General features: G+C 63.3%; 58 protein-coding genes and 1 pseudogene (1 of these 59 running past the window's edge). 29 read left to right on the top strand and 30 right to left on the bottom strand.

Translation table 11 applies throughout. The annotated features are described in order from the left end of the window. On the bottom strand, positions 1-349 hold the 5' portion of the coding sequence (locus NKH80_RS22435) for an ACT domain-containing protein (protein WP_352479699.1). It extends 59 nt beyond the left edge of the window; the window shows 349 of its 408 coding nt (coding positions 1-349); it begins with the start codon at positions 347-349; the stop codon falls past the left edge of the window. A 254-nt stretch (positions 350-603) separates the two neighbouring features. On the opposite strand from NKH80_RS22435, the gene NKH80_RS22430 reads away from it, so the two are divergent. Together NKH80_RS22430 and NKH80_RS22425 are read left to right on the top strand one after the other, a co-directional pair. After that, positions 604-1,014, top strand: a complete 411-nt coding sequence (locus NKH80_RS22430) for a DoxX family protein (RefSeq protein WP_352479698.1) — start codon at positions 604-606, stop codon at positions 1,012-1,014. Positions 1,015-1,220: 206 nt separating this feature from the next. Beyond that, the gene (locus NKH80_RS22425) at positions 1,221-1,484 is read left to right on the top strand and encodes a YMGG-like glycine zipper-containing protein (RefSeq protein WP_352993537.1); all 264 of its coding nucleotides are present in this window, start codon (positions 1,221-1,223) and stop codon (positions 1,482-1,484) included. Positions 1,485-1,555: 71 nt separating this feature from the next. Here the strand turns inward: NKH80_RS22425 and rpsP are convergent, their stop codons facing one another. The 7 genes from rpsP to NKH80_RS22390 form a co-directional block, all read right to left on the bottom strand. Beyond that, positions 1,556-1,957, bottom strand: a complete 402-nt coding sequence (gene rpsP / locus NKH80_RS22420) for a 30S ribosomal protein S16 (protein WP_254817891.1) — start codon at positions 1,955-1,957, stop codon at positions 1,556-1,558. Positions 1,958-2,007: 50 nt separating this feature from the next. Beyond that, a complete protein-coding gene (locus NKH80_RS22415) occupies positions 2,008-2,334 on the bottom strand; it encodes a chorismate mutase (protein WP_352479697.1) in 327 nt (108 codons plus the stop codon). A gap of 7 nt (positions 2,335-2,341) precedes the next feature. After that, positions 2,342-3,970, bottom strand: coding sequence for a signal recognition particle protein (ffh, locus tag NKH80_RS22410; protein ID WP_254817889.1), 1,629 nt, complete (start codon positions 3,968-3,970; stop codon positions 2,342-2,344). A gap of 411 nt (positions 3,971-4,381) precedes the next feature. Then, positions 4,382-5,350 carry a CPBP family intramembrane glutamic endopeptidase gene (locus tag NKH80_RS22405; RefSeq protein ID WP_352993535.1) on the bottom strand — a complete coding sequence of 323 codons (969 nt, stop codon included), beginning with the start codon at positions 5,348-5,350 and terminating at the stop codon, positions 4,382-4,384. Between the two features lie 147 nt (positions 5,351-5,497). After that, positions 5,498-6,100 carry a DUF1236 domain-containing protein gene (locus tag NKH80_RS22400; RefSeq protein ID WP_352479695.1) on the bottom strand — a complete coding sequence of 201 codons (603 nt, stop codon included), beginning with the start codon at positions 6,098-6,100 and terminating at the stop codon, positions 5,498-5,500. A gap of 63 nt (positions 6,101-6,163) precedes the next feature. Then, positions 6,164-7,258 carry a zinc-binding metallopeptidase family protein gene (locus NKH80_RS22395; protein WP_352993533.1) on the bottom strand — a complete coding sequence of 365 codons (1,095 nt, stop codon included), beginning with the start codon at positions 7,256-7,258 and terminating at the stop codon, positions 6,164-6,166. A gap of 90 nt (positions 7,259-7,348) precedes the next feature. Beyond that, entirely contained in the window at positions 7,349-8,596 is a 1,248-nt protein-coding gene (locus tag NKH80_RS22390; protein WP_352993531.1) for a flavin monoamine oxidase family protein, read from the bottom strand. A 185-nt stretch (positions 8,597-8,781) separates the two neighbouring features. On the opposite strand from NKH80_RS22390, the gene NKH80_RS22385 reads away from it, so the two are divergent. After that, positions 8,782-9,579, top strand: a complete 798-nt coding sequence (locus tag NKH80_RS22385; protein WP_352802368.1) for a lytic murein transglycosylase — start codon at positions 8,782-8,784, stop codon at positions 9,577-9,579. Between the two features lie 92 nt (positions 9,580-9,671). On the opposite strand, the gene NKH80_RS22380 is transcribed toward NKH80_RS22385, so the two are convergent. Together NKH80_RS22380 and NKH80_RS22375 are read right to left on the bottom strand one after the other, a co-directional pair. Further along, the gene (locus tag NKH80_RS22380) at positions 9,672-10,265 is read right to left on the bottom strand and encodes a hypothetical protein (RefSeq protein ID WP_352993529.1); all 594 of its coding nucleotides are present in this window, start codon (positions 10,263-10,265) and stop codon (positions 9,672-9,674) included. A 192-nt stretch (positions 10,266-10,457) separates the two neighbouring features. Next, positions 10,458-11,681, bottom strand: coding sequence for an argininosuccinate synthase (locus NKH80_RS22375; RefSeq protein WP_352650240.1), 1,224 nt, complete (start codon positions 11,679-11,681; stop codon positions 10,458-10,460). 168 nt (positions 11,682-11,849) lie between these two features. Here NKH80_RS22375 and NKH80_RS22370 point away from each other — a divergent pair, with 168 nt between their 5' ends. Then, positions 11,850-12,491, top strand: a complete 642-nt coding sequence (locus NKH80_RS22370) for a LysE family translocator (RefSeq protein ID WP_254817881.1) — start codon at positions 11,850-11,852, stop codon at positions 12,489-12,491. A 46-nt stretch (positions 12,492-12,537) separates the two neighbouring features. Here the strand turns inward: NKH80_RS22370 and NKH80_RS22365 are convergent, their stop codons facing one another. The 3 genes from NKH80_RS22365 to NKH80_RS22355 form a co-directional block, all read right to left on the bottom strand. Further along, positions 12,538-12,990, bottom strand: coding sequence for a hypothetical protein (locus NKH80_RS22365; protein WP_352738365.1), 453 nt, complete (start codon positions 12,988-12,990; stop codon positions 12,538-12,540). Next, entirely contained in the window at positions 12,987-14,219 is a 1,233-nt protein-coding gene (rlmN, locus tag NKH80_RS22360) for a dual-specificity RNA methyltransferase RlmN (protein ID WP_352738363.1), read from the bottom strand. The genes NKH80_RS22365 and rlmN overlap by 4 nt, the downstream gene beginning before the upstream one ends. A gap of 261 nt (positions 14,220-14,480) precedes the next feature. Continuing rightward, positions 14,481-14,987 carry an invasion associated locus B family protein gene (locus NKH80_RS22355; RefSeq protein ID WP_023721899.1) on the bottom strand — a complete coding sequence of 169 codons (507 nt, stop codon included), beginning with the start codon at positions 14,985-14,987 and terminating at the stop codon, positions 14,481-14,483. A gap of 361 nt (positions 14,988-15,348) precedes the next feature. Between NKH80_RS22355 and NKH80_RS22350 the strand changes: the two genes are divergently transcribed. Further along, the gene (locus NKH80_RS22350) at positions 15,349-15,957 is read left to right on the top strand and encodes a methyltransferase family protein (RefSeq protein ID WP_352738361.1); all 609 of its coding nucleotides are present in this window, start codon (positions 15,349-15,351) and stop codon (positions 15,955-15,957) included. A gap of 40 nt (positions 15,958-15,997) precedes the next feature. Here NKH80_RS22350 and NKH80_RS22345 read toward each other — a convergent pair whose 3' ends face one another. From NKH80_RS22345 to NKH80_RS22330, 4 genes are all read right to left on the bottom strand, one after another. Beyond that, positions 15,998-16,360 (bottom strand): YkvA family protein, encoded by a 363-nt coding sequence (locus tag NKH80_RS22345; protein ID WP_352701228.1) that lies wholly within the window; start codon positions 16,358-16,360, stop codon positions 15,998-16,000. A gap of 92 nt (positions 16,361-16,452) precedes the next feature. After that, positions 16,453-16,749, bottom strand: coding sequence for a 4a-hydroxytetrahydrobiopterin dehydratase (locus NKH80_RS22340; RefSeq protein WP_254817876.1), 297 nt, complete (start codon positions 16,747-16,749; stop codon positions 16,453-16,455). A 6-nt stretch (positions 16,750-16,755) separates the two neighbouring features. Beyond that, positions 16,756-17,352 (bottom strand): RNA 2',3'-cyclic phosphodiesterase, encoded by a 597-nt coding sequence (thpR, locus tag NKH80_RS22335; protein ID WP_352738358.1) that lies wholly within the window; start codon positions 17,350-17,352, stop codon positions 16,756-16,758. Positions 17,353-17,489: 137 nt separating this feature from the next. Beyond that, positions 17,490-18,134 (bottom strand): arylesterase, encoded by a 645-nt coding sequence (locus NKH80_RS22330; protein WP_254817874.1) that lies wholly within the window; start codon positions 18,132-18,134, stop codon positions 17,490-17,492. A 107-nt stretch (positions 18,135-18,241) separates the two neighbouring features. Between NKH80_RS22330 and NKH80_RS22325 the strand changes: the two genes are divergently transcribed. The 4 genes from NKH80_RS22325 (at position 18,242) to NKH80_RS22310 (ending at position 23,186) form a co-directional block, all read left to right on the top strand. After that, on the top strand, positions 18,242-18,952 hold the full coding sequence (locus tag NKH80_RS22325; protein ID WP_352823221.1) for an ABC transporter ATP-binding protein: 711 nt from the start codon (positions 18,242-18,244) through the stop codon (positions 18,950-18,952). Next, positions 18,952-21,501, top strand: a complete 2,550-nt coding sequence (locus tag NKH80_RS22320; protein ID WP_352993526.1) for an ABC transporter permease — start codon at positions 18,952-18,954, stop codon at positions 21,499-21,501. The genes NKH80_RS22325 and NKH80_RS22320 overlap by 1 nt, the downstream gene beginning before the upstream one ends. 219 nt (positions 21,502-21,720) lie before the next feature. Next, positions 21,721-22,500, top strand: coding sequence for a Bax inhibitor-1/YccA family protein (locus NKH80_RS22315; protein ID WP_254817871.1), 780 nt, complete (start codon positions 21,721-21,723; stop codon positions 22,498-22,500). Positions 22,501-22,610: 110 nt separating this feature from the next. Next, entirely contained in the window at positions 22,611-23,186 is a 576-nt protein-coding gene (locus NKH80_RS22310) for a GNAT family N-acetyltransferase (RefSeq protein WP_352993524.1), read from the top strand. A gap of 4 nt (positions 23,187-23,190) precedes the next feature. Here NKH80_RS22310 and NKH80_RS22305 read toward each other — a convergent pair whose 3' ends face one another. Continuing rightward, the gene (locus tag NKH80_RS22305) at positions 23,191-23,577 is read right to left on the bottom strand and encodes a DUF2794 domain-containing protein (protein WP_031212724.1); all 387 of its coding nucleotides are present in this window, start codon (positions 23,575-23,577) and stop codon (positions 23,191-23,193) included. A 481-nt stretch (positions 23,578-24,058) separates the two neighbouring features. Next, positions 24,059-24,808 carry a DUF1223 domain-containing protein gene (locus NKH80_RS22300; RefSeq protein WP_352470828.1) on the bottom strand — a complete coding sequence of 250 codons (750 nt, stop codon included), beginning with the start codon at positions 24,806-24,808 and terminating at the stop codon, positions 24,059-24,061. A 175-nt stretch (positions 24,809-24,983) separates the two neighbouring features. Between NKH80_RS22300 and NKH80_RS22295 the strand changes: the two genes are divergently transcribed. After that, a complete protein-coding gene (locus NKH80_RS22295) occupies positions 24,984-25,664 on the top strand; it encodes a ceramidase domain-containing protein (RefSeq protein WP_352993521.1) in 681 nt (226 codons plus the stop codon). A gap of 61 nt (positions 25,665-25,725) precedes the next feature. Here the strand turns inward: NKH80_RS22295 and acnA are convergent, their stop codons facing one another. Beyond that, positions 25,726-28,416 carry an aconitate hydratase AcnA gene (gene acnA, locus NKH80_RS22290; protein WP_352993519.1) on the bottom strand — a complete coding sequence of 897 codons (2,691 nt, stop codon included), beginning with the start codon at positions 28,414-28,416 and terminating at the stop codon, positions 25,726-25,728. Between the two features lie 282 nt (positions 28,417-28,698). Here acnA and ccmA point away from each other — a divergent pair, with 282 nt between their 5' ends. From ccmA to NKH80_RS22260, 6 genes are all read left to right on the top strand, one after another. Beyond that, positions 28,699-29,298, top strand: coding sequence for a heme ABC exporter ATP-binding protein CcmA (gene ccmA, locus NKH80_RS22285; RefSeq protein WP_352491649.1), 600 nt, complete (start codon positions 28,699-28,701; stop codon positions 29,296-29,298). A 37-nt stretch (positions 29,299-29,335) separates the two neighbouring features. Continuing rightward, a complete protein-coding gene (gene ccmB / locus NKH80_RS22280; RefSeq protein ID WP_352993517.1) occupies positions 29,336-30,001 on the top strand; it encodes a heme exporter protein CcmB in 666 nt (221 codons plus the stop codon). Beyond that, positions 30,001-30,378 (top strand): Imm50 family immunity protein, encoded by a 378-nt coding sequence (locus NKH80_RS22275; RefSeq protein ID WP_352470823.1) that lies wholly within the window; start codon positions 30,001-30,003, stop codon positions 30,376-30,378. The genes ccmB and NKH80_RS22275 overlap by 1 nt, the downstream gene beginning before the upstream one ends. Before the next feature lie 102 nt (positions 30,379-30,480). Next, on the top strand, positions 30,481-30,648 hold the full coding sequence (ccmD, locus tag NKH80_RS22270; protein ID WP_352456348.1) for a heme exporter protein CcmD: 168 nt from the start codon (positions 30,481-30,483) through the stop codon (positions 30,646-30,648). Beyond that, positions 30,645-31,220, top strand: a complete 576-nt coding sequence (locus tag NKH80_RS22265; protein ID WP_352491647.1) for a DsbE family thiol:disulfide interchange protein — start codon at positions 30,645-30,647, stop codon at positions 31,218-31,220. Before ccmD ends, NKH80_RS22265 begins: the two co-directional genes overlap by 4 nt. Before the next feature lie 15 nt (positions 31,221-31,235). After that, positions 31,236-32,279, top strand: coding sequence for a DUF2332 domain-containing protein (locus NKH80_RS22260; protein WP_352993515.1), 1,044 nt, complete (start codon positions 31,236-31,238; stop codon positions 32,277-32,279). Between the two features lie 16 nt (positions 32,280-32,295). Here the strand turns inward: NKH80_RS22260 and NKH80_RS22255 are convergent, their stop codons facing one another. Continuing rightward, positions 32,296-32,463 (bottom strand): hypothetical protein, encoded by a 168-nt coding sequence (locus NKH80_RS22255; protein ID WP_023721879.1) that lies wholly within the window; start codon positions 32,461-32,463, stop codon positions 32,296-32,298. Positions 32,464-32,727: 264 nt separating this feature from the next. Here NKH80_RS22255 and NKH80_RS22250 point away from each other — a divergent pair, with 264 nt between their 5' ends. Then, on the top strand, positions 32,728-33,645 hold the full coding sequence (locus NKH80_RS22250; protein ID WP_352470820.1) for an SMP-30/gluconolactonase/LRE family protein: 918 nt from the start codon (positions 32,728-32,730) through the stop codon (positions 33,643-33,645). 32 nt (positions 33,646-33,677) lie between these two features. Beyond that, complete coding sequence (locus NKH80_RS22245; protein ID WP_352491643.1) at positions 33,678-33,887, top strand: tautomerase family protein; 210 nt, start codon at positions 33,678-33,680, stop codon at positions 33,885-33,887. Between the two features lie 107 nt (positions 33,888-33,994). Here the strand turns inward: NKH80_RS22245 and NKH80_RS22240 are convergent, their stop codons facing one another. From NKH80_RS22240 to NKH80_RS22205, 8 genes and pseudogenes are all read right to left on the bottom strand, one after another. Then, entirely contained in the window at positions 33,995-34,528 is a 534-nt protein-coding gene (locus NKH80_RS22240; protein ID WP_352540946.1) for an NADPH-dependent FMN reductase, read from the bottom strand. Between the two features lie 40 nt (positions 34,529-34,568). Further along, positions 34,569-35,188, bottom strand: a pseudogene (locus NKH80_RS22235) (pyridoxamine 5'-phosphate oxidase family protein). 67 nt (positions 35,189-35,255) lie between these two features. After that, entirely contained in the window at positions 35,256-35,930 is a 675-nt protein-coding gene (locus NKH80_RS22230) for a septation protein A (protein ID WP_254818071.1), read from the bottom strand. Between the two features lie 60 nt (positions 35,931-35,990). Further along, on the bottom strand, positions 35,991-37,703 hold the full coding sequence (gene ftsY / locus NKH80_RS22225; RefSeq protein WP_352993512.1) for a signal recognition particle-docking protein FtsY: 1,713 nt from the start codon (positions 37,701-37,703) through the stop codon (positions 35,991-35,993). An 11-nt stretch (positions 37,704-37,714) separates the two neighbouring features. After that, positions 37,715-39,016, bottom strand: coding sequence for a tRNA (N(6)-L-threonylcarbamoyladenosine(37)-C(2))-methylthiotransferase MtaB (gene mtaB / locus NKH80_RS22220; protein WP_352993510.1), 1,302 nt, complete (start codon positions 39,014-39,016; stop codon positions 37,715-37,717). Further along, positions 39,016-39,900 (bottom strand): diaminopimelate epimerase, encoded by an 885-nt coding sequence (gene dapF / locus NKH80_RS22215; protein WP_352993508.1) that lies wholly within the window; start codon positions 39,898-39,900, stop codon positions 39,016-39,018. Before dapF ends, mtaB begins: the two co-directional genes overlap by 1 nt. Before the next feature lie 74 nt (positions 39,901-39,974). Continuing rightward, a complete protein-coding gene (locus NKH80_RS22210; protein WP_031195454.1) occupies positions 39,975-40,136 on the bottom strand; it encodes a DUF1328 family protein in 162 nt (53 codons plus the stop codon). Positions 40,137-40,207: 71 nt separating this feature from the next. Beyond that, on the bottom strand, positions 40,208-41,218 hold the full coding sequence (locus NKH80_RS22205) for an MBL fold metallo-hydrolase (RefSeq protein ID WP_352993506.1): 1,011 nt from the start codon (positions 41,216-41,218) through the stop codon (positions 40,208-40,210). Between the two features lie 313 nt (positions 41,219-41,531). On the opposite strand from NKH80_RS22205, the gene NKH80_RS22200 reads away from it, so the two are divergent. Together NKH80_RS22200 and zapE are read left to right on the top strand one after the other, a co-directional pair. Next, a complete protein-coding gene (locus tag NKH80_RS22200; RefSeq protein ID WP_352479663.1) occupies positions 41,532-42,071 on the top strand; it encodes a protease inhibitor Inh/omp19 family protein in 540 nt (179 codons plus the stop codon). A gap of 83 nt (positions 42,072-42,154) precedes the next feature. Next, entirely contained in the window at positions 42,155-43,363 is a 1,209-nt protein-coding gene (gene zapE, locus NKH80_RS22195; RefSeq protein ID WP_352993504.1) for a cell division protein ZapE, read from the top strand. Between the two features lie 27 nt (positions 43,364-43,390). Here the strand turns inward: zapE and NKH80_RS22190 are convergent, their stop codons facing one another. Continuing rightward, positions 43,391-43,819: a GNAT family N-acetyltransferase gene (locus tag NKH80_RS22190; RefSeq protein WP_352993502.1), complete on the bottom strand. Its 429-nt coding sequence runs from the start codon at positions 43,817-43,819 to the stop codon at positions 43,391-43,393. Positions 43,820-44,050: 231 nt separating this feature from the next. Between NKH80_RS22190 and mdh the strand changes: the two genes are divergently transcribed. The 9 genes from mdh to lpdA all read left to right on the top strand — a co-directional run bounded on the left by mdh (position 44,051) and on the right by lpdA (position 54,760). Further along, the gene (mdh, locus tag NKH80_RS22185) at positions 44,051-45,019 is read left to right on the top strand and encodes a malate dehydrogenase (protein WP_352993500.1); all 969 of its coding nucleotides are present in this window, start codon (positions 44,051-44,053) and stop codon (positions 45,017-45,019) included. Positions 45,020-45,060: 41 nt separating this feature from the next. Continuing rightward, positions 45,061-46,254 (top strand): ADP-forming succinate--CoA ligase subunit beta, encoded by a 1,194-nt coding sequence (gene sucC, locus NKH80_RS22180; protein ID WP_352701242.1) that lies wholly within the window; start codon positions 45,061-45,063, stop codon positions 46,252-46,254. A 4-nt stretch (positions 46,255-46,258) separates the two neighbouring features. Next, positions 46,259-46,630, top strand: coding sequence for a cupin domain-containing protein (locus NKH80_RS22175; RefSeq protein WP_352701243.1), 372 nt, complete (start codon positions 46,259-46,261; stop codon positions 46,628-46,630). Positions 46,631-46,679: 49 nt separating this feature from the next. Beyond that, the gene (gene sucD / locus NKH80_RS22170) at positions 46,680-47,582 is read left to right on the top strand and encodes a succinate--CoA ligase subunit alpha (RefSeq protein WP_352691069.1); all 903 of its coding nucleotides are present in this window, start codon (positions 46,680-46,682) and stop codon (positions 47,580-47,582) included. A gap of 131 nt (positions 47,583-47,713) precedes the next feature. Further along, a complete protein-coding gene (locus tag NKH80_RS22165; protein WP_352993497.1) occupies positions 47,714-50,701 on the top strand; it encodes a 2-oxoglutarate dehydrogenase E1 component in 2,988 nt (995 codons plus the stop codon). A 29-nt stretch (positions 50,702-50,730) separates the two neighbouring features. Continuing rightward, positions 50,731-52,032 carry a 2-oxoglutarate dehydrogenase complex dihydrolipoyllysine-residue succinyltransferase gene (gene odhB / locus NKH80_RS22160; protein ID WP_352479656.1) on the top strand — a complete coding sequence of 434 codons (1,302 nt, stop codon included), beginning with the start codon at positions 50,731-50,733 and terminating at the stop codon, positions 52,030-52,032. Positions 52,033-52,073: 41 nt separating this feature from the next. Then, positions 52,074-52,583, top strand: coding sequence for a hypothetical protein (locus NKH80_RS22155; RefSeq protein ID WP_254817843.1), 510 nt, complete (start codon positions 52,074-52,076; stop codon positions 52,581-52,583). Next, entirely contained in the window at positions 52,580-53,335 is a 756-nt protein-coding gene (locus tag NKH80_RS22150; protein ID WP_352993495.1) for an SDR family oxidoreductase, read from the top strand. Before NKH80_RS22155 ends, NKH80_RS22150 begins: the two co-directional genes overlap by 4 nt. Positions 53,336-53,353: 18 nt before the next feature. Then, a complete protein-coding gene (gene lpdA / locus NKH80_RS22145; RefSeq protein ID WP_352993493.1) occupies positions 53,354-54,760 on the top strand; it encodes a dihydrolipoyl dehydrogenase in 1,407 nt (468 codons plus the stop codon). Positions 54,761-54,971 lie beyond the last annotated feature (211 nt).

Genomic DNA, 54,971 nt, shown 5'->3' with positions numbered 1-54,971 from the left:
CGGCGGGCACGAACAGGTGATCGTGGTAGAAGGCCGAGACCGGATTGACGCCGATGCCGGCCGCGGCCAGTCGTGCGGTGATGGCGGCGAGGAAGCCGACCGCGTCCAGCGACGAATGGATGTTCAGCGTCAGCATCCGGCAGCGGAACACGGTTTTCAGTCCAGCGGCCTTGGCATGGTCTTCATGCACGATCAGCGTCATGCCCTCGCGCTCGCGAAATAGCATCACCGGGTGGAGCCTGTCGGGAACGGGCGCATCGGGTGGCAACGTGGTGAACACATGAACCCCGGCAAGCAATTCCGGCGTCATTGCCGCCAGCAACTGTTTCAGGTCGGTCTCTCCGGCCATCGATTGCTTTCGTTGTGCGACTAGGCGGCTGCTGCGTCGAGCGCTCGAAGACACTTCTATGGATTTTCGATAACGCCCTCCACCTCACCCCGCAAGGTGGACTTGGCCAGGTTCGTTGCTGACTGAACGTACACACCCAAGGTTCGCCGCTGGAGTGAAAAGAACTGGAGGCATGTCGGATCGCCGTAATGGGCCGCGTCCTTGGTTCGAGCTGGCGGAGGAGCCAGTGCTCACAACGACCGGAGGGAACATCAATGACCATGTCTCAGGCAGCACCCGTCTCATCGCGTGCCTTGTGGGCCGGCCGCGTGCTCAGCGCCGTCGTCGTGCTGTTCATGATCTTCGACGGCGTGATCAAGCTACCGCCGCTCGAAATCGTCACCCAGACCATGGTGCAGCTCGGCTGGCCGGCCGATGCCAATGTCTCGCGCATTCTCGGCATCATTGGACTGGTCTCGACAGCGCTTTACGCGCTGCCGCGCACCTCGGTGCTCGGCGCCATCCTGCTCACCGCTTATCTCGGCGGCGCCGTCGCCACGCATGTGCGGATCGGCAGCCCTTTGTTCTCGCACATACTGTTCGGCGTCTATCTCGGCGCCATCCTCTGGGGTGGCCTGTATCTGCGCGATCCAAGGGTGCGCGGGTTGTTCCCATTCAACCAATAGCGGCGACTTCGAAAGCCGTTCGATGGTGGCCACGCCGCCAGAGCGGGCGCGATCTGCCGCCGCTTCTCTACTCTTTGGATCAAATCGAGTTGGATCAAATCGAGCGCCGCCGGGCGGCAGCCGATCTTCTTCTTTGGATCAAATCGCCTGGTTGCGAGTTAGGAGGTGCAGCGGCGAGGACGGCACCCTGTTGGAGAGGAACGACAATGAAAAAGGTGATGATCTTGATGGCCTTGCTGGTACCGCTCGGTGCCTGCTCCCGCACTGAGCAAGGCGCGGCAGTTGGTGGCCTGGGCGGTGCGGCGGTCGGCGCCGCGGTGGCCGGCAACCCAACCAAGGGCGCGGTGATCGGCGGTGCGGCCGGCGCTTTGGCCGGTGCGCTGATCGGCCGTGCCACCGAAAGCGGCCAGTGCCGTTATCGCGATCGTAACGGTCGTGTGTACGTTGCGAGTTGCCCAGAGGGCTATTGATCGGGCCGCACGATGCGTACGAACAGCAAAACGGCGGGCAAGGCCCGCCGTTTCGTGGTTGTGGAGATGATTTATTCGGCGCTGGCGGCTTCCGCCTCGGCCGGCGCGGCTGCAGCGGCGGCAACGGCCGCGGCGGCATCTTCCTGCGCCTTCTTCAGCAAGGCTGCGCGCTCCTGCGCCTTCTTGCCGGGCTCGGCCTTCTTCGGGTTGGAGCGGGCTTCGCGCTTGGCGATGCCGGCTTCATCGAGGAAGCGCAGCACGCGGTCGGTCGGCTGGGCGCCATGCGACAGCCAATGCTTGACGCGCTCGGCGTCGACCTTGACGCGTTCGCCGTCCTTGGGCAGCAGCGGGTTCCACGAGCCTAGCGACTCGATGAAACGACCGTCACGCGGCGAACGCGCGTCGGCGACGACGACATGGTAATAGGGACGCTTCTTCGAGCCCGCACGGGCCAATCGGATTTTCAGTGGCATTTCTCTTCTCCTAAAAGCTCTGATGTGGTTGATCGGTTGGTGGCTGGTCCTCAGCCGGTTCTCGTCACGCCGTTGGATGCGGCGATCTGCTCGTGATGGCGGATCACTTCGCGGACGACGAAGTTCAGGAATTTCTCCGCGAAATCCGGGTCGAGATGGGCGTCCTTGGCCAGCTGGCGAAGACGGGCGATCTGCTCCTGCTCGCGCGCCGGGTCGGCAGGCGGCAGGCCATGTTCCGCCTTCAGCACGCCGACTGCCTTGGTGCAGCGGAAGCGCTCGGCCAGCATGTGGATCAGCGCAGCGTCTATATTGTCGATCGAGGCGCGATAATTGGCCAGCGCCGCACGCGCGTCCGCCATGTCCTTCTCTTCGTTCATGGCGCTCTCACTTCTTCTTGCCGAGGCCATTCTTGCCAAGCATTGGCAGCCCGCCACCACCCGGCAGGCCGGGAAGTTTCATCCCGCCGGGCAGCCCAGGCAGGCCACCGCCACCGGGAAGACCACCGGGCAGGCCCTTCATGCCGCCGAGCCCGGCCGCCTGCGCCTGCTTCTGCAAGGCTTCGAGCTGCTTGGGGTCCATCTTGGAGAGATCCGGCATGCCGCCGCCCATCATGCCGCCTCCGGGACCGCCTGGGCCGCCAGGCATCATGCCGCCGAGCCCCATCTTGGAAGCGAGGCCGCCCATCATGCCGCGCATCAGGCCGCCGCCTTTGCCCTTGCCGCCCATCGCCTTCATCATGTCGGCCATGCCGCGATGCATCTTCAACAGTTTGTTGATTTCGGCCGCGTCGGTACCCGAGCCGGCGGCGATGCGCTTCTTGCGCGAGTGCTTCAGAATATCGGGGTTGGCGCGCTCCGCCTTGGTCATCGACGAGATGATGGCGAGCTGGCGGCCGAACATCTTGTCGTCGAGACCGGCGGCGGCCATCTGATCCTTCATCTTGCCCATACCGGGCATCATCCCCATGATGCCTCCCATGCCGCCCATTTTCGACATTTGCTGAAGCTGGCCGGCGAGGTCGTTCAGGTCGAACTTGCCCGACTGCATCTTCCTGGCCATCGCCGCCGCCTGTTCGGCGTCGATGTTCTCGGCCGCCTTTTCGACGAGGCTGACGATGTCGCCCATGCCGAGGATGCGGTCGGCGATACGCTTGGGATGGAATTCCTCCAGCGCGTCCATTTTTTCGCCGGTGCCGATCAGCTTGATCGGCTTGCCGGTAACGGCGCGCATCGAGAGCGCCGCACCACCGCGGCCGTCGCCGTCCATACGGGTCAGCACGAGGCCGGTGATGCCGACGCGCTCGTCGAAGCTTTTTGCCAGATTGACGGCGTCCTGGCCGGTCAGCGAATCGGCAACCAGCAGGATCTCGTGCGGCGACGACATCTTCTTGATGTCGGCCATCTCGACCATCAGCGGCTCGTCTATATGCGTGCGGCCGGCAGTGTCGAGGATGACGACGTCATGGCCGCCGAGCTTGGCCGCCTGCACGGCGCGGCGGGCGATATCGACCGGCGTCTGGCCGGCGACGATCGGCAATGTGGCGACCTTGACCTGCTCGCCGAGCTGGCGGAGCTGCTCTTGCGCGGCGGGACGCCGCGTGTCGAGCGAGGCCATCAAAACCTTCTTGTTTTGACGGTCGGTGAGGCGCCTGGCGATCTTGGCCGAGGTCGTCGTCTTGCCGGAACCCTGCAAGCCGACCATCATGATGACGACCGGAGCGGGTGCATTGAGATCGATGGCGACGCCCTCGGCGCCGAGCATCTCGACCAATTCGTCATGGACGATCTTGACGACCATCTGGCCGGGCTTGATCGACTTGACCACGGCGGCGCCGACGGCCTTCTCGCGCACCTTGTCGGTGAAGGAACGCACCACTTCCAGGGCCACGTCGGCCTCGAGCAACGCACGGCGCACCTCGCGCAGCGCCGCCGAGACATCAGCCTCCGACAAGGCGCCGCGGCCGGTGAGGCCGTTCAGGATCGAACCAAGGCGCTCTTGCAGGGACTCAAACATTGGTCAACCCACCGCACGACAGCGCCTTGGATTGATTTTGATCCCTGTCGGGCCGATGGCCCTCCACGCCTCTTGTGCGTTCCTGTAGCGATTCAAACATTCTTTTTCCTTTTCCCTGGCACCCGGATGATGCCCGAGAGGTAATGCGTTCGCGCCAACTGTCCAAGCAAAAGCCGGTCCGGGCAAAAGCCCAAAGCCAAAAAGCACCCGGGGGCGCACAGCGCTGCCGGGTGTTGGCCTCCGGGATCGATTTACAGCACTTCACCTCAAAGAGGTTTCGGCGTCCCGGTCGGTTTGCTCGGAGGAATACTCGTCGCGGATTTCGCGGCGTGTAGACAGGAAATCGGCCGCAGAGTCAAGCTTTGGTCGGGCTTTGCGCCAAATATGCTCGGGGCGGCCAGGCAAGGCGCATCAGCGCACGCCGCCGGCGCGCGGCATATCCGGCTCGACCTTCAGCGGTGAGCGCGGATGCAAAAGCAACAGAACGGTCAACAGGCTGCTGACGATGCCGATCACGGCGATGAGGACGGCGTCTAAAGTCGTCCAGCCGGCGGATTCGAGCGGCTTGGCGTTGAACAGGGCGAAGGAATTATAGCTTTGCTGGTGCGAAATCAGCAGGAAACCGGTCAGATTGTTGCCGAGATGGGCGCCGAAGCCGGCACCGAGATTGCCGGTCGCATAGACCAGAAGGGTCAGCAACAGCGCAAAGGCGGCGATCGAGGCCAGCACGCAGGCATTGATGGCGGCGCTCGAACCTGGGCTCCAGTGCAGGGCGGTGAACAGCAATCCCGGCAGCAGCGCCCAGATGAAAGGGTTCTGGAACCGGCTCGCCAGGCCCCTGAGCAGATAACCGCGAAAAAGCATCTCCTCCGACGAGGTCTGCAGAAAGGTCAGGGTGGCGATCGGGATCAGCAACAAAAGCCACGAGGACAGGCCGATCGCGCCGCGCGCGATGTCGGGCTGCAAACCATAAAGCAGGATCTCGGAAAGCAGCGAGGTGATCAGCACCGCGGTCAACCCTTTCAGGAACCCCGCCCAAGAAATGCGCCGGCTGACGCCAATCAGGGCGGTCAGCTTCTCGCGATGGATCCAGCGCATTGCAGCCCAAAGGCCGAGCCAGATTCCGGCAAATGAAGCCAGCGCCGCGAGGATGCCCGCAGGAGAGGCCATGAAATCCTGCACCGCTCCTCCACCTGGCGAGGCGGTGCCAGATGACGCCTGCCAAACGGCAAAGGCATATGTGCCGCCGAACAGCACGGCGGCAGTGGTTCCGAGCCAGAACAGGATGACGACCACCGCTCCAAGCAGAAGCCGCGGCAAAGTGGTCTTGTTGTTGGTGGTGTGCCGGTACTGTTGGAAGGCGGTTGGGTCGATCGTCACGCGGGCTCGCTGGCTGGTGCTTCGGCTCGCAAGGTCTAGAACATCGGCCGCAATGTGGAAACCGGTATTGCAGCGGCAGTACCGGCTTGTGGCAATGTCGGCAGTGCGAGCGGCCGCCGCTATAGGGCGACCGCCCTGTTTGTATTGTCAGCGTTCGACGTACATGATGCGCCTGGTGCCTGGATCGACCAGTGCCGGCTGGCCGTTCACATAGACATAGCGGTAATCATAGTCCGGAATCTCGCGCAGCTCGACGGTGTCAGGCAACGTCGCGCCGGTCACCACCTCGCCCTCGAGATAGACCGGTTCGAGCCGATGCGTACGGACATAGGTGCGGATCTCGGCCGGCGGTCTGCGGATGGGCTCGATCGCCTCGCCGGCAACGATCGCTCCGGTATAGGTGTCGGAATATTCGGCGCTATCGGCAGGCGGTGTCACGACGGCAATGTCGGCGCTGGCCGGACGCTGTGTCAGGACCACACGGCTGCCGCCGAAATCGGCCGTCACATAGTCGGAATAGACCCAGCCCTGGCCGTTGGCCTCGGCGATGGTACACCATTTGCTGTTGGCGATGCAGCCGTCGAGCGTCGCCGACTGGCCGGCCGCGAGCACACCGATGACCGGATATTGCGGGCCGGGGCCGGCGCGTACATTGAGATCGGTGATGGCCGAGACGGCGGTGTCGGCCAAAGCAGAGCCCGACATCGCTATGAGCGCTCCGGCCACCGCCGGAAACAATATGCGTTTCATGGTTTTCTCTCCGTTTCACAGTCCCTCGGGACCGAAAACGAAGCAAAGCCGCATGCGTTCCGGCTAAAAGGCTTCGGCCGGCTCACGATTTGTTCCAGTCGTTTTCGGCAGGTCGGTCAAAAGCTCGTGAACAAAAGCAAGTTTTTGCGCCGCCACGTCCGAGATGACGAACGGATAGAGATCGGGCAGGCCCATGCAGCGGTTGATCGAGTTGGACGCCTCCGACAGCACCAGCCAGCGCTCGAGAATCCTTTCGAAGGGCTCTGGCCTGGCGGCGAGTTCCGATGGTGCCGGCTGCAACTTGCCGCCGGTATCGGCGCGCGGCAGCTCGTTGGCTTCAACGGTCTCCAACCGGCCGAGCGGGAAATTCAGGGCATGCACCATCTCCAGCGTGTCGGTGATGTGCATGTGATGCGCCCATGTCTCGGCCCAGTCCTCCCATGGGTGCGACGTCGCATAGGCCGAGATATGGCGCTGCTGCCAGTCGGGCGGCGCGCCATCGGCATAATAGGTCTTCAGCGCCTGTTCGTAATCGGCGCGCTCGTCGCCGAACAAAGCGCGAAAACCGGCAAGCCTTTGCGGATCGTCGCGGATCAGGCGGTCCCAGTAATAATGGCCGAGTTCATGGCGGAAATGGCCGAGCAGCGTGCGGTAGTTCTCGCCCATCTCGACGCGCCGTCGCTCGCGCTCTGCCGAATCCGCCTCGGCGACGTTGAGCGTGATCCGGCCGTTGTCGTGGCCGGTCAAGATACGCTCGCCGCCGGGACCGCCGCCGATCGGATCGGCAAGAAAATCGAAAGCGAGGCCGATCTCGTCGCCGGGATTCTGCTTGGGTGCGACCGGCAGGCCGAAGGCGAGCAGCGAATAGACGGCACGCTTCTTTGCCGCCTCGACACGGATCCAGCGGCGGCGGTTGCCGTCGACCGACAGATCCGGGATCAGCTGGTTCAGCGAACAGGCGCGGCAGAAGGCGTGGCCGGGCTCCGCCATCCAGTTGCAGGCGCATTCGTCGGCATTGGTGCAATGGAAGACGTCGCCGCCGGACAGCGCGAAGCACGCATGCTCGGGATCGTAGAGCACGAGGCTGGCGCAGTTCAGGCATTGCGCGTTCTCGAAATAGAGACGGTGGCCGCAATGCGGGCAGTCGAAAAGCTTCATTGGCGTCTCAAATCATTCGAAATGCGAAGGACAATACGAACAGGAGAACGCCAAACGCCTGTCAGCTGCCCACGTTCCTGCCGGCCGACGCTATTTTGCCGCAAGCTGGGCGACGACCTCCTTGGCCACTGCCGCGCCCGATAGCCTGGCGCCGCCGCAGGTCTGCATCAGCGGACCGGCCAAATGCTCGCCGGCGAAGAAGATCTTTTCCGCCACCGGCTGCATCAGCGTGGCGCGCGCTTGCGAGCGGCCTGGCCGCGCCGCCGCATAGGCGCCGCGCACGAACCGCTCAGCGCCCCAATTGGTCATCATCGCGCGTCCGACATGTTTTCGCACGTCGCCGCCAAAGATGCCGCAGAGCCGGTCGACGACGAAGTCGATGCCGGCCGCCTCGCCCGCCGCCGACATCTCCCAGGCGAAATCGCCGCCGACGAAACCGACCATCAGATCGAGGTCGAAGGGAAAGCAGAGGAAGTAGATGTCGTGTCTGGCCAGCCGCTCGATCAGCAAATCGTCGAACGGCTCCAGGCCGAGCCTTGTACCGGATATTTCGACCGGCAGCTTGGTCAGCATGCCCATCGGCAGGTCGAAGAAGGCGGCGAAATGCGCGTCGGGGAGTGCAGGCGAGAACGCAATCTCCTCGAAGGCGAGCACTGCCGGCGAGGCGGTGACGATAACCGCCTTGGCGCAGATGGTACCGCGATCGGTGACGCAGGCTACGCCCGGCCCATCCCAGACGATCTTGCGCACCGGCGTCGACAGTTCCACCGGCACATCGGCGCCGAAGCGCGCAACCAGCGTACCGAAGCCTTCCCTGGTGAAATAGTTCGGATCGAGATCGGCGGCCGCCTGAAAGTCGCGGATCGATATCTCGTCCTCGTCCGCGCCGAAATCCATCGGCCCGGCGAAGGTTGCGGCGGCGCGCGGCGCGTGTCCCTTGGCGAGCAATGCCGAAAGACGGTCGTCGTCGCCTTCCCTCACCTGATGTGCCGCCACCAGTTCGAACAGCCTTGCGTCGGCCACCTTCATCGCCGCCTCTTCGGCTTCGCTTGCCTTTCGCTCGCGGTAGTAGAGATGATCGACATTCATGTCGTGATGGTGAAGCGTCCAGGCGGCGGCTTTCGCCTCGGGAAAATAAGGATTGTGGTCCGCGGCATGCAACCAGGCGCAACCGATGTCGAACGGCACGCCGAAATGCTGATCGCTGGTCCAGGCGCGGCCGCCAATGCGGTTCATCGCTTCCAACAATTTGAAGGAAAAACCGGCAGCGCGCAGGGTCTTGGCAGCCGAAAGCCCGGCTGAACCGGCGCCGATGATCACGACATCAACGTCTTCCATGCTTATTCTGCCCCCGCCACAATAATTACTTGATCGTAGGCAAATTCCCGGGCGTCCGCCAGTGTGGTGGATTTGAGGTTCCTGCTGTATTGAGTGCATCGGCGTGGCGCCGGGGCAGTGACAAGCAGGTGTTTCGCAGGCAAGTTCGCAATTGGGAACGTGATTCAGGCAACCAGGAGAGCAGCATGGCATTTCTTGCCAAGGGGAAGATGTTTGTAGTGGCCACGGTGGTGGCGGTGCTTGCGCTGGCGACGGGCGCGCAGGCGGCCAGCTGTGGCAAGAGCGGCGCCGGCTTCGAGGCGTGGAAACCGGAGTTCGCCGCGGAGGCTAAGGCCGACGGCGTCGGCTCGAAGGGTCTGGCCGCTCTGGCTCGCGCAACCTACGCGACAAAGACGATCTCCGTCGACCGCGCCATCCATAAGGCTTTCAGCGGCTCGGTGGAAGCTTTCATGAAGCGCCGTGGCGCGTCCGCGATCATTGCCAGGGGCCGTGCACTGAAGAAGGCCAATGCTGCGCTGTTCGACAAGATCGAACAGAATTACGGCGTGTCGCCGGGCGTGTTGCTCGCCATCTGGGGCATGGAGACCGGCTTCGGTTCCGCCATGGGCAACCAGAATACGGTCTCCGCCATTTTAACGCTCGCGTATGACTGCCGCCGTCCGGAGTTCTTCTACCCGCATGCCATTGCGGCCCTGAAGCTGGTTGATCGCGGAGCGTTGAGCGCCTCGTCGGTCGGTGCCGCGCATGGCGAGATTGGTCACACGCAGTTCCTGCCCGGAAATGTTTTGACATATGGCGTAGGCAACAAAAACCTGCGCGACAAGGCCACTGCGTTGGCTTCTACCGCCAACTTCCTCAAGAGTCATGGTTGGCGACCGGGCGCCAGCGCGCAGGCGAATATCGGTGCAATTGCCGGCTGGAATTCGGCGAGCGTCTACCAACAGGCCATCGCCCAGATCGCCGACGCGATCGACGGCGGCTGACTAGAAATGTCCGTTCGACAAAAAGCCCGGCCGTGTGCCGGGCTTTTTTGTCGGTGCGTGTGGCATGCCAAGAGCGGCGAGCGCCTGGGCTCTCAATTGTTCACGTAACCGCCGCCCAATGGGCATTTCTTGGAAGCGGGAACCTCGAAGGAGCCTGCGTAAACATTTGAGCAGGTACGGAACTTGGAGTTCCGTGGCGTTGAAGGAGCCGCCTTTGGCCTGCCCTCGATCACCGTCGGGACTCCGGCAGCTTGCGAGTAGCTGCCGCCCAAGGGGCATTTCTCGGAAGCGGCAATCTCGAAGGAGCCGGTGATAACATTTGAGCAGGTACGGAATTTGGGGTTCCGCGGCGCCGGGGTGGCCCTAGCAGCCGCCTTTGACTTGCCCTTGATGACCATCCAGATTTCGGTCGGTTGATCTAGCTGCAGGTTGTTTATGTCGGAGTAGCTGATGCGTCCGGTGCGCACCCCTTCGGCAAGGCGCTGGCAGAACAGGGCCGGCATGCGCTCCTGCGAGACGCCCATGAAAGAGGCGATATCGTGCTTGAGCGTGATGCCCCATGCGTGGACAGCGGTGACACATCCGCCCAAGTTCGCGCCCGGGTTGCGTTTCGCGCTTGCCTCTGACAACTGGCACACCGTCAAGGCGGTGACCGTTGCAAGCAGAATAAAAACACCATTTTTCATTGTCAAAAGCCCCCATACAGCAAGCGAGAACTTAGATGAAGTCGCCAAAAGGTCAAACAGAACTCTTTTGAGGTGGCTTAATTTTCTGCTATATTAGAAGTAACAAATAAAACCCGGCGTCTCCGCCGGGTTTCTCGAACCGTTTCAGCTTTCACGGGATCGGTAGAGCGGCCCCAGGGTGCTGTTCAGATGTCAGCTTTTTCGACTACGCGCCGCCAGTGTCCGCAGCCTCAGCGCATTAAGGCGGATGAATCCTTCGGCGTCCTTCTGGTCGTAGGCGCCGCGATCGTCCTCGAAGGTGACCAGCGCATCGGAATAGAGCGTCTTCTTCGACTTGCGGCCGGTGACGATGACGTTGCCCTTGTAGAGCTTCAGCCGCACCGTGCCTTCGACATCTTCCTGGCTCTTGTCGATCATCGCCTGCAGCATCAGGCGCTCGGGCGCGAACCAGAAGCCGTTATAGATCAGCTCGGCATAGCGCGGCATGAACTCGTCCTTGAGGTGGGCCGCACCTCGGTCGAGCGTGATCGATTCGATCGCCCGGTGGGCCGATATCAGGATGGTGCCGCCGGGGGTCTCGTATACACCGCGCGATTTCATGCCGACGAAACGGTTCTCGACCAGATCTAGCCGGCCAATGCCGTTGTCGCGGCCGAGATCATTGAGCGCCGCCAGCATCGTCGCCGGCGACAGTTTCTTGCCGTCGAGCGCAACCGGGTCGCCCTTGAGGAATTCGATCTCGATCTCGGTGACCTCATCCGGCGCATCCATCGGCGAGATGGTGCGCTGGTGGACGAATTCCGGCGGCTCGCTCCACGGGTCCTCCAGCACCTTGCCCTCGGAGGAGGAGTGCAGAAGGTTGGCGTCGACCGAGAACGGCGCATCGCCCTTCTTGTCCTTCGGCACCGGGATCTGGTGCTGCTCAGCGAAGTTGATCAGGTCGGTGCGCGACTTGAACGACCAGTCGCGCCAGGGTGCGATGACCTTGATGTCGGGGTTCAGCGCATAGGCGGAAAGCTCGAAACGCACCTGATCGTTACCCTTGCCGGTGGCCCCATGCGCGATCGCGTCGGCGCCGGTCTCCCTGGCGATCTCGACAAGATGTTTCGAGATCAGCGGCCGGGCGATCGAGGTGCCGAGCAGATAGCTGCCTTCATAGACGGCGTTGGCGCGGAACATCGGGAAGACGAAATCGGATACGAACTCCTCGCGGACATCTACGATGCGGATGTCCTTGATGCCCATCATCTCGGCCTTGCGCCTAGCCGGCTCCAGTTCGCCACCCTGGCCGAGATCGGCGGTGAAGGTGACGACCTCGGCGCCGAGCTCGGTCTGCAGCCATTTCAGGATGATCGAGGTATCGAGGCCGCCGGAATAGGCGAGCACGACTTTCTTGACGGCTTTTGCTTTCGACATGGTGGGCAGTTCCGCGACAGGGGTTCTTCGCGGGCGAGGTATCACGGCGTTTTAGGCCAGCGCAAGGGACGAACGATGCTTGGACCAGATGCTGTATCGCTCAGAGGCTGGCGAGCACACGGGTCCTGCGCTATGGCTGCGCCGTCTTTTGCCGCTACGAGACGAGCCATGTCCTTCATCCCCGACAGTACGACGCTTATCCAGTTCGCCATCGCCACCTTCATCCTGGCGATCACGCCCGGGCCTGACATGACGCTGTTCGTCTCGCGCACGCTGAGCCAGGGCCGTGCCACCGGCTTTGCCTCGATGGCCGGCGCCTTGTGCGGCACACTGATTCACACCACGCTGGTGGTGGTCGGCGTCTCGGCGCTGATCGTCGCCTCGCCGATGGCGTTCTTCGTGCTGAAGATTTTCGGCGCCGGCTATCTGGTCTTCCTGGCATGGCAGGCGATCACAAAAGGGTCGGCGTTTTCACCGGAGAAGAAGAGCGGGCCGCAGATCTCGCTGTTCCGCAGCTGGGCCGCGGGGCTCGGGGTCAATCTGCTCAACCCGAAGATCATCCTGTTCTTCATGACCTTCCTGCCGCAATTCGTCTCCGCGCATGATCCCAACGCGCCGGGAAAGCTGTTCTTCCTCGGCGTGATGTTCGTCGTGCTGGCGATCCCGGTGACGGCGCCGATGGTGCTGGCGGCGGAAAAATTCTCGGCCGCGATGAAATCCAGCCCGCGTGTGACCCGCGTCGTCGACTATCTGTTTGCCGGAGTTTTTTCGGCCTTCGCGCTCAAGATCCTGACGGCCCAGGCGAAATAGGTACTTTCATTTTGCGCATGATCCTTTCCGAACCTTTGGTTCGGGGTCATGCGCTGATCTGGCGCCAGCTTCCGGCCGAGCGCCCGGCGCTCAGCCAGTAGAAAATACCGCCGACCATACCGCAGCCGATCACCGCCAGCATGACGCTTGTGTTGGTAACCTCGAAATTGGCATCGGCCGTCTGGTGGACGAAGCCGAGGAAGACCGCCGCTACCGCCGCGCCCGCCAGTGCATAGAACAGCCAGTCCCGCCGGCCAAGGATCTCGGAAACCAGGATGGCGATCGCCGCCGGCATGAAAGCGAAATAAGCGACGAACAGCCCGACGAAGGGGATTGAAAACCACAGCGAAGCCTGCGCCGCCGGTTGCGTCTCGTCCGTCATCAGCCCAAGAGACGCCAGGACCATGATGTTAAGGAAGGCGCTTGCCGCCAGCGAAGCAACGCCATAGCCGACCAGGATGACGGCGAAGCGGATCAGATAGGCGACGACGCGATTCACACCTCGCCATGCCCCGCGATCATCATCGCTTCCAGCGCCAGCCGGTCGACCTTGCGCATACGCTCGGAGTCCGACTTGAGCTGGCCGCAGGCGGCGAGGATGTCGCGGCCGCGCGGCGTGCGGATCGGCGAAGCATAGCCGGCATTGTTGATGTAGTCGGCGAACTTCTCGATCGTTTCCCAGTCCGAGCACTGATAGTTGGTGCCCGGCCACGGATTGAACGGAATCAGATTGATCTTGGCGGGGATGCCCTTGAGCAACTTGACCAGCGCCTTGGCGTCCTCGATCGAATCGTTGACGTCCTTCAGCATCACATATTCGAAGGTGATCCGCTTGGCGTTGGACAGACCGGGATAGGCCCGGCAGGCAGCGATCAGCTCGTTCAGCGGATACTTCTTGTTGATCGGCACCAAAAGGTCGCGCAGATCGTCATTGGTGGCGTGCAGCGAGATCGCCAGCATCACACCGATCTCCTCGCCGGTGCGGAAGATCTCGGGCACGACGCCCGATGTCGAGAGCGTGATGCGCCTCTTCGAGAGGGAAAGCCCGTCGCCGTCGGATGCGATCAGCAGCGCCTTCTTCACCGCCTCGAAATTATAGAGCGGCTCGCCCATGCCCATCATGACGACGTTGGACACTTTCCGGCCCTCGGCCGGCACGATGGCGCCGTCGGGTGTGTCGCGGTCGGGGAAATCGCCGAGCCGGTCGCGGGCGGTCAAAAGCTGGGCGAGGATTTCCTCGGCGGTCAGGTTGCGCACCAGCTTCTGCGTGCCGGTGTGGCAGAAGGAGCAGGTCAGGGTGCAGCCGACCTGCGAAGAGATGCAGAGCGTGCCGCGGCCTTCTTCGGGAATGTAGACGGTCTCGATCTCGACCGGCCGGCCGGCGCCGCGCGGCGGAAAGCGGAACAGCCATTTGCGCGTGCCGTCGGAGGAAATCTGCTCCTCGACGATCTCGGGCCTGGCAACGGTGAAATGCCTGTCGAGCGCGGCGCGCAGATCCTTGGAGATGTTGAACATGCCGGCAAAGTCGGAAACGCCGCGCACATAGATCCAATGCCAGAGCTGTTGGGCGCGCATTTTCGCCTGGCGCTCCGGCACGATGCCGGCGGCGACGAGGGCGGCCCCGAGTTCGGCGCGCGTCAGGCCGATCAGCGACGGCTTTTCAGGCGTCGTGCGGGTACGCAACGCGTCACGCGCGCCCTCAGTGGTAAGATCGAATGAAAGGGTCATTGTTGCGCCAATATAAGCGATTTGCGGCCGAATACAGCATCGGGCCCGAAATGAAGCGCGGCGCATAGCACAGGTTAGCGGCGGAGTCATGCAGGTGGTCTTTCCTTCTCCCCTGCGAGAAGGTGGCCCGAGCGTAGCTCGGTCGGGGGTGTTCCAGCTTGGCGCCGACCGCGTTCCGTCCAACACCCCTCTTCCGTCTCGGCGCTGCGCGCCGATCCACCTTCTCCCACAAGGAGGGAAGGGAAGACCGCGCCTAACCGCCTACTTGCACTTGGCGATCGAGGCCAGCGCCGCCGAGATGCCCTTCAGCGAGAAGACGTAAGTGGTGGTGTTGCCGCGGCCGGACTTGGCCGACACCTTCATGTCGGTGCCGGTCTTCATCGCGGCGATCAGCACCGGCTCCTCGGCGGCGTTCTCGACCCAGGCCGACTTGCCGCGCGTGAACATCGAGAAAGACTTCTTGTCGATGGTGACGGTGGCCTTGGAACCCTCCTGGAAGGTATAGCCGGCAATGAATTGCGGCTCGTAGGACACTTGCTGCCCCGGCCGCTGGCTGACGAAGAAGAACATGTCGCCGTGATCGAGCGTCGGCGGCTGCTTGTCGGTTGGCACGGTCAGGACATAGCAGACCTTGCCGCCGCCCGACGCCTGATAGCTGTAGGTGCCCCAGGCATTATGCTGGCCGATCTTGGTGGCCGACTGCGCCAGCGCGGGCGCCGTCAGGGCCACCAGGGCCAGGCTGGAAACTATAGCAATCAATCCGCGCATCGCTTTTCCCGTATTCCACTGGTGCGGCGGCAGGCCGGCTCGGCGTCCTGCCCGTCGCTTCATTTTGATTTAATCTGGGTTACCAAACGGTGAATTTCCCTAAGAAAAGGATGTTCACGCCAGGAAACCGCCGCCGTCTTCGCACTGCCGCTCGAAAAAGCGGCTGGCGCACTGTCCCTGCCGCGACTTGGAGGCCACGAAAACGGCAAGAGTTTGACTTTTCAAGCAGCTAGGTTTCGGGGCGATTCCCGCTTTTCTTGAGGTACGTGACGAATTTCCCTGCAGGCGGTACCATGTCTGCGTTCGTCGCCACGGCACTCGGCCAGGGTGCCCTCCTTGGCGGCTTACGGGAGATTTGGCCATGGCCATTTCCGAGACAGTCCTGATCCTCGCGGGCGGCACAGTCGTCCTGGCGATCGTGTTTGGCATTCGTGTCGGCGTCCGCGCGGCGGCTAGCGGCGCGGTGCCCCGGTCGGATGGCGGAGAGGCGGCGGGCGGATCGGGCGCGTCCGACGTGCCCGGGGTCATTGCGCTACCGCCTTTGATTTTCCTCGGCTTCCTGGCGGCGGCAACCGTGCTCGAGGTGCTCGCGCCGCTCCCGGTCATGGCCGGGCAGGCGCTCGCCCGCTATCTGGCCGGCGCCGTGCTCGCGGTGTGCGGCTTCGTGTTCCTCTTTATGGCGGCGGGCCGCTTTCAGGCCGCTGGAACCAACATACCACCGACCTTGCCAACGACGGCGCTGGTCGTCGACGGTATCTATCGGCGGACCAGAAACCCGTTGTATCTGGGAGCGACCCTCATTTATCTGGGCTTCGGCGTCGCCGCCGGAAGTCTTTGGGCTATCGCGCTCGTCATCCCCCTGCTGTGGGTGATCAATACCGGCGTCATCGCGCCGGAAGAGCGCTATCTCGAGCGCAAGTTCGGAGATGCCTATCGCGCCTACAAGGCGCGGGTGCGGCGGTGGGTTTGATGGCCGGAAAGTCTCGCGCGATTTTTTGCGCCGTGCCGGCTCAGCTCTTGTCGGCGATGGCCTGTTTGGCGGCGAGCCGGTGCGCGGGCGTGATGTGGGCGCTGACGGTTGTGATCGCGGCGGTCAGTACGGCGATGTCGTCGGTGAAGCCAAGCCCAACGATGAAATCGGGGATGACGTCCGTCGGCAGCACGAAATAGCCGAGCGCAGCCAGCAATGTGCCCTTGGCGCGAAGCGGCGTCTTCTTGTCCATGGCGCAGTAATAGGCGGCGACCACCTCTTCCATAAACGGGATATGCCGGGCGGCTTTCTTCGCCGTACGCCAGAACTTGTCGCGCACCTCACTCTCGTTGCCCGGCTTGCTGCCGAGGCCGAAGAAATCAAAACCGGATTTTTGCGCCATCAATCTCTCCGTGCGGCCGTCGCGTGACTTCACGCATGACCACGAGGCAAAATGTGGTGAAAGCCGAACCTCGCTGCAAGGTGCAGCTAGGCTCAGCCGCCGAAATAGCGGTTCATCTTCCTGGCCAGATCGAAATCCAGCGCCGTCAGGCCGCCGGCGTCGTGCGTGTTGAGGGTCACGTTCACCGTCTTGTAGACGTTCGACCAGTCGGGATGGTGGTCCATCTTCTCCGCCGCCAGGGCGACGCGGGTCATGAAGGCAAAGGCTTCGGAGAAATTCTTGAAGGTGAAGGTGCGGGTGATCGAGCCGCCATCCTTGGCCAGCGACCAGCCTTCGAGGCCGGCAAGTTCGGCGCGGATCGCCTCTTTTGCTAGTTTCTCCCTGGCCATATCCGCCTACCGCATGATCCGCGAAGCGTCGGCGACGCCGACCAAACGGCTGGCGATGCGGTTGTCGGCACCTGAAAGCGGCCAGGCCTCCTCGACGACGTAAGGCCCGCCGCCGACCGAATCGCGCGACGACATCAGCACGAAGCGGCCGACCCGGAACGGCAGCGTCGAAAAATTGCCGCGTGCCGACAGGTACTGGGCGACATCGAGCGGGCTCGAATTGCGCAGGCGGGCCAGCGTCACATGCGGCATGAACTTGCGCGGGTCGGCCGGGATGCCGAGCCGCTGGCAGATGCGCTCGATCTCGGCCTGCAATGCGGAAAGATCGGGCGAAGCGGCGACCCCGGCCCACACCGCATGCGGCTTCTTCTGGCCGAAGGCGCCGACGCCGGACAGCGTCAGCGGGAAGGAGGCGCGGTGAACACGGTCGAGCGCGTTGGCGATTTCGTCGGCGACATGGCCCTCGACATCGCCGATGAAGCGCAGCGTCAGATGATAGTTCTCGACGTCGATCCAGCGGGCTCCGGGCAGGCCGCCCCTGAGCAGGGACAGCGAAAGAGCGGCATCACGCGGTATTTCGAGGGCGGTAAAAAGACGCGGCATGGGAAGCCTCCTGTCCTCGAATCGAACTCTTGCCCCTAGCGAATCATCGATATTCGAACGGGGCAAGCGGTTTGTTGGTCGCAGGGCTGCCTAAAATCTTCCCCTACGGAATGTGGTGCGGCGGCGAACCCTCGCCTTCAGGAATTACCCCGCACCGTTGCAATGGCCTTCTCCACACCGGGCAGGATACCCTCGACGATGCGGTCGACGCCTCCGGCGTTCGGATGAAGGCCGTCCTCGAGCTGCAGGACGGATTGACCAGCGATGCCCTCGAGAAAGAAAGGATAGAGCGGCACGCCGTATTTTTCAGCCAGTCGCGGAAAGATTGCGTCGAACGCCTTCTGGTAGTCGGCGCCGAGATTGGGCGCCGCGCGCATTCCGGCAAGCAAAACGGCGATCTTGCGCTGCTTCAGTTTTGCCAGCATGGCGTCCAGGTTTTTTTCCGCTATGGCGGGCGAAACGCCGCGCAGCATGTCGTTGGCGCCGAGCTCCAGGATGACGAGTTGCGTTCCGTCCGGCACCGACCAGTCGAGCCGTGACAGGCCGCCGCTCGTCGTATCGCCGGAGACGCCAGCATTGGCGACCGTGACATCGTAGCCCTTGGCGCGAAGCGCCGCCTGCAGCTTTTCGGTGAAGCCCTGACCTGGCCCGAGGCCATAACCCGCCATCAAGCTGTCGCCCAAACCGACAATGGTGAACGGTTCGGCGCTCGCCGACGAAATGGCGCCGCAAACGGCGAGGAAAAGGGCGAAGGCTGCGGCAAAGGTGTGTTTGAAAGCCATGCGGCAGGCCCCATATGACCAGGAACATCTGTTGGCGAAGGCAGGTTTTCATCTTTGTCGAGCATCGGATGCTCCAGCCTTCATCCCCCATATAGGACGATTTGATTTTGGAAGAAGCCGTCATTTCGCTGCAAGACGTATCGCTGACGCTCGGTGAAGGTGGCTCCTCGGTCCATGTGCTGAAGGGCGTCAGCCTCGATGTGGCGGTTGGCGAAGCGACAGGCATCGTTGGACCCTCAGGTTCGGGAAAGTCGACATTGCTGATGGTTTTGGCTGGGCTTGAAAGGGTCGATTCGGGCACGGTTCGAATTGCCGGCGAGCTGCTCAACGGCAAAAGCGAAGACCAGATCGCATCGTTTCGGGGGCGAAACATCGGCATCGTATTCCAGTCTTTCCATCTCATCCCCAACATGACGGCGCTGGAAAACGTTGCCGTCCCGCTGGAGCTTGCCGGCCATGCCGATCCGTTCGGCGTGGCGGCGCGCGAGCTGGCGGCGGTCGGCCTCAGCGATCGCGTCACCCATTACCCCGGCGAGTTGTCTGGCGGCGAGCAACAGCGCGTGGCGATCGCCCGGGCGCTGGCGCCGTCGCCGCGCATCCTGATCGCCGACGAGCCGACCGGCAATCTCGACCAGGCGACGGGGCGGCACGTCGCCGACCTGCTGTTTGCCAAGGCCGCCGAACGCGGCATGACGCTGGTGCTGGTCACACATGACCCGGTACTCGCGGCGCGCTGCTCGCGCCAGGTGTCGATGCGGTCGGGGCTGATCGAGGACGCGCCTGAGCCGGCCACCAGGGCCGGCAAGGTGACCGCCTGATGCCGCTGTCGCAAACACTGAGGCTCGCCTTTCGGTTTTCGCTGCGCGAAATGCGTGGCGGGCTGTCCGGCTTCCTGATCTTCCTTGCCTGCATCGCGCTCGGCGTCGCGGCAATCGGCGGCGTCAATTCGGTCGCGCAAGCGATTTCCGCCGGTGTTGCCGACCAGGGCCAGACGCTGCTCGGCGGCGATCTTCGCTTCCAGCTCAACCAGCGCGATCTTACCAGAGCCGAACGCAGCTTCCTCGACCGGCTTGGCACGGTTTCGCACAGCGCCAACATGCGTTCGATGGCCAGGCTCGAGGACGGCTCCGACCAGGCGCTGGTCGAGGCCAAGGCGGTCGACGGCGCCTATCCGCTCTATGGCGCGCTTGAGACTGAGCCGGTGCTGTCGCGAGAGGATCTGTTCGGCGAAGAATCCGGCGTCTTCGGCGCCGCCGCGCCGGACCTCTTGTTCGAGCGGCTGAACCTTGGCATCGGCGACCGGCTGAAGCTCGGCAGCGCGACATTCGAGCTGCGTGCAAGGCTGGTCAACGAGCCGGATGCGGTGTCGGATGGCTTCGGCTTTGCGCCGCGGCTGATGGTGTCGACCGACGGGCTTGCCGCTTCCGGCCTGATCCAGCCGGGCAGCCTGGTCGAGAACGCCTATAAGGTCCGGCTGCCAGGCGGCACCGGCGAGACACAGATCAAGGCTATCCGGGAGCAGGCGGCAAAAGAGTTCCCGCAGGCCGGCTGGTCGATCCGCACGCGCAGCAACGCGGCGCCGGCGTTGTCCTCGAACATCGAGCGGTTCTCGCAATTCCTGACGCTGGTTGGGCTGACGGCGCTGGTGGTCGGCGGCGTCGGCGTGGCCAATGCCGTGCGTGCCTATCTCGACGGCAAGCGCGGCGTCATCGCCACCTTCAAGAGCCTAGGGGCTTCGGGCGGGTTCGTCTTTGCCGTCTATCTGGTGCAGATCCTGATGATCGCCGCCCTCGGCATCACGCTAGGCCTTGTGCTTGGCGCGCTGATGCCGTTCGCGGCCAGCGCGGCACTCCAATCGGTCATTCCAGTGCCGGCGGAAGGTGGGTTCTATCTCGGCGCCCTCGGCATGGCAGCGCTGTTCGGGCTGCTGGTGACGCTGGCTTTCGCCTTGCTGCCGCTCGGCCGCGCCCGCGACGTGCCGGCAACGGCCCTGTTTCGCGAAATGGGTTTCGAGGGCCGCGGTTTTCCCCGCCCGCTCTATATCGCCGCGGCATTGGGCATCGCGCTGCTGCTCGCGGTACTGGCGATCCTGTTTTCCGGCGACCGCCGTATTGCCTCGATCTTCGTTGGCGCCACGATCTTTTCGTTCCTGGTGCTGCGTGTGGTCGGCTCGCTGGTGCAGTGGGCGGCGAAGAAAAGCCCGCGCGTGCGCTCGACCGCGCTCAGGCTCGCCATCGGCAACATCCATCGGCCTGGCGCCTTGACGCCGTCCGTGGTGCTGTCGTTGGGACTCGGGCTGACGCTGCTGGTGACGCTGGCGCTGATCGACGGCAATCTCAGGCGGCAGATCTCGGGCAGCCTGCCGGAAAGGGCACCGAACTTCTTCTTCGTCGATATCCAGAGCAGTGACGTCGATGCCTTCTCCGCGCTGGTCGGCAAAGAGGCACCGCAAGGCAGGCTGATCAAGGTGCCGATGCTGCGCGGCCGAGTGATGGCGCTCAACGGCGTCGATGTCGACAAGGTCAAGGTTCCGGCCGAAGGCGCCTGGGTACTGCGCGGCGATCGCGGCCTGACCTATGACGCAAAGCTGCCGGAGAATGCGACGCTGACCGAGGGCAGCTGGTGGCCGGAGAACTATGCCGGCGAGCCGCTGGTCTCGTTTTCCGCCGAGGAAGGCAAAGAGATCGGGCTGAAGCTCGGCGACACCATCACCGTCAACGTGCTCGGCCGCAACATCACGGCCAAGATCTCCAATTTCCGCCAGGTCGAATGGGAAACCATGGGCATCAATTTCGTCATGGTGTTCTCGCCCAACACGTTCGCCGGTGCGCCGCATGGCTGGTTGGCGACGCTGACCGAGACGAATGCGTCGGCAGCCGACGATGCGCATCTTCTCAACGCCGTCACGCGTGCCTTTCCCGCGGTGACGACGGTCAGGGTCAAGGACGCGCTCGAAATCATCAACCGGCTGGTGGCGCAGCTCGGCACAGCAATCAGGGCAGCAGCGGGCGTGGCGTTGATCGCCTCGGTGCTGGTGCTGGCCGGGGCGCTCGCCTCCGGCAACCGGGCTCGCATTCACGACGCGGTGGTGCTGAAGACCCTGGGTGCGACCAGAAAAACGCTGATCGCCGCGTTTTCGCTGGAATACATGCTGATCGGCCTTGCTACCGCGATCTTCGCGCTGGCGGCGGGCGCTGTGGCGGCATGGTTCGTCGTCGCGCGCATCATGACGCTGCCATCGCACTTCATGCCCGAGGTGGCGGTGGCGACCATCGGCTTTTCGCTGGTGGTCACGGTCGGCATCGGCCTTGCCGGCACGTGGCGGGTGCTGGGCCACAAGGCGGCGCCGGTGCTGCGGAATCTTTGAGCCAGAGCCGTTTTGGATTAAATCTCGGTAATGTTCCGGGCGGGAAGGCCAATAAAACCGTATCTCTGGCACTTCACGGAGCATTACGCTTGGTTACGGTCTTGTCCTTTACGCCAAGAACCATCATATTTCGGCGCAGGCATGCTGGAGCCCCGCCAGCGGCGCCTGGGTTCAAAAGGACCTGACACCGGACGGGGCAGAAGCAATATGAGGATTTCCATGGCTGATCCCGTTCGCAATTATCAGACGCGCGCCGTGCCCGGCGCCGGCGTCGATGCTGCCATCGACCAGGGCCTGCGGGCCTACATGATTAAGGTCTACAATCTGATGGGGCTTGGCCTCCTCATCACCGGCCTTGCCGCGGTCGGCACAATCATGCTGGCCACTACCAGCGATCCCGCCTCGGCGGTCGCGACGTTGCCAAGCGGCGAGATGCTGACCTCGTTCGGCTACGCGATCTTCGGCTCGCCGCTGAAATGGCTGGTGATCTTCGCCCCGCTGGCAGCGGTGATGTTCCTGTCGTTCCGCGTCCAGTCGATGAGCGTTTCGGCCGCGCAGACGACATTCTGGGTCTACGCCGGCCTCGTCGGCCTGTCGCTGTCGTCGATCTTCCTGGTCTACACCACCGCCAGCATCTCGCAGACCTTCTTCGCCACCGCCGCCGCCTTTGGCGGGCTGTCGCTCTACGGCTACACGACCAAGCGCGATCTCTCGGCGTTCGGGTCGTTCCTGGTCATGGGCCTGGTCGGCCTGATCATCGCGATGGTAATCAACATCTTCCTGCAGTCGTCGGCGCTTTCCTTCGCCGTTTCGGCGATCGGCGTGCTGATCTTCGCGGGCCTCACCGCCTACGACACGCAGAACATCAAGGAGATGTACTTCGAGGGCGACGAGACCGATGTCGCCGGCCGCAAGGCGATCATGGGCGCATTGAGGCTCTATCTCGACTTCATCAACCTGTTTATGTTTCTGCTGCAGTTCATGGGCGACCGTCGCTAAATACGGTTTTCCTGGACCAGCGAGTTTGGAAAGGGCGGCCCAATGGCCGCCCTTTTCTTTTGTGCCGGCTTTTGCTGTGATATAGGGCAGATGAACGACGTGCCTAAATTATGAGCAGCATCACCTTGCGGGCCGCGACGTCGGCCGATCTCGACCGGATCACGGAAATCTATGCCGACGCGGTGACGAATGGCACGGCGAGCTATGAACTCGAGCCACCAAGCCGCACCGAGATGGGCGCGCGCTTCGACAACCTGATGGCGGGCGGCTTTCCCTATCTCGTTGCAGAAGCAGAAAAGGCCGGCGCCGTGCTCGGCTATGCCTATGCCGGGGCGTTCCGGCCGCGCCCAGCGTACCGCTTCGTCGTCGAGGATTCCGTCTATGTTGCGCCCGAGGCCAAAGGGCAAGGCGTCGGGCTGCTCTTGATGCAAGGGCTGATCGAAGCGGCCAAGGCGGCGGGTTTTCGCCAGATCATCGCGGTGATCGGCGACGGCCGGTCCGACAGCGCCTCGGTACGGTTGCACGAGAAGCTCGGCTTTCGTCATTCCGGCCGCCTGGAAGGCTCAGGCTATAAGCACGGACGCTGGCTGGACACGGTTTTCATGCAGCTGCCGATCAACGGCGGGGCGTCCATCCCGCCTGATCCGCAATCGCTGCCCGAGCGCAAGTTCCGCCTGCAAAAATAAAGGGTTACGCCTCGACCAGCTTCAGTGTTCGGTCGAACACGCCAAGCACCCGGCCGAGTTCCTGGCCGCGCTTGAGGATGCGCCCGCCGGCGGCGATGACGGCGAACGCGCCTTGCCGGCGCGCCAGCTTCGGATCCTTGACGATCTGGAAAAGCGGCACTTCGCTGGTGCGGCGGAAGACGGAAAAAACGGCGCGGTCGGCGAGATGGTCGATGGCATAGTCGCGCCACTCATTGGCGGCAACCATACGGCCGTAGAGCCTGAGGATCTGGTCCAGTTCGCGCCGGTCGAACCGCACCGGCTGGTCGAGGCGTTCGCGTCTTGCCTCATGCAGCGGGATCAATATTGCGGATGCGTCCCCATCCTCCGTCCCGCTGCTGCGATCAGTCATGCCTGGATCCTCGCAATGAATCGTACGCCGACCAAAGTTGGCGCTTTCGTTGCCGAATTGCAAGGCCCGGCCGGGCAACGGCAGCACCGCGCGGTTTCTCCAGCGTCCAGTCACGTTTGCGAAACGCCTGTTGAAATTGGTGATGCTTTGCCACAATCCTGCCTTTTTTTATCCGTGCTCATGCCCCAATGTCCGACGAATTTACCGGCGTTGCCTGAGACGGTTCGGTCCGGCACCGGCTCGTAAACCCCAAGCCCCCCGCCCACGGGTCTGCGTCGGATCGAACCAACCTCGGTTTTTCCTTGGAAAGATCGGGTGCGACGATCCCAAAACCTAAATGACCGGCGTCAGAAGCAAGCTGACGCCGGTTTTTTATTGGCCGGAGCCGTGGCGATGCGATCCATCCAGATAGGCTGTCGTCGGAGGCTTGAGCGCGGTTATCCCTTCTCCCACAACAAGGGGAGCACGGGGGGCGCCCTATCTAAGGCTTGCGGATAAAGGCTGCGCCCAGGATCGGCCCGGGCATGCCGTCCTTGCCGACCGACTGCAGGAGCACGGCGCAGCCGCCCTTCTTGGCGATCTCGCTCATCGGCAGTTCGTAGCGCTGCGCCTTGCCGTGCCACATGCCGGCAGTCTGGATGCTGGAGACGGCGTTCCAGTAGGTCATGCTGCGGCCACTGTTTTCACCCTTGCCGATCTTTATCGTCTGCGGCGGATTGAAATAGACGATGACGACATGCGCGTCGGTTGGGCCGGTCACAGCGTCGCCGGCATCGATCATGACGCGATCGCTGGTCCGGCTGACCTTGATGCCGACGCGCATGCCTTCGCCGACCCTCTCCATGCGGGCCAGCGCGCCGTCGACTTCCTTGCGGCTGGCGCCGTTGACATGGCTGCGGCCGTTTATGACGGCTTGCGGGGTGTAGACGGAACGACTGCCGAAGGCGCGCATATACTCGTATTGCCGCTCGGTATTTTCCTTGCGGCTCAGCGTGTCCTGCCAGCCGAGGTAATCCCAATAATCGACATGATAGGCGAGCGCGACGATGTCCTCCTTGGCGGCGAGCTCGGCGAAGAATTCATCTGCCGGCGGACAGGAGTTGCATCCCTGGCTGGTGAAGAGCTCGACGACGCCTAATGGCTTGTCGGTTGGCTCGGCAAGGGCCCTGCCGGCAAACGCCGAGAGGGCCAGCGCAAGGGCCGCAAGCCGCAATGGTCTTCGAGATGGCATGGCCGTTCCGATCCCGCCGGTGACGCCGGCTTTGTTCTGGTTGTCGAAATATGTGGCAGAAGCGGCAGTCAACGGGAAGTCACGTTGCGGTGAAATTTTGCCGTTGCAACCGCTGGCAAGGGCGCAATAGGTGGACTTGCACTTCACGATGGAAGCGATTCGGGCGGCAATCAGCATGTGGCAATCTCTCCTGGCGCCGGTCGACCTCTATTGCGAGCGGACGGGGCCGGAATTCTGGGCCGAACCGCTCAATGCGCTGAGCAATCTGGCTTTTTTTGCCGCCGGGCTATGGGGTGTCTGGCAGGTGCGCAAGCGCGGCACCGGCACCTTCGCCGAAGTGCTGGCCTGGTGGGTGGTGGCGATCGGCGTCGGCTCGTCGCTGTTCCACACCTTTGCCAACCGTGGCACGGTCTGGGCCGACGTGCTGCCGATCGCCGGGTTCACGCTGGCCTACACGCTGTTCAACCTGCGGCGTTTTCTCGGCATGAAATGGGGCAAGGCGATCGCCATTTTCGTCGCCTTCTATGCCGTCGCCGGGCTGGTGACCTTTGCCGTGCCCGACTGGCTGCGCCAGGCGTCGAACGGGACGACCGGCTATCTGCCGCCCTTCCTGGCGCTCGCCTTCTTCGGCGCCATGGTGGCGGCCAGCGGTAACCGTGCCGGCTGGTACAATCTGGCGGGCTCGGCGATCTTCGTCGTGTCGGTCATCTGCCGGATGATCGATCCGCTGGTCTGCGGCGGCTTTCCGCTCGGCACGCATTTCCTGTGGCACATATTCAACGGGCTGATGCTCGGCGTGCTGCTGGCGGCGACAGCGCGGTTTGGAAAGCCGGGAAGTAGGGCAGTAGGGCAGTAGGGGAATAAGTCGCTTCTCCTTGCTTCACCCTACTGCCCTACTCCCTTATTGCCCTACTCCCTTAAGCGGCCAGATCGCGCAGCACGTATTGCAGGATGCCGCCATTCTTGAAGTAGTCGAGCTCGTCCAGCGTATCGATGCGGCAGATGATCGGAACCTCTTTGACGCTGCCGTCGCCGTAGGTGATCCTGGCGATCATCTTCTGCCGCGGCTTGATGTTGCCCAGTCCGTCGATCTCAACCAGTTCGTCGCCCTTGAGGTTGAGCGAGGCCCATGAGGTGCCTTCCTCGAAGACGAAGGGGATCACACCCATGCCGACCAAATTGGAGCGATGGATGCGCTCGAAGGACTGGGCGATGACCGCGCGGACGCCCAGCAAATTGGTGCCCTTGGCCGCCCAGTCGCGCGACGAGCCGTTGCCATATTCGACGCCGGCGAAGATGACCAGCGGCACGCCTTCCTTCTTGTACCGCATGGCGGCGTCGTAGATCGATTCCTCTTCTTTCGACGGGTAATGGATGGTGTAGCCGCCCTCGCGGCCGTTCTCGCCCAGCATGTGGTTGCGGATGCGGATGTTGGCGAAGGTGCCGCGCATCATTACCTCATGATTGCCGCGGCGCGTGCCGTACTGGTTGAAATCGGCGACGCCGACGCCGTGGTCGGTGAGGTACTTGCCGGCCGGCGAGGCCGCCTTGATCGAACCGGCCGGCGAAATGTGGTCGGTGGTGATCTTGTCGCCGAACAGACCGAGCACGCGCGCGCCCTTGATATCGCCGATCTTGCCGAAGCCCGACGTCATGCCGGCGAAATAGGGCGGGTTTTGCACATAGGTGGAATTGTCGTCCCAGGCATAGGTCTGGCCTTCCGGCGCCTTGACGTTCTGCCAGTACTCGTCGCCCTTGAAGACGTCGGCATATTTGCGGGCGAACAATTCGCGCGTGACGTTCTTCTCGATGAATTCCTGGATCTCGACCGAACTCGGCCAGATATCCTTGAGATAGACCGGATTGCCGTTGCGATCCTCGCCGAGCGGTTCGGTGGTCAGATCCTTGGTCACGGTCCCGGCCAGCGCGTGGGCGACGACCAGTGGCGGCGAGGCGAGATAGTTCGCCTGCACGTCGGGCGAGACGCGGCCTTCGAAATTGCGGTTGCCGGACAAGACTGCTGCAGCAATCAGGCCCTTATCGTTGATGGTCTTGGAGATCGGCGCCGGCAACGGGCCGGAATTGCCGATGCAGGTGGTGCAGCCGAAGCCGACCAGGTTGAAGCCGATCTGGTCGAGCTCCTTCTGCAGGCCGGATTTCTCGAGATATTCGGCGACGACCTGACTGCCCGGCGCCAATGAGGTCTTGACCCACGGCTTCTGCTTGAGGCCGAGCCGGTTGGCATTGCGCGCCAACAGCCCGGCGCCGATCAGCACGCTCGGGTTCGAGGTGTTGGTGCAGGAGGTGATGGCGGCGATGACCACATCGCCATGGCCAAGATCGTAGCTCGTGCCCTCGACGGCATAGCGCTTGTCGATTTCGGCGGCCTTCCTGTATTCGGACTGCATGGCCTTGGCGAAGCCGGCCGGAATGTCTTCAAGTGCGACCCGGCCTTCCGGCCGCTTCGGGCCGGCCATCGACGGGACGACACTGCCGAGATCGAGCTCCAGCAGGTCGGTGAAGACCGGATCGGCCGAGCCGGCATCGCGCCACAAGCCTTGCGCCTTCGAATAGGCCTCGACCAGGGCGATGCGGCTTTCGTCGCGACCGGACATTGTCAGATAGCGGATGGTTTCGCTGTCGACCGGGAAGAAGCCGCAGGTGGCGCCATATTCCGGCGCCATGTTGCCGATGGTGGCGCGGTCGGCCAGCGTCATGTTGGACAGGCCCGGCCCGAAGAATTCGACGAACTTGCCGACGACGCCCTTCTTGCGCAGCATCTGGGTGACGGTGAGCACCAGGTCGGTGGCGGTGACGCCTTCCCTCAGCCTGCCGGTGAGCCGGAAGCCGATGACTTCAGGCAGCAGCATGGAGACCGGCTGGCCAAGCATCGCGGCCTCCGCCTCGATGCCGCCGACGCCCCAGCCGAGAACGCCGAGGCCGTTGATCATCGTGGTATGTGAATCGGTGCCGACGCAGGTGTCGGGATAGGCGGTGGTCTCGCCGTCTTCGCTGTTGGTCCACACGACCTGACCGAGATATTCGAGATTGACCTGATGGCAGATGCCGGTGCCGGGCGGCACGACGCGGAAATTGCGGAACGCCTGCTGGCCCCATTTCAGGAACTTGTAGCGTTCCTCGTTGCGCTCATATTCAAGCTCGACATTGCGGGCGAAAGCCAGTGGCGTGCCGAATTCGTCGACGATGACCGAATGGTCGATGACCAGATCGACCGGCACCAGCGGATTGATCTTTTGTGGGTCGCCGCCGAGCGAGGCCATGGCGTCGCGCATGGCGGCAAGGTCGACCACGGCTGGAACGCCGGTGAAATCCTGCATCAGCACGCGTGCCGGGCGATAGGCGATCTCGACGCCGGCGGTGCCCCGGTCAGTCAGCCAGCCGGCGACCGCCTGGATGCTCTCCTTGGTGACGGAACGGCCGTCCTCGTTGCGCAGCAGATTCTCCAGCAGCACCTTCATCGAATAGGGCAATTGGGCAATACCGGTGAGGCCGTTCTTTTCGGCCTCGACAAGGTCATAGTAAACGTACTCGGTGCCGCTGGCGGTCAGCGTGCGGCGGCAATTGAAGCTGTCGAGTGATTTGGACACGTGCGATCCCTAACTGTCGGTTGCCGGAAGGGAAGGGACGCCAGTGGGCATGCAAATCACGCGCAAAGGTGCGGGTACGGCCATTTCCGCTATCCGTTCCCAAGCGTCCGGGCCGTTCAAGGCGGCACGCGCGCTGGTTCGGCGCAAATTCGGTTCCCGTGCCGACCGCTGGCACGGATGATGCGGATATAGAGAATTTTCTGGAATAGTTCTAGACACGGAATCGCCATTTTTGGTGCGGCGCACCGAAGCCACGCCTGAACTTTCGGCGAAGGGGGACGGATGCGGCTGATCGCCGAAAATCTGGGCGGCGAACGCGGCGGCGAGACGGTATTTTCCGGCATCGAATTCGCGCTGGGGGATGGCCAGGCGCTGGTCGTCACCGGGCCGAACGGCGCCGGCAAATCGACGCTGCTCAGGATCGTCGCCGGACTGTTGCCGGTGGCGGCAGGCCGTGTGCGGCTCGAAGGTGGTGGCGAAGACTTTCCGTCGGCCGCTTCGGCGTGTCACTATCTCGGCCACCTCAACGCGATGAAGACGGCGCTGAGCGTTACGGAAAACCTGTGCTTCTGGCGCGATTTTTCGGGCGCCGGTTCCGCGGGTGTTGAAGAGGCGCTGGAAACCGTCGGGCTGGGCGGCATCGGCCATCTGCCTTTCGGCTATCTCTCGACCGGGCAACGTCGCCGCGCGGCGATTGCAAAACTGCTGGTAAGCCACCGGCCATTGTGGCTGCTCGATGAGCCGACGGCAGGACTGGACAAGGCTTCGGAGGAGAGATTCGGCGAATTGATGGGGAAACACCTCGAGAGTGGGGGGATCGTGGTTGCGGCGACGCATTTGCCGCTGGGGATCGAGGGAAAGGAATTGAGGATGACCGGCTGATGTTGGCATTCCTTCACGGGCGAAAGCATCTCACATCATGCTAGCCCTCTTCCTGCGCGACATCCGCCTGAGTATCCGCGCCGGCGGCGGGGCGCTTACCGGCGTGATTTTCTTTCTCGCCGTTATCGCGACCATCCCCTTCGGCGTCGGTCCCGAGCTGAAGCTGCTGGCCCGCATCGGCCCGGCGATCCTGTGGATCGCCGCATTGCTGGCCTGCTTGCTCGGCCTCGACCGGCTGTTCCAGGCCGACCGCGAGGACGGCTCGCTCGATCTTCTGGTGCTTAGCAACGACCGGCACATGCTGGCCTTGACCGTTCTGACGAAATGCCTGGCGCATTGGGCGGGAAGCGTGCTGCCGCTGGTCATCGCCGCTCCCTTGCTCGGCCTGTTCATGAACATGGAGCCCATCGGCATCGGTGCGACGGCGCTGACGCTTCTGGTCGGTACGCCGGCGATCACCTTCATCGGTGCCGCCGGTGCCGCGGTGGCGGTGGCGCTGCCGCGCGGGGGCCTGCTGATCTCGGTGCTGGTGCTGCCGCTAACCATTCCCGTGCTGATCTTCGGCGTATCAGCAAGCTATGGCGCGGTGGCGAACCCCGATCCTTTTCTGCAGCCCTTCCTCATTCTCGCCGCGCTGACCCTGTTCCTTGCCGTGCTCGGGCCGGTGGCGGCGGCGCTGGCGCTTCGGCACGGAACGGATTGATGTGGCCGCTGCGCATAGAGAACCCGATCTTTCTCCAGACAATCTACGGCAACTATCCGGACCTGTCTTCCGTCGAGGTAACCAAGGCCGAAATCAATCGTGAAGGGCCTAGCATGTACCTTTCCTTCATCTCGACCGTCCTCCCCTACCGGCCCCCCGCCAAATGGGCGGCGTTCAATGCCGTGTCTTTCGGGCTTGAGTTCATCGCGGTCGAATCGATTAGCCTTCGCAAGTTCCGGAGCCATGGCTGGAGTGCAATCAGGATGTGGGATGACGCCGGTAGAATCCTGCTTACCTGCGAAGGGGCTGTCAGGCTGTCTCTGACGTGCCAATACATGCGTATCAAAAACATATCAGGTGTTTTGCGTTCGCAGTGACCTTCGGCTTGCGATAACCGCAAATCTGCCGCAGACCCGTTCATTGCGACAAACAGCCGGTGAGGCTATGAATTCCGCCGTGAGAAGCCTTGGATCGGGAAAATGAGCGTTCACGCCCTTTATGTCACCGCCGCCTATGCGATCACGGCCGTGGTGCTGGGTGGGCTGATCGGCTGGATTCTGCTCGACCAGCGCGGCCGCAAGCGAGAGCTTGCCGAGCTGGAGGCATCCGGCGTGCGCCGGCGCTCCGATAAGGCAGTAAAATCATGAGCACGGAAACCCAAACACCGGCGCGCCGCCGCCTGATCGTGCTGCTGCCGCTGGTGGTCTTTCTCGGGCTGGCGGGATTGTTCCTGGCGCAGCTTTTGTCCGGGCGCGACGTGTCGGAAGTGCCGTCAGCGCTGATCGGCCTGCCGGCGCCGCAGACCAACCTGCCGGCGCTCGAAGGCACCAATTTGCCGGGCCTCGATTCAAAACAGTTCGCCGGCAAGGTGACGCTGGTCAACGTCTTCGCGTCCTGGTGCGCGCCGTGCCGCGAAGAGCATCCGGTGCTGCTGGCGCTGTCGCAGGACAGACGCTTCGTCATGGCGGCGCTGAACTACAAGGACCAGCCGGAAAACGCCCGTCGGTTCCTTGGCGATCTCGGCAATCCATTCCAGGCGATCGGCGTCGACCAAGCCGGACGCACGGCGATCGACTGGGGTGTCTACGGCGTGCCGGAAACCTTCGTCATCGGCAAGGATGGCAAGATCGCCTATAAGCATGTCGGGCCGCTGACGCCGGACTCGGCGCGGACGCTGCTGTTACCCGAAATCGAGAAGGCGCTCGCGGCTCCGGGCTGAGACACCTGAAACGCGATGGACGAACGAGACATCCGCGATCATTTTCTGGCACAGGCGAAAGCCTGCGATGGACTTGGCTCGCCTTTCACCGCGAATTTATGCCGTGCGCTCGCTAAGGTTCTCGACGCAAACACCAGGACCGGGCAGGCGGTGCTCGGTTGGCCGGGCGACGCGCGCGCCGACGCCCTCGCATTGCGGCTTTGCGGCGCGCTGCATGGGTTGGTCCTGACGGGTGCCAATGAGCGATTGGCACTGATCTATCCGCCCAACCAGACAAGCGAATCCGAGATCGCGGCGGTGCTGCCGGAGGCAATTGCGCGATCCGACGAGCGGATCGTCGCCGGCCTCGCCGGTGCGCCGCAGACCAATGAAATCGCCCGGTCGGCGATGCTGCTGCCTGGATTTCTGACGGTCGCGCGGGAAACCGGCCTGCCGCTGGACTTGTGCGAGATTGGCGCCAGCGCTGGGCTCAATCTCCTGTTCGACAGCTTTCACTACCGCTACGGCGATGCCGAGTGGGGCGACCGGACCTCCACCGTTCGGTTGGCGCCGGAGGTGCGCGGACTCGCTGTTCCGCTTGGTGGAGCGATCGACGTCCGCCACCGCGCCGGCTGTGACATCGCGCCGGTAGATGTCGCCGACGCAGCCACACGGTTACGGCTTCGGTCTTACGTCTGGGCCGATCAGGCTACGCGGCTGGCCCGGCTCGACGCTGCGCTGTCACTTGCCGAAAAGTTTCGACCGCCACTTGTCAAAGCGGACGCGGCGGATTTTGTCGGGCAGGCGCTGGCCGCGCGGCAGGAGGGTGGCGCTTTTGTGCTCTATCATTCGATCATGTGGCAATACCTGCCGCGGGCGACCAAGGATGCGATCATCGTCGCCCTGGAGCAGGCGGGCAGACAGGCCACGGCCGCTGCGCCTATCGCAAGGCTGAGGATGGAGCCGCGCGATCCCACAAACAATTGGGCGGTACTCAGCCTGACTTTATGGCCGGGCGGCGAGACGCACCGCCTGGCCCATTGCGATTACCACGGCCGCTGGATCGAATGGGTGGGCTAAGCCCGATCCCATTCACTCAGCCGTAGATCTGCTTGTGGACCTGATAGAGCATTTCTGAGCGGTCGGCGCGCATGTCGGCGAGGTCGCGGCTGCTGAAGCTGTCGATTTCGGCGACGAGGCGGTTGTAATGCCGGCGCTTGGCGATGCTGGCGCGAGCGCGGCTCATGAGGCTGTCGATGATCATAGCGAGTTTCCTTTTGCGCCGCATTTCGCGGCCAGTTGTTCCTCCCTTGATCGATACGGAGCATGACATAGTTATGGTGCGTTGCAAAAATAAGATGTTGCAATGCACCATTGCGCTGGGCGCATAGCCGGTTAACGGGATGTGACCTGCCGTCCGGGCCAGCATTCGCTTCCATAATGCTTCAGACGCATCATCGATCTTGCCATATCGATCGCAGGCTGGCTTGATCGCGCCCTTGCCAAGCGACTGCTACCGGGAGGAACCATGGCCAGCGAATTCTACGAAGTTCTCGATCCGCGCTTTTCGCGGCTTTTCAACGGCAATGCACAGGTGGACAGGCTGTTTACCGGCTGCCGATGGGCGGAAGGACCGGCCTGGTTTGCAGCCGGGCGCTATGTGGTTTGGTCCGACATCCCGAACAATCGCATGCTGCGTTACGACGAGACCGACGGCAGCGTCAGCGTGTTCCGTCAGCCGTCCGGCAATTCCAACGGCAACACCGTCGACCGGCAAGGCCGGCTGGTTACTTGCGAGCATTCCGGCCGCCGCGTCAGCCGCACCGAGCATGACGGCTCGGTCATCACCATCACCGACAAATGGCGCGGCAAGCGGCTGAACTCGCCCAATGACGCGGTGGTCAAGTCCGATGGCTCGATCTGGTTCACCGATCCGAGCTACGGCATCGATACCGATTACGAGGGCGACAAGGCCGAAAGCGAGATCGGCGCCTGCCATGTCTACCGGGTCGATCCCGGCACCGGCGAGACCGAGGCGGTGATCACCGACATGGTCAGGCCCAACGGGCTCGCCTTCTCGCTCGACGAGAGCAAGCTCTATGTCGCAGATACCGGCCGCACGCATGGTGCGCAAAACCCAGCACACATCCGGGTGTTCAATGTCGGCCAGGGCGGCAAGACGGTCTCAGGCGAAAAGGTCTTTGCCGACTGCACCGCCGGCCTGTTCGACGGTTTCAGGCTGGATGCGGACGGCCGCATCTGGACCAGCACCGCCGACGGGGTCCATTGCTACGATCCAGACGGGACGCTGATCGGCAAGGTCAAGGTACCGGAAGTCGTTGCTAATTGCGTGTTCGGCGGCAACAAGCTGAACTGCCTCTACATCGCCGGCACCACATCGCTCTACATGGTCCGGCTCATGGTCAACGGCGCCAAAACCTACTGAGCGGCTGCCAAGCATATGCAAGGGAGGGAACCATGCCATTCGTGAATATCCGCCTGGTCAAGGAGGTGATTGCCGACGACCCGGCCGGCAAAAAGGCCGCGATCGCCGCCCAAGTGACAGCGGCCATCACCGGCGTCACCGGCCTGACCAACAACGATGTCTGGGTGGTTTTCGAGGAGGTCGCTGCACGCGACTGGTTCGTCGGCGAGACCGACGTCGAGACGCGGAGGAGCAAGGGATAGTTCCCGGCACAGATTGGCCGCAGCTCCTAGCGTCGTCATCCCGGGGGCGGAGCAGGAGCGAAACTCCGTCGCGGAGACCCTGGGATGGCGAAAGCACGGTCCGGCGTTCACCGCGAGCGGATGAACTCCGCGAAGGCGGATAGGGCATCGCGCATCGTCAGCCGGTTTTCCGGCTGCGATAAGATATCCTCCACCTCCGGCGGCTTCTTGCCGAGCAGCGCTATTTCGAGCGCTGCTTCCTCATGGAGCGCAAAAGACATTGTCCGCATGATCTCGATCAGTGCGGCGCGGGCAAACAGCGAGCGCGGCGAGGCATGCACCAGCATGGCTGGCTTGCCAACGGCGGCATCGCGCGACACCAGCCAGTCAAGCGCGTTCTTCAGGCCGCCTGGCACACCGTGAGCATATTCCGGGCAGGAGACGATGACGCCGTCAGCGGCGGTGACCGCATCGATCAGCACTGCTGGTTGCGGCGGCGTCCGCTCGCCTTCGTCGTCGGGGTTGAAGATCGGCAGCCGGCCAAGCCCATCATAGACGGAGACGCGACAGTCCGGCGGCGCGTTTTGCGCGAGTGCCGCGACCAGGGCCGAATTGGTCGAGGCGGCGCGCAGGCTGCCGGAGATGGCGAGGATGTTCAGCAAAGGAATGGAGACCGGCTTGGGCGATTCGTTGCCGGGCACGCTACCACATAGTCTCCCTGTATTCCTCATCCAGCCAGCGGTCGGTCGCCTCGGCCGAATCGGCGAGCGCCAGCTGGTCGCGCAGGATCTGGCCGAGCGTCGGCAGCGTCGCGCGGTCGTACCAGCTCTCCGGCTTCCACAGTTCGGAGCGCATGAAGGCCTTGGCGCAATGCATATAGGCGGCCTTGACCGTCACCACGACGACGCTTTGCGGCGCCTTGCCGTCGACCGCCAGCCGCTCGCGTAACGCCGCATCGACGGTGATGCGGGCATCGCCGTTGACACGCAGCGTCTCGTTCATGCCGGGAATGAGGAAGAGCAGCCCGACCGAGGGATTGAGAAGGATGTTCTCCAGCGTGTCGAGCCGGTTGTTGCCCGGCCGGTCGGGGATGGCGATGGTCTTCTCGTCGAGCACTGCCACAAAACCCGGCCTGTCGCCCTTGGGCGTCACATCGGCATTGCCGGCGCCGTCGGACGAGCCGATCAGCACGAACGGGCTCTTGCCGATGAATGACGGCAGTGGCCGTCCAATGTCTTCAATTCCTTGCGGATCGAGCCGTCGGTCAGCCGAGGCGTCTTGTAGATCGTCCTCAACTCGTCGCGCGTGATGATGAATTCCATCCTCGTCCCCTCCTATTCTGACGCAATTCCCCAGGGAAACCGCAGCACTCATCTTTTCCTGGAATTGCTACTTGCTGGCCTTTCCCGCTTTCTCGGTCTTGTCCTCGAGCGAATGGCGCAGGATCAGCGGCATCTGGCTGAAGGTGAACAGAAGCGTGATCGGCATGATGCCCCAGACCTTGAAGGTAACCCATGTATCGGTGGAAAAATTCCGCCAGACCACTTCGTTGACAAGGGCTAGGAACAGGAAGAACAGGCCCCAGCGGAAGGTGAGCTTGCGCCAACCCTCGGCGTCGAGATTGAAGGCCGATTCGAAGACATAGCCGAGCAGCGATTTGCCGAAGAACAGGCCGCCGAGCAGCACGCCGCCGAACAGCGTGTTGACGATGGTCGGCTTCATCTTGATGAAGATATCGTCCTGCAGGTAGAGCGTCAGCGCGCCGAAGATGAAGACGACGACGCCCGACACCATCGGCATGATCGGCAAGGTACGGGTGAGCAGCCAGGAAGCGATCAGCGCGATCGCGGTCGCGGCCATGAACAGGCCGGTGGCGACGAAGATCGGTCCGCCGAACTCGCCCAGCGCCGGGAATTTCTGCACCAACCATGCGCCGCGCGCATTGGCGAAGAAGAATACCATCAACGGGCCAAGCTCCAGCACCAGCTTGAGCAGCGGATTGACGGCTTCCTTCTTCTGCTTTTGCGGGTCGGATGGGTCGCGTTCGAGAATGGGTGGGCTCATAAGGTCCTTCTTACGCATGATTCAATCCAAAAAGCCTGCACCTTATTGGGATCATGCTCGTCAAGCCACGCCAGCGATCGCCTTGGCGAATTCGCTTGCGGAAAAGGGTTCGAGGTCGTCGACCTGTTCGCCGACGCCGATGAAATAGACCGGCAATTTGTGCTTTGCCGCGATCGCCACCAGAATACCGCCGCGCGCCGTGCCGTCCAGCTTGGTCATCACCAGGCCGTTGACGCCGGCGACATTGCGGAAGATCTCGACCTGGTTGAGCGCGTTCTGGCCGGTGGTGGCATCGACCGTCTGCAGCACCGTGTGCGGCGCTTCCGGATCGAGCTTGCCCAGCACGCGGACGATCTTTTCCAGTTCCGCCATCAGTTCGGTCTTGTTCTGCAGCCGCCCGGCGGTGTCGATGATCAGCACGTCCGAGCCGGCCTCCTTCGCCCGCTCGAATGCGTCATAGGCGAGGCCAGCGGCGTCGGCGCCGAGCTTCGAGGCAATGACTGGCGAGTTGGTGCGCTCGCCCCAGATCTTCAGCTGCTCGATGGCGGCTGCGCGGAAAGTATCGCCGGCGGCGAGCATCACCGAGAGGCCGCCATCGGTGAGCTTTGCGGCGAGCTTGCCGATAGTCGTTGTTTTCCCGGTGCCGTTGACGCCGACCACCAGGATGACATGCGGCTTATGGCTGAGGTCGAGTTCCAGCGGCATGGCGACATGGGACAGCACCTTCTCCACCTCGGCCGCCATGATGGCGCGGACTTCGGTATCGGAGACGTCCTTGCCGTAGCGGCTGGCGGAGAGTGCATCGGTTACGCGCAAAGCCGTCTCCATGCCGAGATCGGCGCGGATCAGCACGTCCTCCAGGTCCTGCAGCGTGTCCTCGTCGAGTTTCCGCTTGGTGAAGACGCCGGCGATGTTGCCGGACAATTCCCGGGAAGAGCGGGCAAGCCCGTCTCGCATGCGCTGGAACCAGGAACGCCTCGGGGCCGGTTCGGGCGCACTTTGCGGCTCGGCTTTCTGCTCGACCTTCTTGGTTACGGTGACTTTGCCGGGTGCGGGTTTCGGCTCCGGCGATGGTTGGGGAACGGCTTCTGGTTCGGGCGCGATCTCGGCCAGCGGCGGCTTCGCCTCCACCGGCGCCGGCTGGCGGATCGGCGGCACGATTTCGGCCGGTGGCGGTGCTTCGGGCGCTGTTGAGGGGGGCGTCAGCGTCGGAGCTTTTTCTTCGCCGCGTTCAAAAGGAGGCTCGGCGTTACGATCAGTCCCCTTCTCCCCGTCACTATAAGGGGAGAAGGTGCCGGCAGGCGGATGAGGGGCAGCGCCACGTTCGGATGGCGGAGGCTCAGCCTGGACGATTTCTGGCTGCGTCGGCTCTGGCTCAGGAATTTCCTCCGGCTCTGGCTCCGGGGCTGGCTCGGGCACGACGGGAGCGGCGTCTGACGCCGCCTGTTCGGCAGGCGCCTCTGGTTCCTCGACCGGAGCGGCTTCTGGCTGGATGTCCGGCTCGGGCGGAAGGGTCGGCGCAGGTTCGGGCTCGGCCGCTCCAACAGGCGCCGGCTGCGGCGCGGTTGCTTCCGCCTCGACCGGCGGTACGGCTTCGGTCTCGGGGCGAGGCTCTTCGCGTTTCAAAAATTCCGGAACGGCCTGCCCGGCAGCCGGCCTCAGCGCCTCCAGTTCGTCCCATTTGATCGGCGGCAGGGGTGCGGTCTCGTCGGGCCGCTCCTCGACCACTTCCTTCTTGCCGAACGAAAATATCTTCTTGAAAAAACCAGCCATGTCTTGCGCTCTCAGACGGCGCGGGCGGCAAGCGGCGCGGCGATCAGTCTGATACCGTCATGGCCGGCGATATCAGCCTCGACGATGTCGCCAGGCGCGCCCGCCGACAACACTGCCAGTGTAAACCCCTCGGTGCGGCCAAGGCCGTCACGCTCGACCAGGATCGACTGATGCGTTCCGGCGAGCGAGGCAAGATGGCGGCGATAGGCGGCCTCGCCGGCGGTGCGCAGGCGTGCCGCGCGTTGCTTGACGACGTCGCGGCGGAGCTGCGGCATGCGCGCGGCGGGCGTGCCTTCGCGCGGCGAAAACGGGAAGACATGAAGATGCGTCAGGCCGCATTCCTCGACGATCTCCAGCGAGTTTTCGAACATGGCGTCCGTCTCGGTCGGGAAGCCGGCGATGATGTCTGCGCCGAAAACGATACCGGGGCGCAGTTTGCGCACATCCTCGCAAAAGCGGATCGACTGGTCGCGGCTGTGCCGGCGCTTCATCCGCTTCAGGATCATGTCGTCACCCGATTGCAGCGACAGATGCAGATGCGGCATCAGCCTCGGCTCGGTGGCGATGGCGTCCAGCAGATCGTCGTCGGCCTCGATCGAATCGATGGAGGAAAGCCGCAGGCGTTTCATGTCGGGCGCCTGCCTCAGGATGGTCTTGACCAATTTGCCGAGCTTCGGTGCGCCAGGCAGGTCGGCGCCGAAACTGGTCATGTCGACGCCGGTCAGCACGATCTCGGCATAACCATTGCCGACGAGTCGCTTGACCTGCTCGACCACGGCGCCCATCGGCACCGAGCGCGAATTGCCGCGACCGTAGGGAATGATGCAGAAGGTGCAGCGGTGGTCGCAGCCGTTCTGCACCTGGACGAAAGCGCGTGCCCGGCCCTCGATGGCGTCGACCATGTGGGCGGCCGTCTCGCGTACCGAAAAAATATCGTTGACGCGCGCCTTTTCGGTGTCGTTGACGCCGAAATCCGGCAGCGCGCGATAGGAATGCGCCTTCAGTTTTTCCTCATTGCCGAGGACGAGGTCGACCTCGTGCATGGCGACGAAACCCTGCGGACCGGTCTGCGCGGCGCAGCCGGTGACGATGATGCGGGCGGCCGGGTTCTCACGGCGGGCTTTTCTGATCGACTGCTTGGCCTGGCGTACAGCCTCGCCGGTGACGGCGCAGGTGTTGAAGATAATGGCGCCGCCTTCGAGGCCGCCGAGGCCCGCACTTTCGGCTTCACGCCGCATCACCTCGGATTCATAGGTGTTCAGCCGGCAACCGAAGGTGACGACCTCGATGCCCTTGTTGCCAAGAGGAGCCATCAGGCGGCGCTTTCGGTGTCGCGCGCCCAGGCCCCGGTCGCCGGATCGAAGCTGCCGGAAAATTCCCATTCGGCGGCACCGGTGAGGATGACGTGGTCGTCGTCGCGCCACAGAACATGCAGCGAGCCGCCGCCGGGCGTCAGCAGCGTGACGCTGCGGCCGGTGCGCCGGGTGCGGGCCGCGGCGACCACGGCGGCGCAAGCGGCCGAGCCGCAGGCCCTGGTCAGGCCGGCGCCGCGCTCCCAGGTGCGGATGATCATGGTCTCCGGCGAAGTCACCTGCGCGATGGTGATGTTGGCGCGCTCGGGGAAGATCGGGTGGTTTTCGAGCAGCGGGCCGAAGCGCTCGAGCTCGTAGGACCAGACGTCGCGGTCGACCCAGAAGATAGCGTGCGGATTGCCCATCGAGACGACCGACGGCGAATGCAGCACCGGGGCATCGATCGGGCCGATCTGCAGCTCGATCATGCGGGTGTCGCGGAATTCCTCGGCCAGCGGGATGTCCTGCCAGCCAAAGCGCGGCCTGCCCATGTCGACCGAGATCATTCCGTCGGCATGTTCCTCGGCGTTTAGGATGCCGGCGACTGTTTCAAAGGCAAATGTCTTCTGGCCGGTCTCGGCGGCGAGCGCCTGGACGACACAGCGCATGCCGTTGCCGCAAGCTTGCGCGCTGGTCCCGTCGGAATTCAAGATATCGATGAAAAAGGCGGTGCCCGGCGTCCTGGCGTCGTGGATCGCCATGATCTGGTCGAACCGGGTCGACGTGTCGGCATTGAGCGCGACGGCTGCCGCAGACGTCACGCGATCGGCACGGCCACGCATATCGGCAACGATGATTTCGTTGCCGATGCCGTTCATCTTGGCGAAAGGGGCCGCGCTTGCCATCGATCGAAAGGTCTCTTGCCGGTTTGGCGCCTATATGGCGGATAGCGGCAGAAATTACCAGCGCGGCGTGATTTTCACGTCACCGCGAAGACGCCAAGCACGATCAGCAGGAAGATGATCAGCACGATGCCGATGAGGATGCGCGCGCCGGTGGCGGCGGCTCCGGCCAGTGCCGGCATGCCGAGCAGGCTCGCCGCGGCCGCGATAATCAAAAGAATGATAATCCACCTGATCATAAGAGGCACCTCGCAACCGACAGGTTTGAACAACCTACAAACGTCTATGTGATGCCTCAGGTTCCGCCGCGCTAAACCTCCGGCACGTCCCAGACTTCGCCCGGCCGCAAGGCGCGAAAACGTTGCCGCGGCAGGCCGGCAGCATCGAGCGCTTCACCGAGCTTTCTGGGCGGCTCCTCGATCGGCTCGTTGGTGAGCCGGAACGTGCCCCAGTGACAGCCGGCGGCATAGGCGGCGTTGCACAAAAGCATGCCTTGCACCGCCTCTTCCGGATCCTGGTGATGAGGCGCCATGAACCAGCGCGGCTCGTAGGCGCCGATCGGCAGGATGGCGAGGCGGAAGCCGCCGTGCTTTTGCGCCATCAGCCGGTAATTGATGCCGCCATGGAAGCCGGTGTCGCCGGCGAAATAGATCTTTGCGTCGGGCGTCTCGACGACGAAACCCGCCCATAGCGCCATGCGCCGGTCGCGAGTACCGCGGGCCGACCAGTGATGCACCGGCTCGACATGGACGGCGACGCCATCGCCGATATCGACCCGGTCGCCCCAGTCATGCGCGGAAAGCCGCATACCGGGCACGGCGGCGCCGACGATTGTGTCGTTGCCGAGCGGCGTCAGCAGCAGCGGGTCGTGTTTTGTCTTCAGGCGCTTCAGCGTGGCGAGGTCGAGATGGTCGTAATGGTTGTGGCTGACCAGCACGATGTCGATCGGCGGCAAATGGGAAAAGGCGATGCCGGGCGGATTGACGCGTTTCGGCCCGGCGAAGGAGAGCGGCGAGACACGCCGCGACCAGACCGGATCGGTCAGGATGTTCAGGCCTGCTGTCTGGACGAGCAGCGAGGAATGACCGACCATGGTGAGGCGCAGCGCAGAACCATCGATGCGCTCGACCGGTCTTGCCGGCGGAAACGGGCTCGGATCCGCCGTCGGCCATTTCGAGCGCTCGCGGCTCAGTTGCCACTTCAACAGATCGGCAAAGCGACCCGGCGGCCGTCCGCCGGGATTGAAGAACAAGGTGCCGTCGAAATGATCGCTGGGCGGCCCGCTGTAATAGCGGTTGGCGGCTCTCTTTCTCGCGGCCAAGAAATCGGCTCCCTGCAGCTTGCTGATCGCCAAGAGATAATGCCGGAGCCGGCCCGCACAAGCATTGAGGTGAACGCCAAGGAAACGCCAAGGATTTGACGCCAGCGCGCCGTATCGCATCAACCGGAGAGGCCGGCCAAAGGCCAAGGCGCGACGCAATTCAGGCAATGTGCATTTTGCGACAAATTTGCAACATTAGCGGCGCAAACCGTATTTTAACCATATCGGGTTGAAATTTCGCCACCTTCTCCATCTTGGTGAGGGGGACATTGCGCGGACGGCTTCCCCAGCTCGATCCGACGGAGGTTGAAGAATGAAATTTTCGAAAACCGGCCTGCTGGCCGTATCGCTGGCCGCGCTCGTTGCGAGCGGCTGTTCGACCTCGCGGTTCTCATCGATGGACGAGCAGCAGCCGGCGCCGCTGGAAGCTGCGCCCGCCGGCAAGGTGACTGCAAACCAGTTGCCGCCACCGGCGACACCCGGCGCGGCCGACCCGTCGAAATTTCCGACTGCGCCGCAGAACACGCAGGTCGCCTCGCTGCCGCCCGACGGGACGGCGCCGGCCGGTGCGGCCGACCTGACCGCCTCAAGCGTCGCTGGTGTGTGGAAAGCAAGCGTGTCCGGCCAGAGCTGTCAGGTGGCGACGCCGCAGACCAAATTCGGGTCGGGCTACCGCGCCGGACCGCTGCATTGCCCGGCGCCGATCGACGGCATCAAATCCTGGAACGTCGCCGGCAAGCAACTGACGCTCTATGACGAGAATGGCGGCACGCTGGCACGGCTTTATTCCTCGGGCGGCGAGAAATTCGACGGCCAGACTTCCAACGGCCTGCCGATCTCGCTTACAAGGTAAGAGAACGGCCCCCATTGTTACGCAATTCCGGACAGAAAACCGCCACACCCTTTTCTTGGAATTGCTCCGGAACGACGTGACCGATGCATCTGCGTGACGGCCTCCAGACCCATGCGACCGTCAAGCAGCGCTATGACCATCTGGTCGAGACGGGCGCCATCGGGCGCGATCCGGCGCAGGAGCGGATCGCCGCTGCGCTCGACCGGCTGATCGACGAGATATCGGCAAAGCGGCTGGCGCATAAATCAAGCGCGCTGGGGTGGTTGTTCGCCCGCAAGCGCGAGGGGCACGAGGCGGTCAAGGGCCTCTATATCCATGGCGGCGTCGGCCGCGGCAAGACCATGCTGATGGACATGTTCTTCGAGCTGTTGCCGGTGCGGCGCAAGCGCCGCGTGCATTTCAACGATTTCATGGCCGACGTGCAGGACCGCATCCAGAAGCACCGGCAGGCGCGTAAAGAGGGTACGGTCAAGGAGGACGACCCGATCCCGCCGGTGGCGCGCGCGCTTGCCGAGGAAGCCTGGGTGCTGTGCTTCGACGAGTTTTCGGTCACCGACATCGCCGATGCGATGATCCTGTCCAGGTTGTTTTCGGCGTTGTTTGCCAATGGCGTGGTGCTGGTCGCCACCTCCAATGTCGCGCCGCAGGATCTCTACCGCGACGGCCTGAACCGTCAGTTGTTTTTGCCGTTTGTCGCTATCCTGGAGCGCCACGCGCACGTGCTGGCGCTGGACGCCGACAAGGATTACCGCCTGGACAAGCTCAGCCGCATGCCGGTCTACATCACCCCGGCCGATGCCGCCGCCGACCATGCGCTCGACGAGCTATGGGCGGTGATGACGCATGGCAGGCCGACGGCCGAGACGATGCTGACGGTTAAGGGCCGACACGTCGTGGTGCCGCGTACTGCCGGCGAGGCGGCGCGGTTTTCGTTCGCCGATCTCTGCGAGAGGCCGCTCGGGGCCCGCGACTATCTTGCCATTGCCCGCCGTTTCTCGACCATCGTCATCGACCGGGTGCCGGTGCTCGGGGAAGGCAAGCGCAACGAAGCCAAGCGCTTCATCCTGCTGGTCGATACGCTCTACGATCATCATGTACGGCTGGTGATGAGCGCCGCGGCACCGCCGGCGCAGCTCTATACGGCCAAGCGCGGCAACGAAGTCTTCGAGTTCGAGCGCACCGCATCGCGGCTGATCGAGATGCAGAGCCACGACTGGCTGGAGAACTGGGCGGAGAGGCAGAGGGCGCAGGGATCATCGACCGAGGCACGGCAGGCCAGGCGTGAGGGATAGTACAGAAGAGGCCGCTGCTGCCGGCGCCTATAACCGATAAATATACATGACGAACCCCTCCGCCGGCCCATGCAGCTCTTTTCGCGACTCGTAAAGTGCGCGAGCAGCAACATTGTCCGGCTCGGTGCCGACCCACGCCTCCTCACAGCCATGCTCGCAACCGAGTGCGAACATGGCGTCGAGCATCCTCGTCGCAATGCCCTGGCGTTGAAAGGCCGGCGCCACGCCGACCTCGTCTATGTAGAGTTCGCTCACCTTGTCCGGGTGGCGGTGGATGACGGCTGCGCATTGGCCAACGACGATGCCGTCGGCGAGCGCCACGACCATGAAATGACCTGGCTCTGCAAGATAGGCGGAGAGCCGATCCGGCCTGACCGGCTCGTCGAAGACTTCGTCGGCAGCCCGCATCACAAGGACGTCATCGCCAGGAAACAGCCTTCTGATTTCCAGTGCCATTGAGTAGAATTCCTCTAGTCGGCTTCAGAATTTTGACGTTTACGTAAGTCCCATTGTTTCTAACCGATTGAAATTATTCACTGCAAAATAATCGTTTGAATTTTTGTGCGGCCGGGGCTATTGCGTGCGGCGAATTTCGCGGTTCCGCAGCATTCCGGCCTCTTCCTCCGACGCCGTCATCAAATCGTCAAGGATTTGGGCGCCGTCATATCAAAGGGAAAACATCCTGACATGGCACGCAACAAGATAGCGCTCATCGGCTCGGGCATGATCGGCGGCACCCTCGCCCACATGGTCGGCCTCAAGGATCTCGGCGACGTCGTGCTGTTCGATATCGCCGAAGGCATCCCGCAAGGCAAGGGGCTGGACATCGCGCAGTCGTCGCCGGTCGATGGGTTCGACTCCAGGCTGACCGGCGTCAACGACTATGCCGGTATCGAGGGCGCCGACGTCTGCATCGTCACCGCCGGCGTGCCGCGCAAACCCGGCATGAGCCGCGACGATCTTCTGGGCATCAATCTGAAGGTGATGGAGCAGGTCGGCGCCGGCCTCAAGAAATACGCGCCGAAAGCCTTCGTCATCTGCATCACCAACCCGCTCGACGCCATGGTCTGGGCGCTGCAGAAGTTTTCCGGCCTGCCCAAGAGCCATGTCGTCGGCATGGCCGGCGTGCTCGACAGTTCGCGCTTCCGTTATTTCCTGGCCGAGGAATTCAAGGTCTCGGTAGAGGACGTCACCGCCTTCGTGCTCGGCGGCCATGGCGATTCCATGGTGCCGATGATCCGCTATTCGACGGTTGCCGGCATCCCGTTGCCCGACCTCATCAAGATGGGCTGGACCTCGAAGGAGCGGCTCGACCAGATCGTGCAGCGCACCCGCGACGGCGGCGCCGAGATCGTCGGCCTGCTCAAGACCGGCTCTGCCTTTTATGCGCCGGCCGCCTCGGCCATCGCCATGGCTGAAGCCTATCTCAAGGACAAGAAGCGGGTGCTGCCCTGTGCGGCGTACCTCTCCGGCCAATATGGCGTCAAGAACACCTATGTCGGCGTTCCCGTGGTGATCGGCGCCGGCGGCGTCGAGCGGATCATCGAGATCGAGCTCACAAAGAACGAGCAGAAGATGTTCGACAGTTCGGTCGCGGCGGTGCAGGGCCTGTGCGACGCCTGCGTCAAGATCGCTCCACATCTCGCGGCCAAGTAAGCCGGTAACCAAGCCCGCCACGCAAGCTGGAGACATAGCGCATGAACATCCATGAGTATCAGGGCAAGGCGCTGCTGAAAGGCTTTGGCGCACCGGTGGCCGAGGGCGTGCCGGTGTTCAAGGCGAGCGAGGCGGAAGCTGCCGCCAAGGCGCTGCCCGGCCCACTCTATGTGGTCAAGAGCCAGATCCATGCCGGCGGCCGCGGCAAGGGCAAGTTCAAGGAGCTCGGGCCCGATGCCAAGGGCGGCGTCAGGCTGGCGAAGTCGGTGGCCGAGGTCGTCGCCAACGCCAAGGAGATGCTCGGCCACACGCTGGTCACCAAGCAGACCGGCCCGTCCGGCAAGCAGGTCAACCGGCTCTATATCGAGGACGGCGCCGACATCGAGCGCGAACTCTATCTGTCGATCCTGGTCGACCGCTCGGTCGGGCGCGTCGCCTTCGTCGTCTCGACCGAGGGCGGCATGGACATCGAGGCGGTCGCCCACGACACGCCGGAAAAGATCATTACCGTCGCCATCGACCCGGAAAAGGGCGTGACGGCCGACGATGTGAAGAAGCTCAACGCCGCACTGAGGCTCGACGGCGACGCCGCCAAGGACGGCTCCACGCTGTTTCCGATCCTCTACAAGGCCTTTGTCGAGAAGGACATGAGCCTGCTCGAGGCCAACCCGCTGATCGTCATGAAGAGCGGCCGGCTGCGCGTGCTCGACGCAAAAGTGTCGTTCGACAACAATGCGTTGTTCCGTCACCCGGACGTGCTTGAATTGCGCGACACCACCGAAGAGGACGAGAAGGAGATCGAGGCGTCGAAATACGACCTCGCCTATGTCGCGCTCGACGGCAATATCGGCTGCATGGTCAACGGCGCCGGCCTCGCCATGGCGACGATGGACATCATCAAGCTCTACGGCGCCGAGCCCGCCAACTTCCTCGATGTCGGCGGCGGCGCGTCGAAAGAAAAGGTGACGGCGGCGTTCAAGATCATCACCAAGGATCCGGCGGTCAAAGGCATCCTGATCAACATCTTCGGCGGCATCATGAAGTGCGACATCATCGCCGAGGGCGTCATCGCCGCGGTCAAGGAGGTCGGCCTGCAAGTGCCGCTGGTGGTGCGGCTGGAAGGCACCAATGCCGAGCTCGGCAAGAAGATCATCAACGACAGCGGACTGAACGTGGTGTCGGCCGATGACCTCGATGACGCAGCCAAGAAGATTGTCGCGGCGGTGAAGGGCTGAGTCTGTGCCTCCGCATAAGATAAACCTCGTCGAAGCGGCCGATGCGAAGATCAAGAAGGCGTTCGATCCGCACATTGCCGGCGACGTGAATGACAGCCAGGTCAAGATCGCCAAGTTCGGCGACGTCTTCGACTGGCACGCGCATGACAATGAGGATGAAGCGTTCCTCGTGCTGCGCGGCCGCATTGCCATCGATTTCCGCGACGGCACGGTGGAGCTTTCCAGCGGCGAGTTCATCGTCGTGCCGCGCGCCGTCGACCACCGGCCGCGCTCGCTGAGCGAGGAACCTGTCGTGCTGATGTTCGAGCCGGCGACGACGCTCAACACCGGCAACGCCAAAAGCGACCTCACCGTCGCCGACCTGAAGCGGTTGTGACCATGAGCGCGCGGCCTTCCCCGATCAACGGTTTTTAAAAAGGACCATCATGTCCATTCTCGTCGACAAGAACACCAAGGTGCTGGTGCAGGGCCTGACCGGCAAGACCGGCACGTTCCACACCGAACAGGCGCTCGCCTATCACGGCACAAAGATGGTCGGCGGCATCCACCCCAAGAAGGGCGGCGAGACCTGGACCGGCGCCAAGGGCGAGACGCTGCCGATCTTCTCCACCGTTGCCGAAGGCAAGGCGAAGACCGGCGCCAATGCCTCCGTCGTCTACGTGCCGCCGGCGGGTGCTGCCGAAGCGATCCTGGAAGCGATCGAGGCCGAGATCCCGCTGATCGTCTGCATCACCGAGGGCATACCGGTGATGGACATGATCAAGGTCAAGGCAAGGCTCGACCGCTCGACATCGCGGCTGATCGGGCCGAACTGCCCCGGTGTGCTGACGCCCGACGAATGCAAGATCGGCATCATGCCCGGCAACATCTTCCGCAAGGGCTCGGTCGGCGTTGTTTCGCGCTCGGGAACGCTTACCTATGAGGCGGTGTTCCAGACCACCAATGTCGGCCTCGGCCAGACCACCGCCGTCGGCATCGGCGGCGACCCGGTCAAAGGCACGGAATTCATAGACGTGCTGGAGATGTTCCTCGCCGACGACGAGACCAAGTCGATCATCATGATCGGTGAGATCGGCGGTTCGGCCGAGGAAGACGCCGCGCAGTTCCTCAAGGACGAGGCAAAGCGCGGCCGCAGCAAGCCGATGGCCGGCTTTATCGCCGGGCGCACCGCGCCGGCCGGCCGCACCATGGGTCATGCGGGCGCGGTCATCTCTGGCGGCAAGGGCGGTGCCGAAGACAAGATCGCGGCGATGGAATCGGCCGGCATCAAGGTTTCGCCATCGCCGGCCCGGCTCGGCACGACGCTGGTCGAGGCGATCAAAGGTTAGTGAGTAGCGAGTAGTGAATAGCGAATAGGTAAGAACAGAGTAACGGCGCGAACCAGGGAAAATCCCTACTCGCTATTCGCTACTCTCTATTCGCTCTGAAAAGGAGACGGAGCGCGGCTCCGCGGACAAAAATGGCAAGACAAGATCAGGCCAACGACCAGTTTTCGCTTACCTCTTTCCTCTATGGCGGTAATGCCGATTATATCGACGCGCTCTATGCCGCCTACGAGGACGATCCCGCTTCGGTCGATCCCGAATGGCAGGACTTCTTCGCGGCGCTGAAGGATGACGCCGGCGACGTGCGCAGGAACGCCAAGGGCGCGTCTTGGGCCAAGCCCTCCTGGCCGATGCAGGCCAATGGCGAGCTGGTCTCGGCGCTGGACGGCAATTGGGGCCTGGTCGAAAAGCACATCGAAAAGAAGGTCAAGGACAGGGCAGCCGGCAACGGCGCAGCGCTTTCCGACGCCGACGTGCATCAGGCGACGCGCGATTCCGTCCGCGCCATCATGATGATCCGCGCCTTCCGCATGCGCGGCCACCTGCACGCCAATCTCGATCCGCTTGGCATTGCCAAGCCGCTGGAGGATTATAACGAGCTGTCGCCGGAGAATTACGGCTTCACCGAAGCCGACTACGACCGGCCGATCTTCCTCGACAATGTGCTCGGGCTGGAATTCGGCACCATCCGACAGATGCTCGATATCCTGACCCGGACCTATTGCTCGACGCTCGGCGTCGAATTCATGCATATTTCCGATCCCGAGGAGAAGGCCTGGATCCAGGCGCGCATCGAGGGTACCGACAAGGAGATCTCCTTCACCGCAGCCGGCAAGAAGGCGATCCTGCAGAAGCTTGTCGAGGCGGAAGGCTTCGAGCAATTCATCGACGTCAAGTACAAGGGCACCAAGCGCTTCGGCCTTGATGGCGGCGAGTCGCTGATCCCGGCGCTGGAGCAGATCATCAAGCGCGGCGGCCAGCTCGGCATGAAGGAGATCGTGCTCGGCATGGCGCATCGCGGCCGGCTGAACGTGCTGTCACAGGTGATGGCCAAGCCGCACCGCGCCATTTTCCACGAGTTCAAGGGCGGCTCGGCCGCGCCCGACGAGGTCGAAGGCTCGGGCGACGTGAAGTACCATCTCGGTGCTTCGTCGGATCGCGAGTTCGACGGCAACAAGGTGCATCTGTCGCTGACCGCCAATCCTTCGCATCTGGAAATCGTCGATCCGGTGGTGATGGGCAAGGCGCGCGCCAAACAGGACTATTTGTTCGGCCGCAGCCGCGAGGAGATCGTGCCGCTGGAGGAGCGTGCCAAGGTGCTGCCGTTGCTGCTGCACGGCGACGCCGCCTTTGCCGGCCAGGGCGTGATTGCCGAAATCCTCGGCCTGTCCGGCCTGCGCGGCCACCGCGTCGCCGGCACGCTGCATTTCATCATCAACAACCAGATCGGCTTCACCACCAACCCGCGCTTTTCGCGTTCGTCGCCCTATCCGTCCGACGTGGCCAAGATGATCGAGGCGCCGATCTTCCACGTCAACGGCGACGATCCGGAAGCCGTGGTCCATGCCACCAAGGTGGCGATCGAATTCCGCATGAAGTTCCACAAGCCTGTCGTGGTGGACATGTTCTGCTACCGCCGCTTCGGCCACAATGAGGGCGACGAGCCCGCCTTCACCCAGCCGATCATGTATCGCAAGATCCGCAACCAGAAGACGACGGTGCAGATCTATGCCGACCGGCTGATTTCCGAAGGCCACATCACCCAGGCCGAGTTCGAAAAGATGAAGGCCGATTGGCGGGCGCATCTCGAGCAGGAATTCGAAGTCGGCCAGCATTACAAGCCGAACAAGGCCGACTGGCTGGACGGCGCGTGGTCCGGCTTGCGCTCGGCCGACAACCAGGACGAACAGCGGCGCGGCAAGACCGCCGTGCCGGTCAAGACGCTGAAGGAAATCGGCAAGAAACTGACCGAGGTGCCGAAGGATTTCGAGGCGCACAAGACGATCATCCGCTTCCTCGACAATCGCCGCCAGGCGATCGAGTCCGGCGAAGGCATCGACTGGTCGACGGCCGAGGCGCTGGCCTTCGGCGCCATCCTGCTCGACGGCAATCCGATCCGGCTGTCCGGACAGGATTCGGAGCGCGGCACCTTCTCGCAGCGCCATTCCGTGCTCTACGACCAGCGCGACGAGACACGCTATATCCCGCTCAACAATCTGTCGGCGGCGCAGGCCGGCTTCGAGGTCATCAACTCGATGTTGTCGGAAGAGGCCGTGCTCGGCTTCGAATATGGCTACTCGCTGGCCGAGCCGAAGGCGCTGACGCTGTGGGAAGCGCAGTTCGGCGACTTCGCCAACGGCGCCCAGGTGGTGTTCGACCAGTTCATCTCGTCGGGCGAGCGCAAATGGCTCAGAATGTCGGGCCTCGTCTGCCTGCTGCCGCATGGCTATGAAGGCCAGGGGCCCGAGCATTCGTCGGCCCGGCTCGAGCGCTTCCTGCAGCTTTGCGCCGAAGACAACATGCAGGTCGCCAACGTCACGACGCCGGCCAATTACTTCCACATCTTGCGCCGGCAATTGAAGCGGGACTTCCGTAAGCCGCTGATCCTGATGACGCCGAAGTCGCTGCTGCGCCACAAGCGGGCGGTGTCGACGCTGCCGGAAATGTCGGGCGAAAGCGCCTTTCACCGGCTGTTGTGGGACGACGCGCAGCTGCTGTCAGGTCAGGCCATCAAGCTCACCAAGGATTCGAAAATCCGCCGTGTCGTGCTCTGTTCGGGCAAGGTCTATTACGACCTCTACGAAGAGCGCGAGAAGCGCGGCATCAACGACATCTATTTGTTGCGCGTCGAGCAGCTCTATCCGTTCCCGGCCAAGGCGCTGATCACCGAACTGTCGCGCTTCCGTAATGCCGAGATGGTGTGGTGCCAGGAGGAGCCCAAGAACATGGGCGCCTGGTCGTTCATCGACCCGTATCTCGAATGGGTGCTGGCGCATATCGACGCCAAGCATCAGCGGGTGCGCTATACCGGCCGGGGGGCCGCCGCCTCGCCGGCGACCGGATTGATGTCGAAGCATCTCGCCCAGCTTGCCGCCTTGCTCGACGACGCGCTTGGTGAATAGAACAGAACCGAAAGAAACGGACAGGCACAATGGCAACCGAAATCCGCGTTCCGACACTTGGTGAGTCAGTCACCGAGGCGACCATCGGCAAGTGGTTCAAGAAGGTCGGCGACGCGATCGCCGCCGATGAGCCGCTGGTCGAGCTCGAAACCGACAAGGTGACGGTGGAAGTGCCGGCCGCCGCCGCGGGCACGCTCGCCGAGATCGCCGTCAAAGAAGGCGAGACGGTCGGCGTCGGCGCACTGCTCGGCACGATTTCGGCAGGCGCCGGCGCGGCAGCCAATGCCGCCGCCGCTCCGGCAACGAAGCAGGAGGCGGTGTCGCAGGCCTCGGCTCCGACTGCGGCCTCGAGCGTCAAGCAGGCTGCGGCCGAGACGGCCAAGATTGCCGGCGACGCCGGCGCGATCGAGACGCGCACCATGCCGCCGGCGCCGTCGGCGGCAAAGCTGCTGGCCGAGCACAATCTCGCGGTCGACCAGGTGTCGGGCTCGGGCAAGCGCGGCCAGGTGCTGAAAGGCGACGTGCTCGACCTTATCGCCAGGGGCGCGCCGTCGCAGCCGGCAGAAATGCCCAAGGCCGCGCCTGTACCGGCACCCGTAGCCGCGCGCGCGCCGTCCCCTGCCGACGATGCGTCGCGCGAGGAGCGTGTGCGCATGACCAAGCTGCGCCAGACCATTGCGCGCCGCCTCAAGGAAGCGCAATCGACCGCCGCCATGCTGACCACCTTCAACGAGGTCGACATGAGCGCGGTGATGGCGCTGAGGAGCAAATACAAGGACGTGTTCGAGAAGAAGCACGGCGTGAAGCTCGGCTTCATGGGCTTTTTCACCAAGGCCGTCACCCATGCGCTGAAGGAGATCCCGTCGGTCAATGCCGAGATCGACGGCACCGACATCATCTTCAAGAACTACGCTCATATCGGCGTTGCCGTCGGTACAGAGAAAGGCCTTGTCGTGCCGGTTGTGCGCAATGCCGACCAGATGTCCATCGCCGAAATCGAGAAGGACATCGGCAGGCTGGGGCTTGCGGCCCGCGACGGCAAGCTTTCCGTCGCCGATATGCAAGGCGGCACGTTCACGATTTCCAACGGTGGCGTTTACGGTTCGCTGATGTCGACGCCGATCCTCAATGCACCGCAGTCCGGCATTCTGGGTATGCACAAGATCCAGGAGCGGCCGGTGGTGGTCGGCGGCCAGATCGTCATCCGGCCGATGATGTATCTGGCGCTGTCCTACGACCACCGCATCGTCGACGGCAAGGAAGCGGTGACCTTCCTGGTGCGGGTCAAGGAAAGCCTGGAGGATCCTGAGCGGCTGGTGCTCGACCTCTAGGGGCGGCCGACGTGGGCCGGAGTATGGATCTGCGCCGCCGGATGAGTTCGTGTCGTTTCCGGTCCGGTTTGTTTGTCACAGTCTGCGCGCTCGGCGTGCAGACGGTCTCCGGGGCCCTCGCCGCCTGCCCGCTCGAACTGGCCGTCTATGGCGATCCTGAAAACGCCGCCGAGATCGATTTCAGGCCGACCATGGAGTCGGCTACCGTCACCAATACCTTCAAGATGGTGCTCGACAACGGCGTCGTGCTCGACGGCATCGTCATGTGGACGGAGGGCGTGGCGCGGCCGCACGGCTCGCTGATGTACAAATGCCCGGCCGGCGACGTCACCGGCGACGAGCTCGCCGCCTGCACGGTGTGGGAGGGTGTCATCTACACTGCCGACGACCAGGGCAATATCGCCTTGCTGCCGGGCGAAGGAAAGGATGCGCCGAAGAAGCTGATCTTGCCTGACTTGGGAGCGTCGTTGCAGATGTCGGCGGCCTATGGCGCCAACGGCTTTTCCAGGGTGCCCTGGGACGTCTTTGCCCTGAAGGGATGTCAGGAATGAGCGCAAGCGGAAAGATCCTGCTGGTGACCGGCGGCAGCCGCGGCATTGGCGCCGCTACATGCAGGCTTGCCGCCAAGGCCGGCTATCGCATTGCGGTCAATTACGCGTCGAATGCAAAAGCCGCCGAAACGGTGGTCGCCGACATCGAGGCTGCTGGCGGAGAAGCCTTCACAGTCAAGGCCGATGTCGGCAGCGAGACGGACGTATTGGCCATGTTCGAGGCTGTCGATGCCCGTTTCGGTCGGCTCGACGCGCTCGTCAACAATGCCGGCGTGGTCGACCAGAGCGCGCGCGTCGACGAGCTTAGCGCTGCACGGCTGGAGCGCATGATGCGCATCAATGTGATTGCGCCGATGCTTTGCGCCCGCGAGGCGGTGAAGCGGATGTCGACCAGGCATGGCGGCAAGGGTGGCGCCATCGCCAATGTTTCTTCGATCGCGGCAAGGCTTGGCGGGCCGGGTCAATATGTCGACTACGCCGCCTCGAAGGGCGCGCTCGATTCCTTCACCATCGGGCTTGCCCGCGAAGTGGCCGGCGAAGGCATTCGTGTCAACGCGGTCAGCCCGGGCATCATCGACACCGAAATTCATGCCTCCGGCGGTCAGCCGGATCGCGCCGAGAGAATGCGCAAGGTGGTGCCCATGCAGCGCGTCGGCACCGCCGAGGAAGTCGCAGCCGCAATTCTGTGGCTGCTGTCGGACGAGGCGTCCTACACAACAGGCGCCAATCTGGAAATCGGCGGCGGCCGCTAAAGCAAAAGGGACAGTATCATGGCCTATGATGTCGTTATCATCGGATCGGGACCAGGCGGCTATGTCTGCGCCATCAAGGCGGCGCAGCTCGGTCTGAAGACGGCGGTGGTCGAAAAGGACCCGACCTTCGGCGGTACCTGCCTCAACATCGGCTGCATCCCGTCGAAGGCGCTGCTGCATGCGTCCGAGATGTTTGCCGAGGCCGGCCGTTCCTTCGAGGCGCTCGGCGTCGAGATCGGCGCGCCCAAGCTCAACCTTGGGAAGATGATGGCACACAAGGATGCGACGGTGACGGCCAACGTCAATGGCGTCGCCTTCCTGTTCAAGAAGAACAAGATCGACAGTTTTCGTGGCACCGGCAAGGTAGTTGCGGCCGGCAAGGTGTCGGTGACCTCCGATGACGGCAAGGTCGAGGAGATCGAGACCAAGAACATCGTCATCGCCACAGGCTCCGACGTCGCCGGCATTCCCGGCGTCGAGGTCGATTTCGATGAGAAGGTGATCGTCTCGTCGACCGGCGCGCTGTCGCTGGACAAGGTGCCGGGCCATCTGGTGGTGGTCGGCGGTGGTGTCATCGGTCTGGAGCTCGGCTCGGTATGGGCGCGGCTCGGCGCCAAGGTCACCGTGGTCGAGTTCCTCGACACCATCCTGGGGGGCATGGATGGCGAGGTCTCCAAGCAGTTCCAGCGCCTGCTGTCGAAGCAGGGCTTCGAGTTCAGGCTGGGCGCCAAGGTGACCGGCGTCGCCAAGGCCAGGAAGGGGGTGACTGTTACCTTCGAGCCGGTCAAGGGCGGAGCAGCCGAGACGATCGAGGCGGACGCGGTGCTGATTGCGACGGGACGACGGGCCTATTCGGACGCTCTCGGGCTGAAGGAGGCAGGCGTCGACGTCGATGAGCGCGGCCGGGTCAAGACCGACGGTCATCTCAGGACTAACGTGCCCGGCATCTACGCCATCGGCGATGTCATCGCCGGGCCGATGCTTGCACACAAGGCCGAGGACGAGGGCGTGGCGGTGGCCGAAACCATCGCCGGCCAGGCCGGGCATGTGAACTATGACGTGATTCCGAGCGTCGTCTACACCACGCCGGAAATCGCCTCGGTCGGCAAGACCGAAGAAGAATTGAAGAAGGCCGGCATCGACTACAAGGCCGGAAAATTCCCGTTCAGCGCCAATGGCCGGGCGCGCGCCATGCTGCACACCGACGGCTTTGTGAAAATCCTGGCCGACAAGGCCAGCGACCGTGTGCTCGGCGTCCACATCGTCGGCTTCGGCGCCGGCGAGATGATCCACGAGGCGGCCGTGCTGATGGAATTTGGCGGCTCGTCGGAAGACCTGGCCCGCACCTGTCACGCCCATCCGACAATGTCGGAAGCGGTAAAGGAGGCGGCATTGGCGACGTTCTTTAAGCCGATCCATATCTGAGCAAACGCGGTGAATCGCAAACCTTAGAGATTGGCTGAAACGTCCAAAGCCCTCGACGGCTGCTCCCAAAAACAAAACGGCCCGCTTTTCAGCGGGCCGTTCTTATATCAAATCAGCAGTTTGATCGTAAGCGCCAAGCTGACCCCATCTGGCGCGGCTTGAGGTGATGAGCGAGACATACTGACACTGAAGCAAGGAGCCGAGGAGCTTG

Origin of the sequence: Mesorhizobium sp. M0904 (assembly GCF_040319475.1) — a bacterium.
Taxonomy (GTDB): Bacteria; Pseudomonadota; Alphaproteobacteria; order Rhizobiales; family Rhizobiaceae; genus Mesorhizobium.
Note: the sequence above shows the minus strand (reverse complement) of the source record. Positions and strands in the feature narration are given on the sequence as shown.

Coding starts and splice junctions, on each gene's coding strand:
- ccmD (WP_352456348.1), top strand. CDS start 30,481: ATGAGCGTTCACGCCCTTTATGTCACCGCCGCCTATGCGATCACGGCC.
- NKH80_RS22380 (WP_352993529.1), bottom strand. CDS start 10,265: ATGAAAAATGGTGTTTTTATTCTGCTTGCAACGGTCACCGCCTTGACG.
- rlmN (WP_352738363.1), bottom strand. CDS start 14,219: ATGACCCTTTCATTCGATCTTACCACTGAGGGCGCGCGTGACGCGTTG.
- mtaB (WP_352993510.1), bottom strand. CDS start 39,016: ATGGCTCCTCTTGGCAACAAGGGCATCGAGGTCGTCACCTTCGGTTGC.
- NKH80_RS22305 (WP_031212724.1), bottom strand. CDS start 23,577: ATGACTGATCGCAGCAGCGGGACGGAGGATGGGGACGCATCCGCAATA.
- NKH80_RS22385 (WP_352802368.1), top strand. CDS start 8,782: ATGGCATTTCTTGCCAAGGGGAAGATGTTTGTAGTGGCCACGGTGGTG.
- NKH80_RS22250 (WP_352470820.1), top strand. CDS start 32,728: ATGGCCAGCGAATTCTACGAAGTTCTCGATCCGCGCTTTTCGCGGCTT.
- ftsY (WP_352993512.1), bottom strand. CDS start 37,703: ATGGCTGGTTTTTTCAAGAAGATATTTTCGTTCGGCAAGAAGGAAGTG.
- NKH80_RS22265 (WP_352491647.1), top strand. CDS start 30,645: ATGAGCACGGAAACCCAAACACCGGCGCGCCGCCGCCTGATCGTGCTG.
- ccmB (WP_352993517.1), top strand. CDS start 29,336: ATGCTAGCCCTCTTCCTGCGCGACATCCGCCTGAGTATCCGCGCCGGC.
- NKH80_RS22330 (WP_254817874.1), bottom strand. CDS start 18,134: ATGGCTTTCAAACACACCTTTGCCGCAGCCTTCGCCCTTTTCCTCGCC.
- NKH80_RS22395 (WP_352993533.1), bottom strand. CDS start 7,258: ATGAAGCTTTTCGACTGCCCGCATTGCGGCCACCGTCTCTATTTCGAG.
- NKH80_RS22400 (WP_352479695.1), bottom strand. CDS start 6,100: ATGAAACGCATATTGTTTCCGGCGGTGGCCGGAGCGCTCATAGCGATG.
- NKH80_RS22340 (WP_254817876.1), bottom strand. CDS start 16,749: ATGGCCAGGGAGAAACTAGCAAAAGAGGCGATCCGCGCCGAACTTGCC.
- NKH80_RS22255 (WP_023721879.1), bottom strand. CDS start 32,463: ATGATCATCGACAGCCTCATGAGCCGCGCTCGCGCCAGCATCGCCAAG.
- NKH80_RS22370 (WP_254817881.1), top strand. CDS start 11,850: ATGTCCTTCATCCCCGACAGTACGACGCTTATCCAGTTCGCCATCGCC.
- lpdA (WP_352993493.1), top strand. CDS start 53,354: ATGGCCTATGATGTCGTTATCATCGGATCGGGACCAGGCGGCTATGTC.
- NKH80_RS22245 (WP_352491643.1), top strand. CDS start 33,678: ATGCCATTCGTGAATATCCGCCTGGTCAAGGAGGTGATTGCCGACGAC.
- thpR (WP_352738358.1), bottom strand. CDS start 17,352: ATGCCGCGTCTTTTTACCGCCCTCGAAATACCGCGTGATGCCGCTCTT.
- ccmA (WP_352491649.1), top strand. CDS start 28,699: ATGCGGCTGATCGCCGAAAATCTGGGCGGCGAACGCGGCGGCGAGACG.
- NKH80_RS22275 (WP_352470823.1), top strand. CDS start 30,001: ATGTGGCCGCTGCGCATAGAGAACCCGATCTTTCTCCAGACAATCTAC.
- NKH80_RS22415 (WP_352479697.1), bottom strand. CDS start 2,334: ATGAACGAAGAGAAGGACATGGCGGACGCGCGTGCGGCGCTGGCCAAT.
- NKH80_RS22300 (WP_352470828.1), bottom strand. CDS start 24,808: ATGCCATCTCGAAGACCATTGCGGCTTGCGGCCCTTGCGCTGGCCCTC.
- NKH80_RS22210 (WP_031195454.1), bottom strand. CDS start 40,136: ATGATCAGGTGGATTATCATTCTTTTGATTATCGCGGCCGCGGCGAGC.
- NKH80_RS22350 (WP_352738361.1), top strand. CDS start 15,349: ATGGCCATTTCCGAGACAGTCCTGATCCTCGCGGGCGGCACAGTCGTC.
- rpsP (WP_254817891.1), bottom strand. CDS start 1,957: ATGCCACTGAAAATCCGATTGGCCCGTGCGGGCTCGAAGAAGCGTCCC.
- ffh (WP_254817889.1), bottom strand. CDS start 3,970: ATGTTTGAGTCCCTGCAAGAGCGCCTTGGTTCGATCCTGAACGGCCTC.
- NKH80_RS22315 (WP_254817871.1), top strand. CDS start 21,721: ATGGCTGATCCCGTTCGCAATTATCAGACGCGCGCCGTGCCCGGCGCC.
- NKH80_RS22390 (WP_352993531.1), bottom strand. CDS start 8,596: ATGGAAGACGTTGATGTCGTGATCATCGGCGCCGGTTCAGCCGGGCTT.
- NKH80_RS22190 (WP_352993502.1), bottom strand. CDS start 43,819: ATGGCACTGGAAATCAGAAGGCTGTTTCCTGGCGATGACGTCCTTGTG.
- sucD (WP_352691069.1), top strand. CDS start 46,680: ATGTCCATTCTCGTCGACAAGAACACCAAGGTGCTGGTGCAGGGCCTG.
- NKH80_RS22260 (WP_352993515.1), top strand. CDS start 31,236: ATGGACGAACGAGACATCCGCGATCATTTTCTGGCACAGGCGAAAGCC.
- sucC (WP_352701242.1), top strand. CDS start 45,061: ATGAACATCCATGAGTATCAGGGCAAGGCGCTGCTGAAAGGCTTTGGC.
- NKH80_RS22200 (WP_352479663.1), top strand. CDS start 41,532: ATGAAATTTTCGAAAACCGGCCTGCTGGCCGTATCGCTGGCCGCGCTC.
- NKH80_RS22230 (WP_254818071.1), bottom strand. CDS start 35,930: ATGAGCCCACCCATTCTCGAACGCGACCCATCCGACCCGCAAAAGCAG.
- NKH80_RS22295 (WP_352993521.1), top strand. CDS start 24,984: ATGTGGCAATCTCTCCTGGCGCCGGTCGACCTCTATTGCGAGCGGACG.
- NKH80_RS22165 (WP_352993497.1), top strand. CDS start 47,714: ATGGCAAGACAAGATCAGGCCAACGACCAGTTTTCGCTTACCTCTTTC.
- odhB (WP_352479656.1), top strand. CDS start 50,731: ATGGCAACCGAAATCCGCGTTCCGACACTTGGTGAGTCAGTCACCGAG.
- NKH80_RS22320 (WP_352993526.1), top strand. CDS start 18,952: ATGCCGCTGTCGCAAACACTGAGGCTCGCCTTTCGGTTTTCGCTGCGC.
- NKH80_RS22345 (WP_352701228.1), bottom strand. CDS start 16,360: ATGGCGCAAAAATCCGGTTTTGATTTCTTCGGCCTCGGCAGCAAGCCG.
- NKH80_RS22155 (WP_254817843.1), top strand. CDS start 52,074: ATGAGTTCGTGTCGTTTCCGGTCCGGTTTGTTTGTCACAGTCTGCGCG.
- mdh (WP_352993500.1), top strand. CDS start 44,051: ATGGCACGCAACAAGATAGCGCTCATCGGCTCGGGCATGATCGGCGGC.
- NKH80_RS22150 (WP_352993495.1), top strand. CDS start 52,580: ATGAGCGCAAGCGGAAAGATCCTGCTGGTGACCGGCGGCAGCCGCGGC.
- NKH80_RS22355 (WP_023721899.1), bottom strand. CDS start 14,987: ATGCGCGGATTGATTGCTATAGTTTCCAGCCTGGCCCTGGTGGCCCTG.
- NKH80_RS22430 (WP_352479698.1), top strand. CDS start 604: ATGACCATGTCTCAGGCAGCACCCGTCTCATCGCGTGCCTTGTGGGCC.
- dapF (WP_352993508.1), bottom strand. CDS start 39,900: ATGGCAAGCGCGGCCCCTTTCGCCAAGATGAACGGCATCGGCAACGAA.
- NKH80_RS22310 (WP_352993524.1), top strand. CDS start 22,611: ATGAGCAGCATCACCTTGCGGGCCGCGACGTCGGCCGATCTCGACCGG.
- NKH80_RS22375 (WP_352650240.1), bottom strand. CDS start 11,681: ATGTCGAAAGCAAAAGCCGTCAAGAAAGTCGTGCTCGCCTATTCCGGC.
- NKH80_RS22425 (WP_352993537.1), top strand. CDS start 1,221: ATGAAAAAGGTGATGATCTTGATGGCCTTGCTGGTACCGCTCGGTGCC.
- zapE (WP_352993504.1), top strand. CDS start 42,155: ATGCATCTGCGTGACGGCCTCCAGACCCATGCGACCGTCAAGCAGCGC.